Here is a 40,711-nt window from a genome sequence, read left to right as displayed (position 1 = left end):
GGAACGACAAGCCACTGGACCGCACCCGCACCAGCCACCTCTCCCGCCTCGAACTCGCCCTCATTGCTTAACCAAATAAATGGGCAACAGGATCGGAAGGGTGGTGACGCTCACAGTCCCGAGTCGGCGAGCGCGAGGGTGCGCTCGGCCGCGTCGATGAGTTCTGCGTAGGTCATGACCTCGATGCGGGTCAGTTCAGCGTTGTAGGTCCGAAGCGCAGTTCGCCGCCTGCGTCATGGCTTCGTGGACGACAGAGCCGACAGTGCAGTGCGAGCGCGGCCTGATGACAAGGTGGGGCTGGTTCGCCTTCTTCAGCTCGACCACGTGGAAGGAACCGTCGCCGCGTATCAGGGGGATGTCCAGCTCATCGTGCAGGGTGAGCTGACGGCGGTCGTGCTCCCGGACATAGCCGCCGCCGAAGATCCATGTCTGCTGCTTCAGCTCGGCGTGGATGTCCGCTCAGCGGTGTTCCGGGGCAGCTTGACCCGCGGAAGTCGTTCCTCGCCGACGGTCCAAGCTTCGATTGCCCGTGCTACGCGAACGAGCCACTGGTGCACTTCCAGGCCGCTGGCGTCGAGCATCGAAGGGCTCGCACCTGGTGTGCGGAGGTTCTTTGGGGACGTCCCCGTCCTTGGCGACGTGATCCTGAACGGCCGGGAAGCCGTCTGGCTCAAGGCGTGCCTGACCGCCAGCGGCGGCCTGGAGTAGCCCTACTTCAACCCGCCCCGCAGCGCGTCGACCCGCCCCACCGCGGCATCGAACCCGCTGCGGCTCAGCGTCCCGTTGTTCACCCCGGCCACGATCGCCGACGCGGCGGCGTCGCCCTGTGCCGGGTCGCCCGAGGAGCACAGCAGCAGGTCCATTCCGGCCTCGGCCGCCGACAGGGCCCGGTTTCCCGCGCTTCCGTATGCCTGGAGCGCTCCGGCCTCCAGGGCGTCCGTGATCGTCACGCCCTTGAAGCCGATGCGGCCGCGCAGTTCGTTCTGTACCACCGCCGAGGACATGCCGGCCGGGTGGTTCGGGTCGAGGGCCGGGTACACCGCCCAGGACATCATCACCAGCTTCACGCCGTTCTGGACCGCTGCCACGTAGGGCAGTTCGTCGATGGTGCGCAGGTTGTTCAGTGACACGTCCAGGGTCACCGGCTTCTCGTCGGTGTTCGCGCCGTTCGGTGCTGAGCCGAGGCCGGGGAAGTGCTTGCCGGTGGCCGCCACGCCGGTGTTCTGCTGCGCGACGATGAAGGCGGAGCCCAGTTGGGAGACCGTGAGCGGGTTCTGGCTGAAGGAGCGCTGGGCTGCGTCGAGGAAGTTGCCGGGGGTGCGGTAGACGTCCAGGACCGGGGCCAGGTTCAGGTTCATGCCCACGCTGGACATGTTCTGGCCGGCCGCGGCGCCTTGGGCGGTGGCCGCGGCGACGGGGTTCGCGCTCTCGCCGACCTGCTTGGCCGAGTCGAACGGGGGGCCGGGGAGGCGCTTGACGATGCCGCCCTCCTGGTCGGTCATCAGCAGCAGCGGCAGGTGGACCGGGCTGGCGGCCTGGGCCTGGCGGAGTTGGGTGATCACGCCGGCGATCTGGGACTCGCTGGAGATGTTGCCGCCGAAGAAGATGACGCCCGCCGCGTCGCCCTGGCGGATCAGGTCGAACAGGTGCTGCGGCGGGGTCAGGCCCTGGTAGGAGTAGATGATCCGCTGGCCGGCCTCCTGCTGGAGGGTCAGGCCTCCGGGGACCGCCGGGGCGCTCGACGTGGTCGCCGGGGGCTTGGGGGTCGTCGTGGTCGGCGGCGGGGTGGTGGTCGTGGTGGTCGGCGGCGGCGTCGTGCTGGTGGTGGACGGCGGCGTGGAGGTGCTGGTCGGCGGCGTGGTGGTCGTCGTGGTGGAGGACGACGTGGTGCTCCCGTTCGCCGCCGCCTTCGACCCGCTGCTGGAGCACGCGCCGCTCAGCAGCCCGACCGCCGCGATCAGCGTCACCGCCGCCACGCCGCCGGTCCTCTTGCGCCGTCCGTTCCGCATCCCAGCATCAACCATGCACTCCACCATGGCTAAAGCGGGCGCGAGATGCCAGCCGGCTAGGCCGTACCGGTGCGTCGGCGCCCGCGCTACGACGCCTGCAAAGCCTGCGCGACCGGTGCCGGCACCAGCTCCACCGCCCGGATCCGCTCGGCCCGGTTCGGGGAGGCCGGGGCCAGGATCACCTCGTCCGCGACCGTGCGTTCGGCCAGCCGCTCGATGTAGTCCACGGCCTGCTTCGGCGTCCCGACCGCTGTGACCCGCATCATGCCCTTCACGTGCTCCCCGCCCGGCGTCGCGAGCACCTGGTCCAGCTCATCGTCGCTGAGCTCGGCGTCCCCGCTCCCGCGCCGGACCAGGAACCGCTTCGCCCGCCACCGCAGCGCGGCCTGGTACTGGAGCTCGGCCTCCTCCTCGGTGTCGGCCGCTATCAGGTTCGCCGCCACGATCAGGTACGGCTCCGGGTGCCCCGGGCTCGGCCGGAACTCCGAGCGGTAGATCTCGGTGGCCGCGGCCAGCGCGTCCGGGGCGAAGTGCGAGGCGAACGCGTACGGCAGCCCCAGCGCCGCGGCCAGCTGCGCCCCGAACAGCGAGGAGCCCAGGATGTACAGCGGCACGTTCGAGCCGTCGCCGGGCGTGGCCCGCACCCCCGGGATGCGGGTGTCGCCGGACAGGAAGCCCTGCAGCTCCAGCACGTCCTGCGGGAAGCTGTCCGCCGAGTCCGGGCTGCGCCGCAGCGCCCGCATCGTGGCCTGGTCCGAGCCCGGCGCGCGCCCCAGTCCCAGGTCGATCCGGCCCGGGTGCAGCGCCGCGAGCGTCCCGAACTGCTCGGCGATGACCAGCGGCGAGTGGTTCGGCAGCATGACGCCGCCGGCCCCCAGCCGGATCCGCTCGGTGTTCGCCGCGACATGCGCGATCAGCACGCTCGTGGCCGCGGAGGCGATCGCCGGCATGTTGTGGTGCTCGGCGTACCAGACGCGCTCGTAGCCGCCGCGCTCGGCGGCCCGCGCCAGCGGCACCGCCCCGTGCAGCGCCTCGCCCGGGTGCTCGCCGGGCGCGACCGCGGCGACGTCGAGCAGGGAGTACTTCATCGGTCCTCGTCTCCCGGAGCGCCGGACACGTGCTGGCGTGCTTTGCCCCGTGCGAACTGTGCGATCTGTGCGAACTATGCGATCAGTGCGAATCTGCGGTGTGCGACGAGGGGCAACGCGCAGGGGACAAGGGGCATTCCCGGGCGGCGTCTGCTACGTGGCCGCCAAGTCCGCGTGGAACTTCTTGGTGACCTCCGGATGCGCCCGCAGATACCCCTTCAGCTCGTTCCGCCCGAACTCCGCGTACAGCGGGTTCGACGGGTCGTTGTCGGCGCCGGGCGCATGGTGCGAGTGCGGGAACTCCAGCGGCTCGATGTGCGCGTCCAGCCGCGGGTTGTAGAAGAACGGCACCGAGAACCGCTCCTGCCGCGGACTGACCACCCGGTGGCTCGTCGCCTTCAGATACCCGTCGGTGGCCACCTCCAGCAGCTCGCCGAGGTTCACCACGAACGCCCCCGGCATCGGCGGCACGTCCAGGAACGACCCGTCCGGCCGCGCCACCTGCAGCCCGCCGACCGAGTCCTGCAGCAGCAGCGTGATGAAGCCGTAGTCCTTGTGCGTCCCGACGCCCTGCGCCGCGCCGTCCGGGGCCTCGCCGGGGTAGCGGACCAGCTTCAGCCGCAGGTGCGGATGCCCGGCGAAGGCGTCGTCGTAGAAGTCCGGGCGCGCGCCGATCGAGGCCAGCAGCTCGTGCAGCAGCCGCTGGGAGATGGCGCTGAGCTTGTCGATCCAGGCCAGCGTCGCCACCCGCAGCTGCGGCAGCTGCTCCGGCCACTGGTTGGGCCCCTGAAGCCACCAGTACGCCGGCTCCCCGGCCCCCGGCACGTGCGGCGGCAGCTCCAGCCCGATGTCCATCTGGTCGCGCCAGTCCCGCGTGCCGCCGGTGTGCTCCTCGCCGGTACTGGTGTAGCCGCGGAAATGCGGCGAGTTGAGGTTGCTGACCGCCAGCCGGTCGGCCCGCGGCAGCGCGAAGAACGAGCGCATCGCATCGGTGAGCGCGGTGCTCTCGGTCTCGGTGACGCCGTGCCCGACCAGCTGGAAGAAGCCGACCTCGGTGGCCGCCGCGCGCAGTGTCGCGCGCAGCGCGGCCCGGTCCTGGTCGGATCCGTCGGCCATCGACAGGTCGACGACCGGGAGGGTGGAGTCGGCGGAGTCAGTGGGGGCGGCGGAGTCGGCGGAGTCGGGAAGCGTCACCGTTCCACGGTAATACGCCCCGGTTTGTCCGGCCGATCAAGGAATCCGCTGGCCAGGTGACGCCGCGATCTGCCAAGCTGGCGCGCAGCGCCTCCCGGTGCGCAGGAAACGGATACTTCGTAACTATAACGTCCCTAAGGTAGGGCAGTATCGGACGGCTTCGGCCCTCTGATCAGGCCTGAGAGCTTCGGCTCGTGCTAACCAGGCGAAAGCCCAGGAGCGGAATCCGTCGCCGACCGTCCGCTCGCGGACATGATCTCGGGTGGCGTTTTTTCATGCCCCGACGACCATGCCCCGACGTGCTTTGTAGCCGGCGCATGTCCGGCTCATGCCCCCACGTACTCCGCCAGGTGCTGACCGGTCAGCGTGGACCGCGCGGCGACCAGATCGGCCGGCGTCCCCTCGAACACCACCCGGCCGCCGTCGTGCCCGGCGCCCGGCCCCAGGTCCACGATCCAGTCCGCGTGCGCCATCACCGCCTGGTGGTGCTCGATGACGACCACCGACTTGCCGGCCTCGACCAGCCGGTCCAGCAACCCCAGCAGCTGCTCGACGTCCGCCAGGTGCAGCCCGGTGGTCGGCTCGTCGAGCACGTACACCCCGCCGTCCTCGGCCATCGCCACGGCCAGCTTGAGCCGCTGGCGCTCGCCGCCGGACAGGGTGGTCAGCGGCTGGCCCAGGCTCAGGTAGCCCAGGCCCACGTCGGACAGCCGGGACAGGATCCGGTGCGCCGCCGGGATCTTGGCCTGGCCGTCGGCGAAGAACGCCTCCGCCTCGTCCACCGGCATCGCCAGCACCTCGGCGATGTCGCGGCCGCCGAACCGGTACTCCAGCACCTCGGCCTGGTAGCGCTTGCCCTCGCACTCCTCGCAGACCGTCGCGACGCCGGCCATCATCGCCAGGTCGGTGTAGACCACCCCGGCGCCGTTGCAGGTCGGGCAGGCGCCCTCGGAGTTCGCGCTGAACAGCGCCGGCTTCACGCCGTTGGCCTTCGCGAACGCCTTGCGGATCGGCTCCAGCAGCCCGGTGTACGTGGCCGGGTTGCTGCGCCGGGACCCGCGGATCGGGCTCTGGTCGATGGACACCACGCCGTCGGGCCGGTGATCGGTCATCGAGCTGTGGATCAGCGAGCTCTTGCCCGAGCCCGCGACGCCGGTGACGACCACCAGCACCCCGAGCGGGATGTCGACGTCCACGTCCTGAAGGTTGTTCGCGGACGCTCCGCGAATCTCCAGCGCGCCCTTGGCCTTGCGCGTCTGCTTCTTCAGCGCGGCCCGGTCGTCCAGGTGCCGGCCGGTGACCGTGTCGCTGCCCCGCAGCCCGTCGATCGTGCCCTCGAAGCACACCGCGCCGCCGCCGGAACCGGCCCCGGGGCCGAGGTCGACCACGTGGTCGGCGATCGCGATCATCTCCGGCTTGTGCTCGACGACCAGCACCGTGTTGCCCTTGTCGCGCAGCCGCAGCAGCAGCTCGTTCATCCGCTGGATGTCGTGCGGGTGCAGGCCCACGGTCGGCTCGTCGAAGACGTAGGTGACGTCGGTCAGCGAGGAGCCCAGGTGCCGGATCATCTTCACGCGCTGCGCCTCGCCGCCGGACAGCGTCCCGGAGGAGCGCGACAGCGACAGGTAGCCCAGGCCGATCTCGACGAACGAGTCAAGGGTCTGCGACAGCGCGGCCAGCAGCGGCGCCACCGACGGCTCGGCCAGCTCCCGCACCCACTCGGCCAGGTCGTTGATCTGCATCTCGCAGGCGTCGGCGATGCTGACGCCCTTGATCTTCGAGGACCGCGCCCCCTCCGACAGCCGCGTGCCGTCGCAGTCCGGGCACGTGGTGAACGTGACCGCGCGGTCCACGAACGCCCGGATGTGCGGCTGCAGCGACTCGCGCTCCTTGGACAGCATCGACTTCTGGATGCGCGGGATCAGACCCTCGTAGGTCATGTTGATGCCCGCGATCTTCATCCGCGTCGGCTCCCGGCGCAGGAAGTCGTGCAGCTCCTTCTTCGTGAACTTCTTGATCGGCTTGTCCGCGTCGAAGAACCCGGATTCGGCGTACAGCCGTGAGTTCCAGCCGCCGCCGGCGTAGCCGGGCACGGTGATGGCGCCGTCGTTGACGGACTTGCTCTCGTCGTAGAGCTCGGCCAGGTCGATGTCGCTGACCGTGCCGCGGCCCTCGCAGCGCGGGCACATGCCGCCGACGATGCTGAAGCTGCGGCGCTCCTTGACGGTCTGGCCGCCCTTCTCCAAGGTGACCGCGCCGGCGCCGCTGATCGAGGCGGTGTTGAAGGAGAACGCCTTCGCCGAGCCGATGTGCGGCGTGCCCAGCCGGCTGAACAGGATGCGCAGCATGGCGTTGGCGTCGGTCGCGGTGCCGACCGTCGAGCGCGGGTCGCCGCCCATGCGCTGCTGGTCCACGATGATCGCGGTGGTCAGCCCGTCCAGGACGTCCACCTCGGGCCGGGACTGCGTGGGCATGAAGCCCTGCACGAACGCGCTGTAGGTCTCGTTGATCAGCCGCTGCGACTCCGCCGCGATGGTCCCGAAGACCAGCGAGCTCTTGCCGGAGCCGGAGACGCCGGTGAAGACGGTCAGCCGGCGCTTGGGCAGCTCGATGCTGACGTCCTTGAGGTTGTTCACGCGGGCGCCGTGGACCCGGATGAGGTCGTGGCTGTCGGCGGCGTGCATGCTGCGTCTCCTCGGTCGGGCGGGGCGATGGGGCGTGGAACGACCAGTGGTGCCGCTACTTCGTCTGCTGGATCCGGATCAGGTTCCCGGCCGGATCCCGGAAGGCGCAGTCCCGCACCCCGTACGGCTGGTCCGTCGGCTCCTGCACGACCTCCGCGTCGTGCGCCTGCACCCGGTCGAACGTCCCGTCCACATCACTGGTGGCCAGCAGGATCACAGCGTACGTCCCCTTGGCCATCATCTCGGCGACGGTCTGCCGCTCGGCCTCGGTCACGCCCGGATCGGCGCTCGGCGGGTACAGCACGACCGAGGTCCCCGGCTGCGCGGCCGGCCCGACAGTGATCCACCGCATCCCGTTGAACCCGACGTCCTTGCGCACCTCGAACCCGAGCACGTCCCGGTAGAAGGCGACCGACTCGTCGGGGTCGGAGTGCGGCAGGAAACTGGCGTGAATGGTGAGGTCCATGCACTTCACCCTAGGTGAGCGCCCCGGCCCGGGCTTCTCGAATCCTGACCGGTCGCGTCACCCGCGTGGCCACGCACGACGGCAGCCCCGCGGTCGCGAAGGCCGCGGCCCGCTTGTACTCGCTCGGCGGCATCCCGACCAGCTCGGTGAAGCGCGTACTGAACGTCCCCAACGACGAGCACCCGACCGCGAAGCACACCTCGGTGACCGTCTGGTCGCCGCGCCGCAACATCGCCATGGCCCGCTCGATCCGCCGCGTCATGAGATAGGAATACGGCGACTCCCCATAGGCGGCCTTGAACTCCCGGCTCAGATGCCCCGCCGACATGTGCACCCCGCGCGCCAGCGCCTCGACGTTCAGCGGCTGCGCGTACTCGCGGTCGATGCGGTCGCGGACGCGGCGCAGGCGGGCGAGGTCTTGGAGCCGCTGGTCGGGGGTGGTCGGGGCGGTCATGCGGTTGATCGTAGAGGACGGGGGTGACACGCACGGCTTCACCTGGACGGACGGCTTTCAGCCCATGTCCGCCGCCGCTCCGGGTAGCTTCCGATAACGGAACCGAACCGCGCCGGAAGGACCCCTCATGCCCACAGCGATCCGCAGCCAAGTCATCCCGGTCTCCGACCTGGCGGCCGCCAAGGCGATCTACACCGGCCTGCTCGGCGACCCGCACACCGACACGCCCTACTACGTCGGCTACAACGTCGACGGGTTCGAGGTGGCGCTGACGCCGGGCGACGTCTCCGGCGGGCCGGTGGCCTACGCCGACGTCGACGACCTGGACACGACCCGGGACACGCTGCTCGCCGCCGGCGCCACCGAGCGGGACTCGCCGCGTCAGGTGGCGCCGGAGGCGCGGGTGTGCGTGCTGCTGGACAAGGACGGCAACGCGATCGGGCTGCGGGGCAAGTAGCGGGCCCGGTCAGGCCGTTCTCAGTTCGCGATGTTCAAGAAGGTGACCTTCACCGTGTAGCTCCGCGCGGTGGGACTCGTCGGCTCCGGCACGAACGTCATCGCGCCGGAGCCGCCGCACGGCAGCAGCCACGTCGTGGGGATCGCGGCCGGGGCGAAGTACGAGCTGAACACGATGGCCTGCGACGCCGTCGAGGCCGAGTCGAAGCCGGCGACGATCTGGCGTCCTTGACTGCCGGTGAAGCCGGACGGCGTCACCGGCGGCACGATGCTGCGCACCTCCGCGGTCTGGCCCTCGATCGGGTGCCCGACCGAGGTCGAGGTGACCGGTCCCGGGCACACGACGGTCACGACCGCGTCCGCGGTCTTGCCGTTGACCAGGCCGACGAAGGCGGTGTTCGGGGTGATCGGGATCGGGTCCTGGGCCACGGCGGTCGCGGCGGTGGCGGCGGTCAGGGCCGGTACGACGGCCGCGCCGAGCGCGAGCGTGGCCGCGACCGCGAGGCGGCGCGCGGCGGGGGAGTGGGGCATGTGGGCCTCCTGAATCAGAACGCTGAGACTGTGGGGGGCGGTTCGGCGAGAAGGCAGCACGGAAACTAGGACCGGCGCGCGGGGCCGTCAACGTCAACTGGCCGGTGAGCGCGGCAGTGTCGGTGTCCCGCCACCGGCCGCGTGTTCAGATACAGACCGCGTGTTCAGATACAGACCGCGTGTCCAGCCACAGACGCGGCGGGCTCCCTAGGCTCTCCGCCATGCACATCGGATTCGCGCCCCACCGCCTGTGGCCCACCGATCCCGCCGACCTCGCCGCCGTCCTGGAGACCGCCCGGCTGATCGAACATCTCGGCTTCGACCACGTCATCGCCGGCACCCACCTGCTCGCCGGCGATCTGGGGCTGTCCCCGGACCCGCTGGTGATGCTGTCGGCGGTGGCCGGCGCCACCAGCCGCATCCGCGTGATCAGCAGCATCCTGATCGCCCCGCTCTACGAGCCGCTCGTCGTCGCGCACCAGGCGGCGACCCTGGACGCGCTCAGCGGCGGACGCTTCGTCCTGGGCGTGGGCACCGGCTGGGACCGCACCGAGTTCGAAGCCGTCGGCGTCCCCTTCGGCGCGCGCGGCAAGCGGACCGACGCCGCCCTGGCCACGATGCGTGCCCTGTGGCGCGGCGAATCAGACCTCTCTCTCGGTATGCCGCCGAGCACTCCGGACGGCCCGCCGGTCTGGGTCGGCGGCGCCAGTGACGCGGCCCTGCGTCGGGCCCTGCGTTTCGGCGCGGCCTGGCACGGCTCCGGCGACCCCGGCGAGATCGCCGCGACCCGCGCCCGGATCGCTCGGCTCGCCGAGGGCACTGACCGCGACCCGGACACCCTGGCCCTGACCGTGGTCGGCATGCTGCTGCCGCCTGGCTTCGAGCTGTCCGGGAAGTTCCCCGGCCGCCTGCTCGGCGACGGTGGTGGGGGCGGCGCCGGCGGCGACGGCGACGGCGACCGGCCGAGCCGCGAGAGCGTCGTCGACGAACTCGGCCGGCTGGTGGAGGCGGGGGTCGAAACGTGCTCGCTGTGGGCGCCGGTGGACGCCGAAGCGCTGCCGGACGTCCTGGCGTGGGCGGCCGAGGTGGCCGCCGAAATCCGCTGACGACCAGGCCTTTTCCCGGTGTGGCGAACGTCACCACCCGGATGGCCCTCGTGGTGTACGAAACAGTTTCGTTTCGCGCTGGAAGGGTGCTACTGTACGAAACAGTTTCGTACACCACGCTGTCGTCCTCAGGGGACCCCGGGCGACACCCAGGCGAAAGGAGCGGCCATGGAAGCCGGGCCCAAGCTCGATCCCGAGCGGGAGCAGGCCATCCTCGGCGCCACCCTCGAGCTGCTGGCCGAGACCGGTTATGAGGCGCTGCGGCTGGACGCCGTCGCCTCCCGGGCCAAGGCCAGCAAGGCGACCCTCTACCGGCACTGGCCCGGAAAAGCCGAGCTGGTGGTGGACGCCATCCAGTGCTACGAGCAGGCCGACCTGGCCAACGAGACCGACACCGGCACGCTGCGGGGCGACATCTTGGCCACGCTGACCGGGATCCGGGATCTCATGACCGGGGACCTCGGCCAGCTCATGTCCGGGCTCTTGGCGGCCCTGCAGAAGGACGCGGAACTGGCTGCGGCCGTGCGCTCTTCGATGGTCGAGGACAAGCAGCAGGTCACCCAGCGGATGCTGGACCGGGCCATCGCCCGGGGCGAGTTGCCGGCCGACACCGATCCCACAGTCTTCCCCGAAGTCGCCCCGGCGGTGATGTTCATGCGGATCTTCGTCAACGGCCAGACCGTCGACGACGAGTTCCTGATCCACCTGACGGACAACATCCTGATTCCTCTGATGGTCCGAAGCCGTTAGGCGCCACCGGACCAGCCTTTCCAAGTAAAGACTCGCGCGACTCGAGGGGGCCGCGCGTCGATCGAGTGCTGCCGGAAACGGCCGCCCGTCGAAAGCGAGAAGAAGCGCATGTCAACCACCACCGAAAGCCTGTCGCCGGCCGGTGCCGGCGCGGGCGCCGAGGCAGAAGCCTCGGCTCTCAATCCACGCCGCTGGGCGGCCCTGGTCGTCATCGCGATCGCGCAGCTGATGATCGTGCTGGACGGCACCATCGTGAACATCGCGCTGCCGACCATGCAGCGCAACCTGCACATCTCCGACGTCAACAAGCAGTGGGTCATCACGGCCTACGCCTTGGCCTTCGGCTCGATGCTGCTGCTCGGCGGACGCGTCGCGGACTACACCGGCCGCAAGCGGGCCTTCATCATCGGCCTGCTCGGTTTCGCCGCGGCCTCCGCCCTGGGCGGCGCCGCGACCAACGAGGCCATGCTCTTCGGCGCCCGTGCCGTGCAGGGCGTGTTCGGCGCGCTGATGGCCCCGGCCGCGCTGTCGCTGCTGACCGTGACCTTCACCGAGGAGAAGGAGCGCGCCCGGGCGTTCGGCGTCTACGGCGCCATCGCCGGCGGCGGCACCGCGATCGGCTTGATCATGGGCGGTGTGCTCACCGAGTACGCCTCCTGGCGCTGGACGCTGCTGGTGAACGTGCCGATCGCGGTCCTGGCGGCCTTCTTCGCCACCCGCGTGCTCAGCGAGAGCAAGGCCGAGGGCAACACCAAGTACGACATCCCCGGCGCCCTGACCTCGACCGCCGGTCTGGCCGCCCTGGTCTACGGCTTCAACAAGGCCAACACCGACGGCTGGGGCTCCACGACCACCCTGAGCCTGCTGGCCGCCGGCGTGGTGCTCCTGATCGGCTTCCTGGTCATCGAGCTGCGCACGACGCACCCGCTGCTGCCGATGCGTGTCGTTCTGGACCGCAACCGCGGCGGCTCGTTCCTCAGCTCCCTGCTGATGGGCGTGGGCATGTTCGGGGTCTTCATCTTCCTGACCTACTACCTGCAGCAGATCCTGGGCTACTCGGCGCTGAAGTCCGGCTTCGCGTTCCTGCCGTTCACCTTCGGCGTGATCGCCGGCGCGGGCGTGGCCACCCGGTTCCTGCCCCGCATCGGCCCGCGCCTGCTGATGGCCGTCGGCTTCGGCCTGGCCACGGTCGGCATGGTGCTGTTCACCGGGATCGGCGTGAGCACCTCCTACGCCACCCACGTCGTCCCGGCCGAGCTGGTCATGGCCTTCGGCATCGGCCTGTTCTTCGTCCCGCTGTCCTCGACCTCGCTGATCGGGGTCGCCGACCACGACGCCGGCGTGGCCTCGGCGCTGGTGAACACCACGCAGCAGATCGGCGGGGCCCTGGGCACCGCGATGCTGGTGACGTTCGCGACCACCGCGACGACGAACTACTTCGGCTCGCACGCCGCGCACGCCACCAACCAGTCGCTGCTGATCGCGCAGGCCTCGGTCCACGGCTACGTGACCGCGTTCATCTGGAGCGCCGTGATCCTGGGCGCGGCCACCCTGGTGGTCGCGACGCTGGTCAAGGCCCGCAAGGACGACCTGCCGGCCGGCGGCGCGGTCCACATGGGCTGACCCGGGGCCAACCCGCACGGCCGAACGACGGCCCGGGTCCGGCGGGAGTTCCCCGCCGGACCCGGGCCGTCGTCATGTCGGTCGGAGCCCGCCCCACGGCTCAGCCGGGCGGCGGATCCTCCTGCTCCATCCGCACGTACTCGAACACCGCGGCCTGCCCGGTGCCGATCGTGATGTGCTCCTGGGCGTAACGCCAGAGCCCCACCCCGCCTTCGCACGGGATCTTCAACTCCGTGACCGCCTGGGTCGTGGTCACGACGCGGTTGTCCGTACGCACCCCGAGGGGCTCGGGGCCGCCCTGCAAGTAGACGACGTACACCATCGCGATCACCGCCTCGCCTCCAGCAGACCACGCCCGGGGCGGCTGTGCACGTCGGTCGTCCACTGTTCGCCCGATGGTCACGCCACGCCGCCGATCAGGCCCGATTCGCGGTCGGTGAACCATAGACTTGATATCAGTGTCCGTATTCAGAAGGCAGGTGGAACGTGCGCATCGTCCGCAGCACCCTGGCCGTGGCGCTGGACCTCGGCCTGGCCCTGGCCGCGACGGCCACCGCGGCCGCCACGGCGAACGCGACGGCCGGCACGGCCGCCGCCCCGGCCCGGGTCGGCACCGCCTGGCCGCACGCCGACGGCGGCTTGAACCGCTCGCCGTACACCGCCGGCCTGAGCCGCGCCACGGTCCCGGCCTCGACGATCCTGTGCGCGAAGGTGGCCGCCAAGGCCGGTTTCTCCTTCAACCGCACGGTGGCGACCTCGGCCGGACAGGAGCCGCAGATCGTCGTCGCCATCGCGGTGGCGATGGCCGAGTCCAGCTGCGACCCGAGCGCGGTGAACGTCAACTCCGGCGGCTCGCGGGACCGCGGCCTGTGGCAGATGAACAGCGTCTACCACTCCGAGGTCTCCGACACCTGCGCGTTCCAGATCCAGTGCAACGCAGACGCGGCCTGGAACATCTCCGACCACGGCGCCCACTGGAAGCCGTGGGCCACCTTCACCAACGGCGCCTGGCGGACCTACCTCGCCGACGCCCAGTCCGCGATCTCCGGCGGCTTCACGTTCCAGATCGTCGGCTCCGGCGGCGGGACGTGCCTGCACGCCGACAGCACGGACCACGCGGACGGCGCCCCGGTCCAGCAGTGGGCCTGCGACAGCAGCGACGCCTACCAGCAGTGGACCGTCGTCTCCAGCGTCGGCGCGCTGCCGATCCTGCGCAACGTCGGCGCCGGCACCTGCCTGGACTGGGACGGGACCAACGCCGGCAACGGGCAGCCGATCCTCCAACGGAGCTGCGACGCCTCCGACGCGAGCCAGCAGTTCTCATTCCTGGGCAGCGGCCGGATGAACACCGACGGCCAGGCCCAGGCGCTGATGCAGAACAGCCACGCCGGCACGTGCGTGGCCGCCGACGGGACCGATCACACGAACGGCGCGCCGATTTCGCAGGCGACGTGCGACGCCGGCGACGCCTACCAGATGTGGGACTAGGCGCCGGCTCGGATGGGGGACCAGGCGTCAGCCCCGGCGGCGGGGCCTGGCGGCCTTGGCGGTCTTAGCAGGCTTGGCGGTCTTGGCAGGCTTGGCGCCCTTGCCTCGACCGCCCGACCCGGCGCTCTTGCCCCGACCTCCTGAATCGCCGCTCTTGGGCTTCGCCTGCGCTTTCGCCTTCTCTTTCGCCTTCTCCTTCGCGGCCGCCGCCGGCGCCCCGCGTCCCCGCGTACTGTTCACCGTCCGCCCCCGGACGATCCCGATGAACTCCTCGACGAGATCGGTCGTCTCCCCCTCCGGCCAGGACAGGGCGACCTGCGACTGCGGCACGTCGTTGACCGGCCGGTACGTGAGGTCCTTGCGGTGGTGCAGCCGGGCCAGCGACTGCGGCACCAGCAGCAGCCCCACCCCGGCGGCGACCAGCTCGATCGCGTCGGCGGTGGTCTCCGGCCGGGAGATCGCGGGGCGGCCCGGCAGCGTCAGCGTCTCCCACGGCAGGCAGTCGTCCATCGGGTGCTGCACGATGTAGTCGGCCAGTTCCCCGGCCGCGACCTCCTCGGCCGCGGTGAGCTCGTGGTCCTTGGGCACCACGACCACGGTCGTCTCGGCGTAGAGCGGGATGGCGCTGAGCACGCCGCGGTCCACCGGCAGCCGCACCAGCCCGGCGTCGGCGTCCCCGCCGACCAGGGCCGGGCCCGCCTCCTCCGCCGTCACCGCGACCAGCTCCAGCGGCACCTCGGGCAGCCGCTCGCTCCAGGTGCGCACCCACTTCGCCGGCGTCACGCCGGGAACGTAGGCGAGCCGGAAAGTCGGGGAGTCCTGCGTGCCTGTCACCCGGTCAGGGTACCTGCCGAGATCGGCACCGCCGCGCTCCTCGGTAGGCTTGGACCCATGACGTCGCAGAAGTCCCCCCAGACGATGAAGCCCGCGACCGCGGCGAAGAAGCTGGGCGTATACCTTGAGGCCACCCCGGCAGAGTTCCAGGAAGGGGTCGTCTCCCGCGACGAGCTCGACGCGCTCCAGGCCGACCCGCCGGAGTGGCTGCGCGACCTGCGCCGCGAGGGTCCGCACCCGCGTCCGGTGGTCGCCGCGAAGCTCGGCGTCTCGATCGCGGGCCTGGCCCGCGGCGGTGTCACCGAGCCCCTGACCACCGCGCAGATCGACGCGCTGAAGACCGACCAGCCGGAGTGGCTGCGGAACGAGCGGGCGATCCAGGGCGAGGTGCGCCGCGAGGCGGTGCGGGTGAAGGAGAAGCAGGAACAGGAGAAGAAGAAGGCTGAGAACAAGGCGGCCGAGGAGCGGCGGGCGGCGGCGCGCCCCGCTTCCAGGCCCGGCTCGCGACCTGGTTCGCGGCGGGGGTACTGACGGACCCCGCCCTCGGGTACCGCCGTCCCGGCTCCGCCGGCGGTGTGAAGGAACGCAACCGCTCGTGCTCCCCACGGAGCGCGGGCGGTTTTCGCATGCCATCTCAGTGACCTGTCTCCCGGGCTCTGGACAAGCCGATCTCGCGAGAGTAGAAAACAATCCACATCTCTCCGCGAACATCTGCTAGGGATCTTGTGGTTTCACAGGGACCCCCGCCCGAGAGGACCCCGACCCTGATGCCCCACCTGGACCGCCCCCTGACCCGGCGCACCGCGCTGCGTGCCGGCCTCGGCGCCACCGCCGCGGCGGGCCTGGGCCTGCTGCCCCAGCTCGCCGCACCCGCCTCGGCCTCGGCCGCCACCGGGGGTGCCGACCTGTCCTTCATCATCGACTGCGCGGACTGGGACGCCCGGCCGCCGTCGTCGCCGCTGGTGATGCGGGTCGGTACGACGCGCAAGATCATCGTGCACCACACGGAGTTCCCGAACGTCACGGACTACTCCCGGGCGCAGGCCATCCGGTTGGCCCAGGAGATCCAGAACCTGCACATGGACAAGAACGGCTGGAGCGACACCGGGCAGCACTTCACAGTCAGCCGCGGCGGCTACGTCCTGGAAGGCCGCCACCGCAGCCTGGAAGGGCTGACCGCCGGGACCGAGCAAGTCCAGGGCGCGCACTGCATCGGCGAGAACTCGCAGGGCATCGGCATCGAGAACGAGGGCACGTACTTCACCGAGACGCCGCCGGCGGTCCAGTTCCAGTCGCTGATCCACCTGTGTCTGACCATCTGCCAGCAGTACGGTCTCGGCGCGAACAACATCTTCGGGCACTGGGACTACAACGACACCGACTGCCCCGGCGTCGCCTTCTACCGCGAGTTCCCCACCCTGCGGCGCACCGTCGCGCGGTGCCTGGGCCAGCGCACGTTCCCGGACCGCACCTGGCCCGACGTCTACGACGGCAACGCCGGCCCGGTGATCCGCGTGGTGCAATGGCTGCTGCTGAACCAGGGCTACACGGTGCCCACCGACGGCGGCTTCGACCCGACGACCGTCGCCGCGATCCAGGACCTGCAGGGCAAGATCGGCGCCGTGGTGGCCTCCGACGGCACCGTCACCGATCCCACCTGGGAGGCCCTGGGCACGCCGATCCGCCAGGGCGACAGCGGGAACGCGGTGCAGGCGCTGCAGTACATCCTGATCAACAAGGGCTACACACTCACCCAGAGCGGCGACTTCGACCACGACACGCACAAGGCCGTGCAGGACATGCAGCGGCTGCACAGCCTGGAGCCGAACGGCAAGGTCGACACCGGCACGTGGTGCGCGACGGTCGGCGGCATCGTCGCGAACGAGTTCGCGTAGCGGGTGCCGTGGGTGCAGGCGATGCAGAGGACGCAGTGATGGTCAGCTCGGACTGAGCTCATCGTCCTCCCACAGCGCGGGTTGGGTTTCGACGGCCCGCGCTGCCGGCTTGTCCATCACCCGGAAGTTCGTCGACTCCTGTTCGGAGTCCGACTCGGAGTCCGACTTCGGCCGCACCAGACCATAGGCCTTGGCGAATTCGCGCACTGTGTTCGTGATCCGCTCCTGGTACCACGACGGGACGTAGGAACCGTTCCGGTACAAGGCTCGGTATCGCGGCACCAGACTGGGGTACGTCGCCTGCAGCCACTCGTAGTACCACTCGCGGGCCCCGGTCCGCAGGTGCAGCACGATCGGGGTGACCGAGCGCGCCCCGGCGTCCGCGATCGCCGCGACGGTGGCCCGCAACTGCTCCGTCGAATCGGTGAGGAACGGCAGGATCGGCGCCATCAGCACCGAGCACCCGAGGCCGGACTCGGCCAGCGTGCGGACGGCGTCCAGGCGGCGCGCGGGGCTCGGCGTCCCGGGCTCGACGGTCCGCCACACGCCCTCGTCCAACGAACCGATCGACATCGCCAGGTTCACCGGCACGTCCCGCGCGGCGGCTTGCAGCAATGGCAGGTCGCGCAGCATCAGCGTGCCCTTGGTCAGGATGGAGAACGGGGTCCCCGACCCGGCCAGCGCCCCGATGATCTCCGGCATCAGCCGGTAGCGGCCCTCGGCCCGCTGGTAGCAGTCCACATTGGTCCCCATCGCCACCGGCTCCCGGTGCCACGACGGCCGCGCCAGCTCCCGCCGCAGCACTTCCGGCGCGTTCACCTTGACGACGATGCGCGTGTCGAAGTCGAGCCCGGGATCGAAGTCCAGGTAGGTGTGCGTCTGCCGCGCGAAGCAGTAGACGCAGCGATGGCCGCACCCCCGGTAGGGGTTGATCGTCCACCCGAACATCGGCGAGGCCCCCGGCACCTTGTTGAGCACCGACTTGGCGCGCACCTCGTAGAACGTGGCGCCCCGGAACCCCGGCGTGTCGAAGGTGCGCACGACGGTGTCGGAGGCCGCGAACAACCCCGGCTGCACAGGGCCGGAGCCGGGGTCGGACCCGGGGTCGGACCCGGCTCCGGGGCCGCCGGCCTCAGCCTCGTCGCTGTTTCCGCTGATCAGCTGCCCGGACCATCTCATGGAAGCCACTATAGAACGAATGTTCGATCACAAGGCAAGCGCGACCCCGAAGCCGGCGCCGATCTGCTGGCCGGTACAGATCGGGCTGGTGCAGATCGGGCTGGTACAGATCGGCTGGTACAGATCTCACCGACTTGACAGATACTGAATCCAGCGATGGAACAGCCCCCGGACCGCACCGTGCACTGGCAGCCGGACTTCCCCGTGAACGCCCGGCTGACCCTGGCGAGCCTGCGCCACGGCGGCCGCGACCCGGCCCACCGCGTCGAGCCCGACGGCACGGTGTGGCGGGCCGCGCTGACCGCGACCGGCCCGGTCACCTACCGGATCCGGCAGCAGCGCCTGGACGATCTGCTCATCGAGGCCTGGGGTCCGGGCGCGGCCGGACTGGCCGAGTCCATCCGCGACGAACTCGGCGCCGGCGACCGTCCCGAGGACTTCCACCCGGAGCACCCGCTGCTGCGTCAGGCGCAGCGCCGTCTGATCGGGCTGCGGGTCCCGGCGACGCGGCGGCTGTTCGAGGCTCTCGTCCCGGCCGTGATCGAACAGCGCGTCGTCGGCCTGGACGCCGCCGCGGGCTGGACCCGGCTGGTCCGCATCCACGGCAGTTCCGCCCCCGCACCGGGCCCGGCCCCGGCCGGGATGATCGTTCCTCCGGCGCCGGCGGTGTGGGAGCGGGTCCCCAGCTGGGACTGGCGCCAGGCGGGCATCGACCTGCAGCGCTCGCGCACCGTCACCCTGGCCGCCCGGCACGCGGCGCGCCTCGACCGGGCCGCCGCCGACCCCGCGGCGGCCTACCGCCTGATGGCCGCGCTACCCGGTGTCGGCGCCTGGACCGCCGCCCAGGTGGGCCATCGTGCCCTCGGCGACGCCGACGCCCTACCCGTCGGCGACTACCACCTCGGCCGCATGACCGGCATCGCCCTGCTCGGCCGTCCGCTCGAGGACGACGAGATCGAGGACTTCTACGAGCAGTGGCGCTCGCATCGCTACCGCGTCGTCCGGCTCCTCGAACTCACGCCGGGAGCCGCGCCTCGCCGTGCGCCGCGCGCGCCCAGGAACCGGCCGCTGCATTGAGCCCGCGGATATCGTTTCCTCGATCCGATCGAGGACGGTGAACGGACGGGGAGTGACCGCGGTGAACGATCCGGCCCATGGCGACGCCGATCCTCCGGTGGCGGTCTTCGACCTCGACGACACGCTGTGCCGCGGCGACTCGTTCGTCCGCCTTCTGCGGGTCCTGCTGCTTCGAGGCCGCTGCCGGGCGGCGGTGGCGCTGGTGTCGGCACCGGTGTCGGTACCGCTGTTCCGCTGGCCGCCGACGTGCCGCCGAGCCTTGCGCGCCCTCGTGTGGCTGGCCACCGTCGGGGTGCCGCCGGAGCGGTTCGAGGACCTGGTCCGGGAGTTCGCCGCCGGCCACGGCCGGGGCCGGATCGAGGTCACGATGCAGCGGCTGCGGGAACACCGCGAGCGCGGGGACCGCATAGTGGTGGTCACGGCTTGCTACGACCCGCTGGCCACGGCGGTGTGCCGGGAGCTGGGACTGGAGTCGGTCGAGGTGGTCGCGGGCGAGCTGAGCCGAGGCAGGCTCGCCTACCGGCTGGTGAACGGCTGCTTCGGCGAGGCGAAGGTCCGCCGGCTGCGCGAGGCCGGGATCCCGTTGCCCGTGGCCTTCGCCTACACCGACAGCGCGAGCGATCTGCCGCTGCTCACCCTTGCCGGCACCAGAGTCCTGATCGATCCGAGCCCCAGCACCGTGGCCCGCGTTCGGGCGGCGCTCGGCGATGGTTTCAGCGTCCTGCGGAGCGTGCCGGAACCTGAGTCCCCGTCCATAACACCGGGAAGCGGCTCGGCCGAACGGTACTAGCCTTGTCCGCCATGTCCAGCCTTCTGATCGCCTGCGCGGCCCCTCCGGATCCGGCAAGAGCCGCACCGCCACCGCATTGCGCGCGCTACGGCCGTGGACTGGCGATCGTCCGGCAGGACGTGGTGCGGCGCGAGATCCTGCGGGAGCGGGACCTGCGTGGTGGAGGGCATCATGCACGCCGAGCGCCACCTCACCAAGCCGAACCACGACTACTGGAGCGTGGAGGACATGCGCGGCTGGTACGCCGAGGGCGACGTGCTGCCCGGCGGCGTCGACCGCGTCATCGGGCCGGACAGCGCCGAGCAGGACACCGTCGAGCGCGTCCTGGCCGAGACCGGCCTGCTCGCCGCCGACCGGCCGCGGCATCTCAGCCTCAGCGACTAGCGCTTAGCCCCTACTGCCCGGGGCCCTGGGACGACGTCAGGTGCGCGAACACCACTACGTTCCCCAAGTACTGATAGTGCTTCTTGTCAAAGCCCGCACCGCACGTGATGACGCGCAGTTCGGCGCGCGCCGCGTCGTCGTAGACCTTGTCGTTCGGGAACGCCCGCGCGTCGTAGGCCTGGACGGCGTCGACGGTGAACACCGCCGTCACACCGTCGGAGCGGTCGACGTCCACCTCCGCGCCCTTCTTCAGCGCGCCCAGGCTGTAGAACACCGCGGGGCCCTGGCTGTTGTCGACGTGTCCGGCGATCACCGCCGTGCCGATCTCGCCGGGGGAGGCGCCGCCGCCGTACCAGCCGGCGAGGTTGCGGTTCTGCTCCGGCGGTGCCGTCAGGACGCCGGTGGAGTCCAGGGCCAGCGACATCAGCGGCGCGTTCACGTTGATCGCCGGGATGCGCACCCTGGTCGGGGTGGCGGCCTCCAGGACCGGCGGGAGGTCCAGCGGCTGGAGTTTGTCGGCGTCCAGGGCCGGGGCGGGGTTCGCGGCCGCGGCGGCCGGGGCCGGGCCCGCGGCCTGGCCGAAGCCCTGCGCGGCGGTCGGCTGCGGCGGCGGCTTCGGGGTGTGCAGGCTGTCGGCCACCATCACGATGCCGACGCACAGTCCGAGCGACACCAGGGAGGCCGTCACCACGCCGCGTGCCGAGATCCCGAGCCGAGTCTTGTCCGCGTCCTTCATGGCGCGCCCTTCCAGGTGTGTCGAGGTGTCTGGGTGTTTCAGGTGTGTGGGGTGTTCAGGTGTGTCAGAGATCGGAAGTCCCAGCGGCCAAAGGAAGACCCTGGCCTTAGCGCGCCCCGACCCGTGATCACGGGGCGCGCTCGACCAGGAGGTGTGTGCCGCCTACTCAGCTCTCGCTGCCCGTGCGGCGGCGGCGCAGCGCCAGCGCCCCGGCCCCGGCCGCGCCCAGGATGCCCATGCCGCCGGCCATCTCGCCGCCGTTCACGCCCTGGCTGGTGCTGCCCACGCCGGTGTGCATCGCACCGTGCGGGTGGCGGCGCATCATCATGTGGTGGTGGTCGTCCCGGTCCTTGCACGCCTCGACGGCGTTCCAGACCGCGGCCTTGGCCTTGTCCATCAGGTCGGAGATGTTCTCCTCCTCGGCGGTGCCGGGGTGGCCGTCGTCGGCGATCTGCTTCTTCAGGTCGGCGACGGCCCGGTCGTAGTCGTGCCGCGCCTTCTGCGCGTCGACGATCGCCGAGTGGCAGGCACCCTTGTCGTGCGAGCCGTGCCAGTCGTTCGTGGCCGTCGCCGCGTTGGCCGCCGGGGCGCCGACGATGAGGCCCACGGTCAGCACGGCGGCGGCGGTCAGGGTGGTCTTGATGGAGCGCATCTGTCAGCCCTTTCGTTCACGGGCCGCGGCGCCTGGTGCGTCGCTGCTGGAGCCCCGTGTCACGAAACAGGCAATAGCCGCTATCCGGGCGGATGATGCGTGAAGTCTGATGATCGAACTCGTGGATACCTGGTCTCGGCCGCTCTGAATCTCCAGGTCAGAGCTCGTTTTCAGGGGATCTTAAGGTTCGACGATTCCGGCAGCCGAACGGGTGAGTCAGGACTCCCACAACTGCCGGAAGAAAGCCCGGATGTCGCCGACCAGCAACTCCGGCGCCTCCATCGCCGCGAAGTGCCCGCCCCGGTCGAACTCCGTCCAGCGGACCAGGTTGTTGCTTCGTTCGGCGATGTGTCGCAGGACGATGAAGTTCTCGGCCGGGAAGCACGCCAGCCCCGTCGGCGTCCGCGACGGCTCCGGCGCCGAGCCCCAGTACGGCGCGTGCGCACGCTCGTAGTAGATCCGCGCCGAGGAGCCGGCCGTGCCGGTGAGCCAGTACAGCATCACGTTCGTCAGCAGGTGGTCGCGGTCCACGGCGTCCTCGGGGCGGTCCTGGGAGTCGGTCCACTCCTTGAACTTCTCCGCGATCCAGGCCAGCTGCCCGACCGGCGAGTCGGTCAGCGCGTAGGACAGCGTCTGCGGCCGGGTGGACTGCAGATCCGCGTAGCCCTGCTTCTCCTTCAGCCAGGCCTTCGTGCGCGCCCACGAGGCCAGCGTCCGCTCCTGCTCGGCCGGGCTCAGCGCGGCCAGCTCCTCGGCCGTGGGCTCCGCCGAGGCCGCGGCTCCGGGGATGAGGTTCAGGTGCACCCCGAAGACCTGCTCCGGGAACAGCCGCCCCAGCTCCCGCGAGATCCCCGACCCCCAGTCCCCGCCCTGCGCGCCGTACCGCTCGTAGCCCAGGCGCCGCATCAGTTCGGCGAAGGCCCGCGCCACCCGCAGGTGGTCCCAGCCGGGCTCGTGCGTGGGCCCGGAGAATCCGAAGCCGGGGATGCTCGGCAGTACCAGGTGGAAGGCGTCCGCCGGGTCGCCGCCGTGCGCGCGCGGATCGGTGAGCGGGCCGGCGATGTGCTCGAACTCGGCGAAGGAGCCGGGCCAGCCGTGGGTGATGATCAGCGGCGTGGCGTCGGGCTCCGGCGAGCGCAGGTGCGCGAAGTGGACGGTCGTGCCGTCGATCGTGGTCAGGAACTGCGGCCACTGGTTCAGCCGCGCCTCGGCGGCCCGCCAGTCGTACTCGTGCCGCCAGTACCGCACCAGCTCGCGCAGGTAGTCGCGGGGCACGCCGTAGGCCCAGCCGACGCCCGGCAGCTCGTCGGGCCACCGCGTGCGGTCCAGCCGGGAGCGGAGGTCCTCCAGGTCGGCCTCGGGGATCGCGATGCGGAAGGGCCGCAGGGAATTGTCGACGGGTGCCACGCCTTCGAAGCATAGTCGCGGCGATCATCGCCGGCGTCCTTGGAGGACCTGCCGGCCGGCGAACCGGGGCCGGGGGAGCTGCGGATCCGGGTCCAGGCGGTCGGGCTGAACCGGGCCGAGTCCCTGTTCCGGTCGGGTATCTACATCGAGCAGGCGCGCAGCTTCCCGGCCCGGCTCGGCGCCGAGTCCTCCGGCGTGGTGGAGGGGCCGAGGTCGTCGAGGCGCACCGGTACCTGGAGTCCAACGCGCAGGTGGGCAAGATCGTGCTGACCGTGGGCGAGGAGTCCCGGTAAGGGACGCTGCCGCTTCCCGATCGTTGTCCGGCGGGTCCGCACACAGCGCGGTCCGCCGGATAACCTCAGTGCCATGATCGATATGACCAGGGTCCTGGAGGACACCCCGGGTGCGGCGCAGCGGGTCTTCCTGAACAGCGCCGGCAGCTCGCTCATGCCCGCGCCGGTCCTCGCCGAGGTGCTCGACCACCTGCGCCGCGAGACCGAGATCGGCGGCTACGAGGCCGCCGACGAGCGCGAGGCCGACCGCGAGGCCGGCTACGCCGTCTTCGCCGAGCTGCTCGGCTGCCGCCCCGACCAGGTCGCCTTCAGCGACAGCGCGACCCGCTCCTGGCTGGCCGCCCTGGACGCGGTCCCGCTGGCCGCCGGCGACCGGATCCTGGTCGGCGAGGTCGAATACGGCGGCAACGCCATCGCGCTGCTGATGCGCGCCCAGGCCGTAGGCGCCACGATCGAGGTGGTGCCCAGCGACGCCGACGGCACGTTCGCCGACGACGCCCTGAAGGCCATGCTCGACGAGCGGGTCAAGCTGGTCTCGGTCGTCCACGTCCCCACCAACGGCGGCATCATCGCCGACGTGCGCCGCATCAGCGACACCGTCCACGCGAACTCCGACGCCCTGGTCCTGCTCGACGCCTGCCAGGCCGTCGGCCAGCTGGCCGTGGACGCCGAGGCCCTGGACGCCGACATCCTCACCGGCACCGGCCGCAAGTGGCTGCGCGCCCCGCGCGGCACCGGCTTCCTGGTGGTCCGCGACCGCGCCAAGGCGGTCCTGCGCCCCAAGCTCGCCGACCTGCAGGGCGGCACCTGGACCGGCGCCGACAGCTACGTCCTGCGCGACGACGCGCGGGTGTACGAGCTCTGGGAGTGTGACAACGCCGGGCGCCTCGGCCTGATCGCCGCCGCCCGATACCTGCTGGACCTCGGCCCCGCCGAGGTGGAGCGCGAGGTCACGCAGCGCGGCGCGTACCTGCGCGCGGCGCTGGCCGAGATCCCCGGCGTGACGGTGCATGACCTCGGCGCGCGCAAGAGCGGCCTGGTCACCTTCAGCGTCGCCGGGAAGTCGGCGGCGGACGTGCAGGCCGCGCTGGCCCGGCGGGACATCGCGGTGAGCGTCAGCCACCGGTCCTCAACGGTCCTCGACATGACCCGGCGCGGGCTGACCGAGATCGTGCGCGCCTCGCCGCACTACTTCGTGACCGAGGCGCAGCTCGGCACGGCGGCCGCGGCGGTGGCGGAGTCGGCACGGGACTGATCCGTCGCCGCCTTCTCCGCCGCCCGCACGAACGCCGCCACCGCGCGCGACGTCGCCTGCTGCGGCCAGGCCAGCGAGAACTCCGAGTCCGGCACGTCCGCCACCGTCCGGTAGGCGATCTCAGGCCTCGGATACCGCCGCGTCACCGACAGCGGGAGGAAGCACACCATGCTGCCGACCTCGACCAGCCGCAGGATCTCGGTCAGGTCGGCCACGGTGTGGCGGCGCCTTGCTCTTCCGGCGGCTTCGGGCTCGCCGGCCTTGGCAGGGAACTGATCCGCGGGTCGCCCGCCAGGCAGTACATACCCCGCCAGATCGGCAGGCCGCAGCGTGTTCCGCGCCGCGAGCGGATCCGAGGCGGCCATCGCCAGCAGCGTGGGCTCGCTGATCAGCGGCTCGGCATCCAGCCCGGCCGCGTCATACGGCGCCAGGACGATCGCCGCGTCCGCCCGGCCGTCGCGCAGCGTCTGCGCCTGCTCACCGATGCCGACCAGCACCAGCTCCACCTCGCAGGCGTCCGGTTCCTCGGCGAACGCGGCCAGGATCCCCGGGAGCAGCCCGGCGTCCAGGTCCGCCTTCAGTGCGACGCGCAGCGTCGGCGAGGGCGCCCCGGCGTGCCGGGTCCGGCGTTCGGCGGCGGCGACCGCGTCCAGCGCGATCCGCGCGTCGCGCAGCAGCACCTCGCCGGCCGGCGTCAGCTCGACCCGGCGGGTGGTGCGGATCAGGAGCCGCACGCCGAGCTCGTCCTCCAGCTGCTGGACCGCGCGCGACAGCGGAGGCTGTGTCATGCGCAGCCGCTCGGCCGCACGCCCGAAGTGCCGCTCCTCGGCGACCGCGACGAAGTACTCCAGGCGCCGCAGGTCCAGGCCATTCATGCCACCACGCTATCAATCGCTGCCGGATCGGACCTTCAGGTGCGGACGGCCCGCCGGGTTGACTGGATGGCGCGTCAAGATCACGAACCCTCCCGAATGCCTGAAAGGCGGACGCCCCGCGATGATCGTCGTCACCACCCCCACCGGCCAGATCGGGCGCCGGCTCGTCGACCTGCTGCTGGCGGCGCCGGAACCGGCGGATGCCCAGCTTGTCCAGACTGTCCGGGTCATCACCCGCGACCCGGACGCGCTGGACCCCGCCGTCCGCGACCGGGTCGAAGCCGTCGCCGGCTCCCACCGCGACCCCGCGGTGCTGGACCGGGCCTTCGACGGCGCCGACTCGGTCTTCTGGCTCGTCCCGCCGGACCCCCGCACCCCCGGCAGCGCGACCGAGTACTACCTCGGCTTCACCGGCCCGGCGTGCGAAGCCCTCGCGCGGCACCGGGTCCGCCGCGTCGTCGCCGTCACCAGCCTCGGCCACGGCTACCCGCACCAGGCAGGCACGCTCAGCGCCGCCTTCGCCATGGACGCCGCCTTCGCCCGCACCGGCGTCGGCTACCGCGGCCTTGCCGCGCCGTTCTTCCTGGAGAACCTGATCGGCCAGGCAGCCGCGATCCGCGACCGCGGCGAGTTCACGATGGCCCTGGACGCCGCCCGGCCGCTGGCCACCGTCGCCGTTGACGACATCGCCACCCTCGCGGCCGAGCTGCTGCTCGACCCCGCCTGGAGCGACCAGGCCATGGTGCCGGTGAGCAGCCCCGAGGACCTCACCCCCGACCAGTTGGCCGCGGTCATGGCGCAGGTCCTGGGCAGCCCGGTGCGCTATCGGCAGACCAGCGTCGAGGAATTCCACGCCATGCTGCTCGGCCACGGCGTCGCCGCGGGTTGGGCCCGGGACGTCGCCACCATGGTGCGCGCCCAGAACGACGGGATCTACGACGCCGAACCCCACCTCCCGCCGCGCCTGTCACAGCCCACTCGCCTGTCACAGCCCACTTGCCTGTCACAGCCCACTGACTTCCGCGCCTGGTGCGAGCGCCGTCTGGAGCCCGTCTGGAGGAAACCTGAAGCGGGGGCGCCGAAGCTGGAAACATGACCGTAACCGCGACCGAGACGACGACGGCACCGGCCCCGCGCGGACGGGTCCGCATCGCGATCGTGAGCCCCGACATCCTGGCCCGCATCCGCCAGGAGTTCGCCAGCAAAGGCCTGTCGGTGAGCATCGACCGCCTGCCCGCGCTGGAGCTCACGGTCGAGCCCGGCCCCGGCGCCCCGCCCGCCGCGGCGGCGCTGGCCGACGTCCTGAGCCGGCTGGCCGGACCGGCCGCGCACAAAGGCCCAGCGGCCAGCGCGCACTACCAGCTGTCCCTGGTCGCCGAGCCCGTACGCCGCGACTCCGCGCGCCATGACCCCGCGCGTCCCGAGCCCGCGCCCGCCGGCCCGGGCCACCACCGGCACCCGCCGACGGCCCCCGACCACCGGCGCCCGCCCCGCGCCCGCGCGCACAACCTGTCCCCGCGCGAGGCCGAGGTCATGACCTGCATCAGCCGCGGCATGCCGAACGCCGCCATCGCCGAACGCATGCGGCTGAGCCAGAAGACGGTCAAGAACCACGTCAACCACATCTTCGCCAAGCTCGGCGCGCGCAGCCGCGTCGAGGCGGTGCTGACGTGGCAGGGACGCGAGACCGACGCGGCGTGAGGCGGCGGGGGCGGGCCGGCCCTACTTGGCGGCGTCGATCTCGGCGGCCCGGAACCGGATGATGTCGTCGAGCACATCGTCCGGGACCGGCTGCCCGAGACCGAACCGGATCGTCCCGCTGGACAGTGAGAATCCGGGCAGCCGCTCCGCGACCCGCGCGACCACCTTCCCGCTGAACGGATACAGCGCGAGATGCTTCGCGGTCTGCATGGTCGCCATCAGTCCTTTGCCCTGATACAGCAACGCGGGCATCGAGTAACTGCGCCCCTCGACCGCGTCGGGGACCAGCTTCAGCGCCCGGCGGCGCATGCCCTCGAACAGCTCGCCGACATCCGGCGGCAACGTCGCGTAGTAGTCGCTGACTTCTCCCACCTTGCCGAGGCTAGTGCCTGCGCCGGATCCCGGCATCCGCAGGCCACCGCTCAGGCGGCGGCCACGCTTCCCGCCAGCTGTAGATCCCCCAAGAACTCCAGCACGTCCTTGGCCTCCTCAGCCGCCAGTTCCTGGAACTGCGCCAGCGCCCGCCTGGCCATCGCCGCGGCCGCCTCGCGCTCCGCTGCCAGGACCCGTGCCAGGGCCAGCAGCGCCAGTCCTTCGTGATACCGGTCGCCGGCAGCCTGCGTGACCCGCAGCGCACGCGCCAGACAGGTCTGCGCGGCGGCGGCGTCGCCCAGCCCGTTGCGCGCCAACCCCAGGTTGATCAGCAGGTTCGCCTCCAACAGCGGGCTTTTGCAGACGCGGGCGTCGGCGAGTCCGGCCTCGGCGTGTGCGACCGCCTCGGACCAGCGCCCCGTCTCGGCGTACACCTCGCACAGCGCGTCCTCGGCCGCCGCGCGGTGATACCCGTCCCCGCAGCCCTCGGACAGCGCCACCGCTTCCAGCGCCGCGGCCAACGCCCGCTCGTACTCCTTCGCCACCCGCGATACCGAGGCCAGCGTTGCCAGCAGCCTGATACGCAGCAGCGGATCGTCGGACGGCTCCAGCAGATCCAGCCCACGGCACAGGTCCGCCACCGCGACGTCGGTCCGTCCGATCCGGCAGTGCGCGACGCCGGTGTGGTTCAGCAGCACCGCACGCGCCCGGCGCTCGCCCGAAGCCTGCGCCGACCGCGTCGCGATCCGCAGCAGGTCCAGCCAATCCGCCGCCGAGCCGCACGCGTAGAAGTAGTCGAACATCAGATACGTCAGGCGCCACGTCGACAGGTGGTCCGCCGACCGCGCCGTGCTGCGGATGAGGGCACTGATATTCGGCCACTCCTGGGCGCACCACCGCAGGAACTCCTCCTGCCCGCCGAACGGCTGCGGCTCATGGCACCACGACCCGGCATCGGCCCCCACCTCGATGATCCGCCGCCGCCCCGCACCCACCATGCGTGAGAGCGTGGCCGTGTACCACGCGCTTACCCGATCCCGCGCGGCCCGGACCTCCCCGTCCGGCAAGGACCGAGCCAGCTCCCTGATATAGGTGCGGGTCAGGTCGTGCATCGTGTACCGATCACCGTGCTGCTCCAGCAGATGCTGCGCGCTGAGCCTTTGCAACAGCTCCGAGGCGCGCGGGACCGGCACGTCCAACAGCGCCGCCGCGCAGTGCCGCGTGATGCTCACGCCGGGGAACGCCCCGAGCATCCGGCAGGCGCGCGCCGTGTCCGGGTCCAGCGCGTCGAACGAACACGCCATGACGCTGCGGACCGAGCACAGGTCGTCGTTCTCCAGGCGCAGCGTGTCCAGGCGCTGATGTGCGTCCTCCAGGTTCCCGACCAGGTCCGCGATGCTGCCGCCGCGCGCGGTCACCAGCTGCTCAGCCGCGATCCGCAGCGCGAACGGCAGGTGGTCGCACAGCTGCGCCAGCCGGCGTGCGGCCGGGGCCTCGGCGCTGACCCGCTCCGCGCCGACCGCGTCGGCCAGCAGGCCCAGCGCGTCGGCGTCGGCCAGCGGAGCCAGGGTGACGCGCCGTGCCGCGTACTTCACGGCCAGCCGTCCGAGCCGCTCCCGGCTGGTGACCAGGACGAAGCTGGATCCGGTGCCCGGCAACAGGTCCTCGACCTGCTCGGCCGAGCGCGCGTTGTCCAGCAGGATCACCATCCGCCGGCCGGCCACCAGGCTTCGCCACAGGGCCACGCGCTGCTCGTGCTCGGCCGGGACCGTCGGGACGCCGAGTGAGGCCAGCAGCTGGTGCAGCGCCGCGGACGGGGTGAGCGCCGGATGCGTGGGGTCGAAACCGCGCAGGTTGATGTAGATCTGGCCGTCCGGATAGGCCGGACGCAGCAGGTGCGCGCACCGCACCGCCAGCGTGGTCTTGCCGATGCCGCCGACGCCGACCACCATCACGACCCGCGGCCAGGAGGCCCCCTCGGCCCGGCCCTGCTCCAGGACCTGCCGCAGCTCGTCGGCCCGGCCGACGAACGAGGCGCTGTCGTGCGGCAGCTGCGCGGGCGCGGCCGGCCGTGCCACCACTGCGTTCTCGGCCGGCCGCGCGACCACCGCGTCATCGGCCGGTGCGGGCGGCTTCCCGGTCACGCCGCGCCGGCTCGGCGCGTCCTGGGCCAGGATCGCCATCTGCACCGCGCGCGTCGAGGCCTCCGGCTCGATCCCGAGCTCCTCGGCCAGCACCCGGTGCAGCATCTGGTACTGGGCCAGGGCGTCGGCGGTGCGCCCGCTGCGATGCAGGGCCATCATCAGCGCCGAGCGCAGCCGCTCGTCGAACGGATGCGCCCGCGCGTGCACCGCCAACTCCTCGGCCGCCGCCGCGAGATCGGCCGACCGCGCGCCGCCGGCCTCGATCATCAGCTCGGTCCGGTCCACCAGCAGCCGCAGCCGCATGCCGGCCAGCCGGGCGCGCTGCTCGGCGGCGAACGGACCCGGCAGCGCCTCCAAGGGGCGGTCGCCGCGCCACAACGCCAGCGCGCAGTCCAACGCGGCGATCGCGGCCTGCCGGTCGCCGCGATCGCGGGCCGACCGCGCCAGCGCGGCCGAGTGCTCGGCCCGGTTCAGGTCCAGCGCCGGCGGATCCAGCCGCAGCAGGTAGCCGGAGCCGCCGGCGACCAGCCGATCACCGAGCCCTGACAAGCTCCGTCGGAGCCCGGAGACGTACGTGTGCAGGTTCCCGGCGGCGGTCATCGGGACGTCCTCGCCCCAGATCCGGTCGATCAGCTCCCCGCGCGCCACCACGGTGTCCGCGCACATCGCCAGCGCCGCGAACAACGCCCGCTGCTTCGGGGCCCCCAGGGCGATCTCCCGGCCCCCGGCGAACGCCCGCAGCGGACCCAGGACCTCGACACGGAGCCGGTCACCGTCTTCCATGCGCACGCCCTCCCTGCCCGATCCCGTGCCACCCGGCGAATGTTGCTTCGCTTGCGATTCGGAGTGGTATTCGCATTGTTTACGCTTGGATCGGTGCCAGGTCAAGATGTCAGCGCTCTGACGTGCGTCGACCGGGTCCGCCGGAGGGCCGCGGACCCGGTTCGATCACTGCTTCACGCGTGTTCCAGCGGCCGCTTCCCGTGCAGCCGCACCGGCTCGTTCAGCAGGCCGGTGTCCAGCGTCCCGGCGGCGTCGGCGACCAGTCGCCAGCCGGCGTTCTTCGGACTGCCCAGGACCAGGACGGACCAGCGACCGTCTCCGGCGCCGGCCAGCGCGCCGACACGCTCGGGTTCGCGGCCGCTCGGCGCGTGCGCCAGGACCAGGACGCCGCCGTCGTTCTCCTCCAGCGTGGCCGCTGCGGCCTCGATGGTCGGCGCGTCCTCGACGCCGGGCAGGTCCTCGGCGCCGGAGCCGAAACCGATCCGCAGGACCGTGGTGCCGCGCGACCACGGGCTGCCGGACAGTTCGCGGATCCAGTCGGCGATCAGCGGCCTGGTGTGCCGTCCGTCGCCCTCGATACTGATCAGGCCGTGCGCCTCGGCCAGGTTCAGCAGCACTCGGCCGGAGTCGGTGTCGCCGGCGGACACCAGGCGCGGATACGGCGTGGGCAGCGCGTCGTCCACCGCCGCGCTTTGCAGCAGCCGCAGCGGCGCGGTCCAGGTGCGGCCCTGGTCGTCGGCGCTCCAGCCCTGCGGCGGCTGTTCGTCCGGGCGGGCCAGGCGCAGCGTGATGGTGTCGGTGCCGACCACCACCGCGGCGACCCCCGGCAGCGGACGCCCGCCGGTCGAGCAGGCCGTCGCCAGCGTCCGCAACACCCGGTCGATGGTCCAGGCCGCCGCGTCGTCGCGGGGTGCGGCCGGACGCGGCTTGCCGGAGCGGCGGGCCCGCATCCGGGTGCCGAGCTTGGCGAAAAGGCCCGCACGCAGCGCCCACCACACCGCGCCGGCCACGATCAGGACCGCCGGCACGATCGCCAGGATCAGCACCAGCGCGCCGCTCGAGGACTTCGAACCGCTCGAAGCCGCCGGCGCGCCGGCCGACGCGGAAGGAGCGCCGGCCGAACCGGACGCCTTGGGCGCCGAGGCAGAGCCGGAGCCAGAACCAGAACCCTTCGATGCCGAAGGCTGTCCGGCGGTCGCGGGTCCGAGATGCGGCAGCGGACCGGCGATGAACCCGTCCCCCTTGGCGTCTTCGGGCAGCTTCACGAACCAGCCGGGAGCGATCTTCGCCGGATCGGTGAGCGTCCCGCCGTTGGGCTCCTTGCGATCCTTGTTGAGGGCGAAGAGGTCCTGAGCCCGGTTCGGGTCGCCCAGGAACCGCTGCGCGATCTCGGCCAGGAACTCCGGCTTCCCCTGGTAGCTGTCGGTGACCCAGTAGTACTTCACGAGCGTGCCGCTGGGATCGGGGTGCACCGTCGGGATCACGCCGGTGATCACCCCGTCGCCCTTGGCATCGCCCGGCAGTTGCAGGAACCAGCCCGGCCGGATCACGGTCGGGTCGCTGACCGTGTCGCCGTCAGGCTCCTGACGTCCCTTGTTCAGGTCGAAGATGTCGGTCGCGCGGTTCCCGTTGCCCAGGACGCGTTGCGCGATCTCGAACAGGAACTCCGGCTGCCCCTGATAGCTGCTGGACACGGCGTAGTACTTGACGGCGGGCGGGGCCGAGCCCGTCGCCGCCGTCGCCGGGTGCGGACCGGTGAGCAGGACGAACGCGGCCGCGGCGACGGACGCCAGGGCGCGGCGCAGCGTGGTCACCGACATCGGGGCCTCCTCGGGTGCGCGGGGGAGCGGACGGGGTTCTTCGACCCCTGAATCGTTCGCCCGGCGCGGCCTGGGTGTCAACGCAGAACCCTGGGTCCCTGGGCCCATATTCGCAGATCGGAGCCTGGTTCGCGGCGGCTGGCCGCGCCTAGCGTGTGGAGTGTCCGCCGCACACGAACTTCGAAGGGAGCATCCACCGATGCCGAACCTCAACGTCACCTACGGGGAGATGTCGGACGCCGCGACGCGGATGCGCAACGACAAGGCCGACATCGACGCCAAGATCGCCGAGTGCAAGAGCATCGTCGACCAGCTGACCGCCAGCGGCTTCGTCACCGACCAGGCCTCCGGCCGGTTCGACGACGTGCACAACGAGTTCGTGACCTCCGCGGGGCAGTTGATGGACTCCCTGGACCAGCTGTCGCAGTGGCTGGACAAGGCCGTCTCGGCGATGCAGGACATGGACACGCAGATGGCGCAGTCCCTGCCGCAGAAGTAGAGGCAGCACAGAGGTAATCACCGCAACCACACCACTCGCGGGAGGCGACGGCCATGCGCATGATGATCACGGTGGCCGGGCCCGGCAGCCGGTCCCACGACGTCGTCGTGGACGCCGACCCCGCGACGCCGGTCCGGGACGTCGTCAAAGGGCTGCTGGACGCCATCGGCGCCGACGCCGGCCACACCGTGGGCGACCCCGTCGGGGAGGAAGTGTTCCTCGACGGAGCCCGCGTGGACCTCTCCGGTCCGATCAGCGCCGCCGGGATCCACGACGGCGCCGTCCTGTGGCTGGGCGCCCCCGGCGCGGCGGGGGAGTCCGGCCGGCCCGGCGGCCTGGTCACCGTCCGCGCCGTCGCCGGCCGGGACAGCGGCCGGGTCTGGTATCTCGGGGCCGGCGTGCACCAGATCGGCTCGGATCCGTCCTGCGCGGTCCGGCTCGGCTCGGACCAGCCCGGCGTCGTGGCGACGGTCCGGGTGAGCCTGGACGCCTCGGTCCGGATCCGTCCGGCCGTCCTGCGCGAGCCGCCGGAACTGGACCGGATCGCGCTGCCCGACGCCGAGACCACATGGCCGCAGGCCGCCTTGCTGCGGATCGGCGAGTCCCGCTACGAGCAGGCCGCGGTCCGCCAGCCCGACGCGATGATCGAGGTCTCGCCGGAGGGCGAGTGGCTCGACTACAACCGGCCGCCCCGGCTGCTGCCGCCGCCGCAGCGCACCTCCTTCCGGCTGCCCGCCGCGCCCGCGCCGGCCCGGCCCAGCCCGATGCCGTGGATCACCGCCCTGCTGCCGGCCGGGCTCGGCCTGGTGATGATGGCCGTGATGAAGAATCCCAGCTATCTGCTGATGGCCTTCTTCTCCCCGGTGATGATGGTCGGCAACTGGCTCAACGGCCGCCGGACCGGCAAGATCGGCCACCGCCGGATGCAGGCCGAGTACGTCGAGCAGCTGGCCGCCGCGGAGCAGGAGATCGCCCGGGCGCTGGAGTCCGAGCGCCTGCGGCTGCGGGCCTCCAGCCCCGACGCCGCCGAGCTGCTGCTGATCGCGACCGGACCGCGCAGCCGGCTGTGGGAGCGCCGCCGCAGCGATCCGGACCACCTGCTGGTCCGCGTCGGCCTGGCCGACCTGGACAGCGCGGTCGCCGTCGAACAGCTCGAGGGCCCGCAGCGCACATCGCAGCACCGCGTCGTGCACGACGCCCCGGTCGCGTTCTCCATCGCGCGGGCCGGCGTGGTCGGTGTGGCAGGTCCCGGGGAGTGGCCGCGCCGGACGGCGCGCTGGCTGGTCGGCCAGATCGCGGTCCTGCAGAGCCCGCGCGACCTTCAGCTGTACGTGCTCACCGATCCCGCCGGCGACAGCCTGTGGGACTGGGCCACCTGGCTGCCGCACGCCCGGCCGAGCCTGGGCCAGCGGGCCCTGACCCTGGTCGGCGCGGACGCCGAGACGCTCAGCCACCGCGTCGCAGAGCTCGGCGATCTCATCGCGGCCCGGCAGCGCTCCCGGCTCGACGCCGGCACCGGCGCGGTCCAGGCCGATCCGGACGTCGTGGTCGTGCTCGACGGCGCGCTGCGGCTGCGCGCGCTGCCCGGCGTGGTCACGGTCCTGCGCGAGGGCCCGGCGGTCGGCGTCTACAGCGTCTGCGTCGACGCCGACGAGCGCACGCTGCCCGAGGAGTGCACCACGATCCTGGCCGGCGGCATCCCCGGCCGGCCGGTCGGCCTGCGCCAGCAGCGGGCCGCACTGATCGAGCCGATCCTCGCCGACGAGGTGAGTGCGGACTGGTATCCGGTGGTGGGCCGCCGCCTGGCGCCGCTGCGCGACGTCAGCGAGGTCGCCGGCGGCATGGCGCTGCCGGACGCGGCACGCCTGCTGGACCTGCTGGGCCTGCGCGAGCCCAGCCCGGCCCTGATCAGCGGCCGCTGGCAGGCCGGGGGCCGCAGCACCAAGGCGGTCATCGGGGCCTCGCTGGACGGCCCCTTCGCCCTGGACCTGGTCGCGCACGGCCCGCACGGGCTGGTCGCCGGGACCACCGGCTCGGGCAAGTCAGAGTTCTTGCAGACCTTGGTGGCCTCCCTGGCGGTGGCCAACCGGCCGGACGCGATGACCTTCGTGCTCGTGGACTACAAGGGCGGCGCGGCGTTCAAGGACTGTGTCGAGCTCCCGCACACCGTCGGCATGGTCACCGACCTGGACACCCACCTGGTCGAGCGGGCGCTCACCTCGTTGGGCGCGGAGCTGACGCACCGCGAGCGGCTGCTGGCCGCCGCCGGGGCGAAGGACCTGGAGGACTACCTCGACTACGCGACCAGGAACCCCGAGCTGGCACCGATTCCGCGGCTGCTGATCGTGATCGACGAGTTCGCCTCGATGGTCCGGGAGCTGCCGGACTTCGTCACCGGTCTGGTGAACGTCGCGCAGCGCGGCCGGTCCCTGGGCATCCACCTGATCCTGGCCACGCAGCGGCCCTCCGGCGTGGTCTCCGCGGAGATCCGTGCCAACACCAACCTGCGGGTGGCGCTGCGGGTCACCGACGCGGGGGAGAGCACCGACGTCATCGACGCCCGCGACGCCGCGAACATCTCGCAGGCGCATCCCGGCCGCGCCTATGCCCGCCTCGGTCACAGTTCTCTGCTGCCGTTCCAGACCGGACGCGTCGGGGGACGGCGGCCGAGCCGGGACCGGGCCGTCGCCGCGCCCGCGCCGTTCCTGCGTCCGGTGGCCTGGCTCGACCTGGGCCGTCCGGCGCCCGAACGGCCCGCCTCGGCTGCCGAGACCGACGTGGTCACGGACTTGTCCGTACTGGTCTCGGCCCTGAAGCAGGCCACTGATCTGCTCGGCCTGCCGCCGCAGCGCCGGCCCTGGCTTCCGCCGCTGCCGACCTCCACGGTCGTGGAGCTCGCCGCCGAGCCGACGGCCGGCGGGTCCGGCGGGTCCGGCGGGTCCGGGTCAGGCAAGTCCGGCGGGTTCGCCGAGCCGGTGTTCTCTTGGGCGCTCCAGGACCTCCCGGCGGCCCAGAAGCAGGAGCCGGTCACCATCGACCTGGCGACCTTCGGCCACTTCCACATCATCGGCGCGCCGCGCTCGGGCCGCTCGCAGGCCCTGCGGACCATCGCTGCCGCCGCGGCCTGCGCGGCCTCGGTGCCCGACCTGCACCTGTACGGACTGGACTGCGGCAACGGCGCGCTGCTGCCGCTGAGCAAGTTCCCGCACTGCGGCGCGATCGTGCAGCGCTCGGAGACCGAGCGCGCCTCCCGGCTGCTCAAGCGGCTGCACGCCGAGGTGCTCAGCCGGCAGCGGGTGCTCGGCGAGGGCGGGTTCGCCGACGTCACCGAGCAGCGCCGGGCCGGCGCCCCGGGCGAGCGGCTGCCGCACATCATGCTGCTGCTGGACCGCTGGGAAGGCTTCATGGGCACGCTCAGCGAGCACGACAACGGCTCGCTGACCGACATCGTCCACACCCTGATGCGCGAGGGCGCCAGCGTCGGCGTGCACGTGGTGATCGCCGGCGACCGGAGCCTGATGTCCGGGCGTATCAGCTCCCTGACCGAGGACAAGCTGGTGCTGCGGCTGCCGGACCGCTCCGACTACTCCCTGGTCGGCCTGAACCCGCGCACCGTCGCGGAGAACCTGCCTCCCGGGCGCGGCTATCGTTCCGCGGGCGCGGTCGAGACGCAGGTCGCGCTGGTCGCCGCCGACCCCTCCGGGCCGGCGCAGGTCGCCGCGCTGCGCGATCTGGCTAGCCGTCTTGCCGAACGCGAGGCCGACGTCCCGAAGGCCCAACGCCCCGGCCGGATCGCGGTGCTGCCCGCGCAGCTGACGTTCGAGGAAGCCTGGGGCTACCTGGAGGAGGAACGGCAGCAGCCCTGGGCGCTGCTCGGCGTCGGCGGCGACGAACTGGAACCGGTGGGTGCCGCGCTGTTCGCCGACCGGCCGACGTTCCTGATCGCCGGCCCCTCCGGATCCGGCCGCAGCACCGCGCTCGCGGTGATGGCCGAGTCGCTGCTGCGCACCGGCGCCGAGATCGTGATCGGCACGCCGAGCGTGACACCGCTGGCCGCGCTGGTCGGACGGCCGGGCGTGCGCGGCGTGGTGAGCTCGCCGGACCCGACCGAGGAGGAACTGGCCGCGCTGCTCGACCCGGGCGAGGGGCCCGTGGCGCTGATCCTCGACGACGGCGAGGCCTGGCGCGAGTGCCGGGCCCGCGAATGGCTGCGTGCTTACGTCCGCACCGGATCGGGCCGCAGACGCGGGCTGGTCCTGGGCGGCGAGATCGGCTCGGTGGCGATGGGCTTCTCCGGCTGGCAGGCCGAGGTGAAGAAGAACCGCCGCGGCGCGCTGCTGTCCCCGCCGGACCTGAGCAACGGCGACCTGGTCGGTATCCGGCTGACCCGCTCGCAGTTGGCACCGCGCGTCGTACCCGGAGCCGCGCTGGTCCACCTCGGCGACGGCGTCCTGATGACCGCGCAGATTCCCATGGTGAAGGCAGAGCTTCCGACCCACAGACCCAAGGAGGGCTGATGGCCGATCTCATCGTCCGCGACGACCTGGTGAGCCTGGTCAGCGACCTGAACTCGCTGATCGGCGAGTTCGAGGGCGCGCTGGACGTCCAGAACGAGGACAAGGGCCTGTGGGGCCAGCACAACGCCAACTCCTCGATGGGCGACTTCGCGGCCAACTGGCGCATCCACCGCGACGCGATGGTCAAGGACATGAAGACGCTGCGGGACTCGGTGGACAAGGTCAACCAGGCCTGGGCGCAGGGCGATCAGCAGCTGCGCGACAGCCTGAACACGAATTCGTGAGCCGGCAGGAGGAGCTGTGAGCATCCGCAACCTCGGCAGCTGGGAAGCCCTGGGCCTGGACTCCGACCCGGTCCACGCCGACCCGGACGCGGTGGCCGAGGCCCAGACGCACTACCAGAACGTCGCCACCACCATCGACGACGCCGTGTCCCGCCTGCAGAAGGTGATGGACGACAACTCCGAAGGCCTCGTCGGCCAGTACATCGACGGCCTGCGCAAGAGCGCCGGCGACCTGCACGACAAGCTGCAGAAGGCCGGCGTCCGCTACCACGACGTCGCCGACCAGATCAAGATCTACGAGCAGCCGCTCCAGGACGGCCTGGACGAGACCGCCGGCGCGCTGAACGACGCGAACACGGCCGCGGGGCAGCAGAAACAGGCCACCGGCATGCCCGACCCGCAGAAGGGGTCCGACGGCACCGTCTCGCCGCAGGAACAGCAGAAGGGCACGGACAAGACCAACGCCGAGAACCAGGCGAACGACGCCCTGACCGCCGCCAAGAACCGGCTCAACAACGCGCTGGACGCCCTGAACACCGCCGGCAAACGGTTCGGCGACGCCGTCAACAGCAAGAACTACGACGACGGGCTCAGCGATACCTGGAAAGACAAGATGGACGAGATCCTGGGCTGGTTCAGCAAGATCCTGGGCTACATCGGCATGGCGCTCGGCGCGATCGCGCTGCTGATCCCGGGGCTGGACGTGGTCGTGCTGGCCGGGGTGGTGGTCGGCGCCGCGTCCCTGATCGTGAACTCGATCCTGTACGCCGACGGCAAAGGCAGCGTCCTGGACGTCGTATTCGGCGCGGTGGGCCTGGGCCTGGGCTTCATCGGGGTCGGGGCCTCCCAGATCGCCAAGGGGCTCGCGAACGACGCCAAGACCCTGGCCGGCCTGGCCGAACACCCCGGCGCGCCGCAGCTCGGCTTCAGCGACACCGCCTTCGGCGAGGACTTCGGAGGCATCAACCTGCGGCCGATCGGCGGCGGCCCGGCCGCCGGGCCGAACCCGTCCACCATGAACGACCAGTGGCTGTTCGACCCGGCGAGCAACGCGGCCTCCAACTGGCAGCACCTGTCCGACTGGTACAACAACCCGGTCACCAACAGCGCCCTGGGCTGGCTCGGCGGCAAGCTCGGCGGGCTGCCCGGCCAGCTGGGCAACTGGGGCAGCAAGATCGGCACCCAGCCCGAGATCGGGTTCTGGGGCTCGGCCGGCCAGCAGCTCACCGACGCCTGGAACATGTGGAAGGGCCTTGGCTCCAACCCTCTGAAGACCATCGGCGACTGGGCCGGCGTGCTCGGCGGCTGGAGCGGCTACAAGGGGCTGTCCGGGATCCTGGGCGCCGTCGGCGGCAAGATGAACCCGGCCTGGTACGTCTGGGGCGGCTTCAACGCGCTGTTCGGCCTGGGCATCGGCATCTCCTACACCGGCGGCCGGGAATCCGGTCTGATCCCGGCGGTGAACCCGTGACGAGCCGTGAGGAGGCACCGGTGATGACAGCGGACGATGAATCCGCCGAGATCGCAGTGCCCTGGTTCTGGGGCCGAGTCCCGGATCCGGGCGCCACCGACCAGGCCCGGCAGGCCTGGGCCGACCGCGTGGTGGAGATGTTCGCCGAGTGGACCCGAGACGGCTGGGACGAGGACTTCCGCACCAGCTGGATCACCGAGGGCGGCCTGCCCGAGGACTTCCCCTTCACCGCCGAGAACGTCGGCCGCGGCATCGCGCGCTGGCTCACCGACCGGGCCGCCACCCTGCCGCCCTGGCAGCGCATGGCCTGGGGGACCGCCTTCGTGCAGGGCTGGCCGCGCTGGTCGCCGGTGCCGGTGGTGGTCGAGTACCGGGCCCCGGCCGCCGACGACCCGATCTATCTGATGGATCTGGTCGGCGCCGGCTCTTCCCCCGCCGCTTCTTCCCCGGACATCGACTACGGCCGGCAGATCGAGTACATCACCACGCCCTACGGCGACGGGCTCCGGGTGCTCAGCGTGCACAGCACCCCCGACCGCTTCGCCTACGGCCGCCTGGACGCCGCGATGCGCCTGGACTGGCCGGCCGCCGAGGGCCGGCCCCCGGCGCGGGTCGACGTGCTGCTCACCACGCGCGTGGTGGACCTGCAGCTGCTGGCGCTGATCGGGCCCGGCGTGGAAAAGCTGATGCAGCAGATCGCCGAGCACCCGCAACCGATCGCACCGGCCCGCCAAGGGGTGAACCGATGATCGACCTCGAACTGGTACTCCCGGCCGGCTGGGCCGTCCTGCCCACCGCCCCGGACACCGAGCGCGTCCGCAAGTGGGCCATCGACCGCGTCATCACCCGCGCCCTGCCGGCAAGCCTGCCCCGCGACCGCGCCGAACCCTGGCGCCGCGAACTGCGCAAGCAGCTGACCACCGCCACCGACGAGGCCGGCCGCAACGGCGCGCGCTGGGTGGTCCTGCCGCTGCGGGAGTTCAACGGGACCCGCATCCCGGGTTCCCTGCTGCTGACCATCCTGGAGGACCAGGATCCCCAGGACCCCGAACGCCTGCTGGCCTCGATCCTGGACGACGCCGGTCCGAACGGCTCCTGCCTCGACGTCGGCGGCGCTCCGGCGGCGCGCATCTCGGCGGTGATCCACCAGCAGATGTACGGCAAACAGACCGCCGGCGTGCGCGTCTCGTACTACCTGCCGCACCCCGAGCGTCCCGGTGTCTGGGGCCTGCTGACGTTCACCGTGCTGGCCGGTGCCGACGCCGACACAGAATCCCCGGTGGTCCGCGGCGTCGTGTTCCTGTTCGACACCATCATCTCCACGCTGCGCTGGGTCGAGCGCACCGCGGCGCCGACCCAGGACGAGGTGCTGGCGATGGTGACGGCGACAGTTGCGGAGATTGAAGGAGCACAGATCGAAGGTGCGGTCGCCGAGCCACAAGCCCTGTGAGACCCTGCGGCCGGCTTCCCGGTCCTCGCTCATTATCGGCGCCCCTGACTCATGTGCGGTGGGTGGGTGTGGCTGGTTGCGGTTTGTTTGTGGGCTGATAGTCACAGGCGTTTCTTGACGGCTTCGCGCATGGTTTACGGGATCCGTTGGGTGGCGCGGTTCGGGGGTGGCGCTGGTTTCGCGGGGCGGCGGTGGTTTGGGTAGGTGGTCGGGTCTACTGCGAAAATCAAAGGCACGAGCAAGGGCACGAGCAAGGTCAAGGTCAAGGGCTTACAGGCGCCTCCGGCGGCGCCTGCGCGGCGAGCGGCCTCGCTCCGGGGGGTGGGGGTTGCGCTGGCTGCCGGCGGTCGTTGCTTGTGGTCGCCTGTGTCCCGGATTCCCCGTCGCTTCGTCGCCCGGAGGGAACCATCCCGGCCTGGGCGGTGTCAAGCCGGATCGCTGTTG

Annotated in this window: 37 protein-coding genes and 1 pseudogene; 20 read left to right on the top strand and 18 right to left on the bottom strand. The window is 71.8% G+C overall.

Translation table 11 applies throughout. The features are described 5' to 3' along the window. Positions 1–195: 195 nt before the first annotated feature. The 7 genes from ABIA35_RS47135 to ABIA35_RS47105 all read right to left on the bottom strand — a co-directional run bounded on the left by ABIA35_RS47135 (position 196) and on the right by ABIA35_RS47105 (position 7,895). A complete protein-coding gene (locus ABIA35_RS47135) occupies positions 196–423 on the bottom strand; it encodes a hypothetical protein (protein WP_370362354.1) in 228 nt (75 codons plus the stop codon). A 287-nt stretch (positions 424–710) separates the two neighbouring features. Continuing rightward, entirely contained in the window at positions 711–2,024 is a 1,314-nt protein-coding gene (locus ABIA35_RS47130) for a glycoside hydrolase family 3 N-terminal domain-containing protein (protein ID WP_370362353.1), read from the bottom strand. 71 nt (positions 2,025–2,095) lie between these two features. Then, positions 2,096–3,097, bottom strand: coding sequence for an LLM class flavin-dependent oxidoreductase (locus ABIA35_RS47125; protein WP_370362352.1), 1,002 nt, complete (start codon positions 3,095–3,097; stop codon positions 2,096–2,098). A 153-nt stretch (positions 3,098–3,250) separates the two neighbouring features. Further along, positions 3,251–4,291, bottom strand: a complete 1,041-nt coding sequence (locus tag ABIA35_RS47120) for an isopenicillin N synthase family dioxygenase (protein WP_370362351.1) — start codon at positions 4,289–4,291, stop codon at positions 3,251–3,253. A gap of 326 nt (positions 4,292–4,617) precedes the next feature. Further along, entirely contained in the window at positions 4,618–6,975 is a 2,358-nt protein-coding gene (locus ABIA35_RS47115) for an ATP-binding cassette domain-containing protein (protein ID WP_370362350.1), read from the bottom strand. 55 nt (positions 6,976–7,030) lie between these two features. After that, positions 7,031–7,441 (bottom strand): VOC family protein, encoded by a 411-nt coding sequence (locus ABIA35_RS47110; RefSeq protein WP_370362349.1) that lies wholly within the window; start codon positions 7,439–7,441, stop codon positions 7,031–7,033. A 10-nt stretch (positions 7,442–7,451) separates the two neighbouring features. Then, positions 7,452–7,895 (bottom strand): helix-turn-helix transcriptional regulator, encoded by a 444-nt coding sequence (locus tag ABIA35_RS47105; protein WP_370340228.1) that lies wholly within the window; start codon positions 7,893–7,895, stop codon positions 7,452–7,454. Positions 7,896–8,022: 127 nt separating this feature from the next. Between ABIA35_RS47105 and ABIA35_RS47100 the strand changes: the two genes are divergently transcribed. Then, on the top strand, positions 8,023–8,352 hold the full coding sequence (locus tag ABIA35_RS47100) for a VOC family protein (RefSeq protein WP_370362348.1): 330 nt from the start codon (positions 8,023–8,025) through the stop codon (positions 8,350–8,352). Between the two features lie 20 nt (positions 8,353–8,372). On the opposite strand, the gene ABIA35_RS47095 is transcribed toward ABIA35_RS47100, so the two are convergent. Beyond that, positions 8,373–8,882, bottom strand: a complete 510-nt coding sequence (locus tag ABIA35_RS47095) for a hypothetical protein (RefSeq protein WP_370362347.1) — start codon at positions 8,880–8,882, stop codon at positions 8,373–8,375. A 221-nt stretch (positions 8,883–9,103) separates the two neighbouring features. Between ABIA35_RS47095 and ABIA35_RS47090 the strand changes: the two genes are divergently transcribed. From ABIA35_RS47090 to ABIA35_RS47080, 3 genes are all read left to right on the top strand, one after another. Continuing rightward, the gene (locus ABIA35_RS47090) at positions 9,104–9,988 is read left to right on the top strand and encodes an LLM class flavin-dependent oxidoreductase (protein ID WP_370362346.1); all 885 of its coding nucleotides are present in this window, start codon (positions 9,104–9,106) and stop codon (positions 9,986–9,988) included. Positions 9,989–10,156: 168 nt separating this feature from the next. Beyond that, positions 10,157–10,738, top strand: a complete 582-nt coding sequence (locus ABIA35_RS47085) for a TetR/AcrR family transcriptional regulator (protein WP_370340232.1) — start codon at positions 10,157–10,159, stop codon at positions 10,736–10,738. 108 nt (positions 10,739–10,846) lie between these two features. Beyond that, entirely contained in the window at positions 10,847–12,361 is a 1,515-nt protein-coding gene (locus ABIA35_RS47080) for an MFS transporter (RefSeq protein WP_370340233.1), read from the top strand. Between the two features lie 100 nt (positions 12,362–12,461). Here the strand turns inward: ABIA35_RS47080 and ABIA35_RS47075 are convergent, their stop codons facing one another. Beyond that, entirely contained in the window at positions 12,462–12,692 is a 231-nt protein-coding gene (locus ABIA35_RS47075; protein WP_370362345.1) for a hypothetical protein, read from the bottom strand. 155 nt (positions 12,693–12,847) lie between these two features. Between ABIA35_RS47075 and ABIA35_RS47070 the strand changes: the two genes are divergently transcribed. Next, on the top strand, positions 12,848–13,849 hold the full coding sequence (locus tag ABIA35_RS47070) for an RICIN domain-containing protein (RefSeq protein ID WP_370362344.1): 1,002 nt from the start codon (positions 12,848–12,850) through the stop codon (positions 13,847–13,849). 27 nt (positions 13,850–13,876) lie between these two features. Here ABIA35_RS47070 and ABIA35_RS47065 read toward each other — a convergent pair whose 3' ends face one another. Beyond that, entirely contained in the window at positions 13,877–14,683 is an 807-nt protein-coding gene (locus ABIA35_RS47065) for a LysR family substrate-binding domain-containing protein (RefSeq protein ID WP_370362343.1), read from the bottom strand. A gap of 57 nt (positions 14,684–14,740) precedes the next feature. Between ABIA35_RS47065 and ABIA35_RS47060 the strand changes: the two genes are divergently transcribed. Further along, a complete protein-coding gene (locus ABIA35_RS47060) occupies positions 14,741–15,214 on the top strand; it encodes a DUF5997 family protein (RefSeq protein WP_370340237.1) in 474 nt (157 codons plus the stop codon). 236 nt (positions 15,215–15,450) lie between these two features. Further along, positions 15,451–16,578 carry an N-acetylmuramoyl-L-alanine amidase gene (locus ABIA35_RS47055; protein ID WP_370362342.1) on the top strand — a complete coding sequence of 376 codons (1,128 nt, stop codon included), beginning with the start codon at positions 15,451–15,453 and terminating at the stop codon, positions 16,576–16,578. A 42-nt stretch (positions 16,579–16,620) separates the two neighbouring features. On the opposite strand, the gene ABIA35_RS47050 is transcribed toward ABIA35_RS47055, so the two are convergent. Next, the gene (locus tag ABIA35_RS47050) at positions 16,621–17,757 is read right to left on the bottom strand and encodes an Rv2578c family radical SAM protein (protein WP_370340239.1); all 1,137 of its coding nucleotides are present in this window, start codon (positions 17,755–17,757) and stop codon (positions 16,621–16,623) included. A gap of 156 nt (positions 17,758–17,913) precedes the next feature. Here ABIA35_RS47050 and ABIA35_RS47045 point away from each other — a divergent pair, with 156 nt between their 5' ends. The 3 genes from ABIA35_RS47045 (at position 17,914) to ABIA35_RS47035 (ending at position 20,008) form a co-directional block, all read left to right on the top strand. After that, complete coding sequence (locus ABIA35_RS47045) at positions 17,914–18,834, top strand: DNA-3-methyladenine glycosylase (protein ID WP_370362341.1); 921 nt, start codon at positions 17,914–17,916, stop codon at positions 18,832–18,834. 61 nt (positions 18,835–18,895) lie between these two features. Beyond that, complete coding sequence (locus ABIA35_RS47040; protein ID WP_370340242.1) at positions 18,896–19,624, top strand: HAD-IB family phosphatase; 729 nt, start codon at positions 18,896–18,898, stop codon at positions 19,622–19,624. 156 nt (positions 19,625–19,780) lie between these two features. Then, complete coding sequence (locus tag ABIA35_RS47035) at positions 19,781–20,008, top strand: hypothetical protein (protein WP_370362340.1); 228 nt, start codon at positions 19,781–19,783, stop codon at positions 20,006–20,008. A gap of 10 nt (positions 20,009–20,018) precedes the next feature. On the opposite strand, the gene ABIA35_RS47030 is transcribed toward ABIA35_RS47035, so the two are convergent. The 3 genes from ABIA35_RS47030 to ABIA35_RS47020 form a co-directional block, all read right to left on the bottom strand. Further along, positions 20,019–20,744, bottom strand: a complete 726-nt coding sequence (locus ABIA35_RS47030) for a class F sortase (RefSeq protein ID WP_370340243.1) — start codon at positions 20,742–20,744, stop codon at positions 20,019–20,021. A 166-nt stretch (positions 20,745–20,910) separates the two neighbouring features. Then, complete coding sequence (locus ABIA35_RS47025) at positions 20,911–21,396, bottom strand: hypothetical protein (protein WP_370340244.1); 486 nt, start codon at positions 21,394–21,396, stop codon at positions 20,911–20,913. A 216-nt stretch (positions 21,397–21,612) separates the two neighbouring features. Next, positions 21,613–22,803: an epoxide hydrolase family protein gene (locus tag ABIA35_RS47020; RefSeq protein WP_370362339.1), complete on the bottom strand. Its 1,191-nt coding sequence runs from the start codon at positions 22,801–22,803 to the stop codon at positions 21,613–21,615. 39 nt (positions 22,804–22,842) lie between these two features. On the opposite strand from ABIA35_RS47020, the pseudogene ABIA35_RS47015 reads away from it, so the two are divergent. Then, positions 22,843–23,007 (top strand): annotated as a pseudogene (locus ABIA35_RS47015) (NADPH:quinone reductase); the annotation flags it as partial. A gap of 162 nt (positions 23,008–23,169) precedes the next feature. Further along, on the top strand, positions 23,170–24,351 hold the full coding sequence (locus ABIA35_RS47010) for an aminotransferase class V-fold PLP-dependent enzyme (RefSeq protein WP_370362338.1): 1,182 nt from the start codon (positions 23,170–23,172) through the stop codon (positions 24,349–24,351). On the opposite strand, the gene ABIA35_RS47005 is transcribed toward ABIA35_RS47010, so the two are convergent. Further along, positions 24,285–25,226 (bottom strand): LysR family transcriptional regulator, encoded by a 942-nt coding sequence (locus ABIA35_RS47005; protein WP_370362337.1) that lies wholly within the window; start codon positions 25,224–25,226, stop codon positions 24,285–24,287. The two genes, ABIA35_RS47010 and ABIA35_RS47005, sit on opposite strands and share 67 nt — an antisense overlap. Before the next feature lie 121 nt (positions 25,227–25,347). On the opposite strand from ABIA35_RS47005, the gene ABIA35_RS47000 reads away from it, so the two are divergent. Together ABIA35_RS47000 and ABIA35_RS46995 are read left to right on the top strand one after the other, a co-directional pair. Beyond that, complete coding sequence (locus ABIA35_RS47000) at positions 25,348–26,322, top strand: NAD(P)H-binding protein (RefSeq protein ID WP_370362336.1); 975 nt, start codon at positions 25,348–25,350, stop codon at positions 26,320–26,322. Further along, positions 26,319–26,927 (top strand): LuxR C-terminal-related transcriptional regulator, encoded by a 609-nt coding sequence (locus ABIA35_RS46995; RefSeq protein ID WP_370362335.1) that lies wholly within the window; start codon positions 26,319–26,321, stop codon positions 26,925–26,927. Before ABIA35_RS47000 ends, ABIA35_RS46995 begins: the two co-directional genes overlap by 4 nt. 21 nt (positions 26,928–26,948) lie before the next feature. Here the strand turns inward: ABIA35_RS46995 and ABIA35_RS46990 are convergent, their stop codons facing one another. The 3 genes from ABIA35_RS46990 to ABIA35_RS46980 form a co-directional block, all read right to left on the bottom strand. Continuing rightward, positions 26,949–27,299: an iron chaperone gene (locus ABIA35_RS46990; RefSeq protein WP_370340250.1), complete on the bottom strand. Its 351-nt coding sequence runs from the start codon at positions 27,297–27,299 to the stop codon at positions 26,949–26,951. A gap of 50 nt (positions 27,300–27,349) precedes the next feature. Further along, on the bottom strand, positions 27,350–30,226 hold the full coding sequence (locus ABIA35_RS46985) for a BTAD domain-containing putative transcriptional regulator (RefSeq protein WP_370340251.1): 2,877 nt from the start codon (positions 30,224–30,226) through the stop codon (positions 27,350–27,352). Between the two features lie 173 nt (positions 30,227–30,399). Then, positions 30,400–32,046: a hypothetical protein gene (locus ABIA35_RS46980; protein ID WP_370362334.1), complete on the bottom strand. Its 1,647-nt coding sequence runs from the start codon at positions 32,044–32,046 to the stop codon at positions 30,400–30,402. A 199-nt stretch (positions 32,047–32,245) separates the two neighbouring features. On the opposite strand from ABIA35_RS46980, the gene ABIA35_RS46975 reads away from it, so the two are divergent. Genes ABIA35_RS46975 through ABIA35_RS46950 form a run of 6 tightly spaced genes read left to right on the top strand, consistent with a single transcriptional unit; the run spans position 32,246 to position 40,267 of the window. Next, the gene (locus tag ABIA35_RS46975; protein ID WP_370340253.1) at positions 32,246–32,545 is read left to right on the top strand and encodes a WXG100 family type VII secretion target; all 300 of its coding nucleotides are present in this window, start codon (positions 32,246–32,248) and stop codon (positions 32,543–32,545) included. A 53-nt stretch (positions 32,546–32,598) separates the two neighbouring features. Then, positions 32,599–37,062: an FtsK/SpoIIIE domain-containing protein gene (locus ABIA35_RS46970; protein ID WP_370362333.1), complete on the top strand. Its 4,464-nt coding sequence runs from the start codon at positions 32,599–32,601 to the stop codon at positions 37,060–37,062. Further along, on the top strand, positions 37,062–37,346 hold the full coding sequence (locus ABIA35_RS46965) for a hypothetical protein (RefSeq protein ID WP_370340255.1): 285 nt from the start codon (positions 37,062–37,064) through the stop codon (positions 37,344–37,346). The genes ABIA35_RS46970 and ABIA35_RS46965 overlap by 1 nt, the downstream gene beginning before the upstream one ends. Before the next feature lie 16 nt (positions 37,347–37,362). Further along, positions 37,363–38,817 (top strand): WXG100 family type VII secretion target, encoded by a 1,455-nt coding sequence (locus tag ABIA35_RS46960; protein ID WP_370340256.1) that lies wholly within the window; start codon positions 37,363–37,365, stop codon positions 38,815–38,817. A 23-nt stretch (positions 38,818–38,840) separates the two neighbouring features. Further along, complete coding sequence (locus ABIA35_RS46955; RefSeq protein ID WP_370362332.1) at positions 38,841–39,566, top strand: hypothetical protein; 726 nt, start codon at positions 38,841–38,843, stop codon at positions 39,564–39,566. Beyond that, positions 39,563–40,267, top strand: coding sequence for a hypothetical protein (locus ABIA35_RS46950; RefSeq protein WP_370362331.1), 705 nt, complete (start codon positions 39,563–39,565; stop codon positions 40,265–40,267). Before ABIA35_RS46955 ends, ABIA35_RS46950 begins: the two co-directional genes overlap by 4 nt. The last annotated feature ends 444 nt before the right edge of the window (positions 40,268–40,711 follow it).

The organism is Catenulispora sp. MAP12-49, assembly GCF_041262705.1.
GTDB lineage: Bacteria > Actinomycetota > Actinomycetes > Streptomycetales > Catenulisporaceae > Catenulispora.
This window is presented reverse-complemented; position numbering and strand designations above follow the sequence as displayed.

Excerpts from the sequence above, each read along its gene's own strand:
- ABIA35_RS47130 (WP_370362353.1), bottom strand. The coding sequence starts at position 2,024 with ATGGTTGATGCTGGGATGCGGAACGGACGGCGCAAGAGGACCGGCGGC.
- ABIA35_RS47125 (WP_370362352.1), bottom strand. The coding sequence starts at position 3,097 with ATGAAGTACTCCCTGCTCGACGTCGCCGCGGTCGCGCCCGGCGAGCAC.
- ABIA35_RS47115 (WP_370362350.1), bottom strand. The coding sequence starts at position 6,975 with ATGCACGCCGCCGACAGCCACGACCTCATCCGGGTCCACGGCGCCCGC.
- ABIA35_RS47110 (WP_370362349.1), bottom strand. The coding sequence starts at position 7,441 with ATGGACCTCACCATTCACGCCAGTTTCCTGCCGCACTCCGACCCCGAC.
- ABIA35_RS47105 (WP_370340228.1), bottom strand. The coding sequence starts at position 7,895 with ATGACCGCCCCGACCACCCCCGACCAGCGGCTCCAAGACCTCGCCCGC.
- ABIA35_RS47100 (WP_370362348.1), top strand. The coding sequence starts at position 8,023 with ATGCCCACAGCGATCCGCAGCCAAGTCATCCCGGTCTCCGACCTGGCG.
- ABIA35_RS47095 (WP_370362347.1), bottom strand. The coding sequence starts at position 8,882 with ATGCCCCACTCCCCCGCCGCGCGCCGCCTCGCGGTCGCGGCCACGCTC.
- ABIA35_RS47090 (WP_370362346.1), top strand. The coding sequence starts at position 9,104 with ATGCACATCGGATTCGCGCCCCACCGCCTGTGGCCCACCGATCCCGCC.
- ABIA35_RS47085 (WP_370340232.1), top strand. The coding sequence starts at position 10,157 with ATGGAAGCCGGGCCCAAGCTCGATCCCGAGCGGGAGCAGGCCATCCTC.
- ABIA35_RS47080 (WP_370340233.1), top strand. The coding sequence starts at position 10,847 with ATGTCAACCACCACCGAAAGCCTGTCGCCGGCCGGTGCCGGCGCGGGC.
- ABIA35_RS47060 (WP_370340237.1), top strand. The coding sequence starts at position 14,741 with ATGACGTCGCAGAAGTCCCCCCAGACGATGAAGCCCGCGACCGCGGCG.
- ABIA35_RS47055 (WP_370362342.1), top strand. The coding sequence starts at position 15,451 with ATGCCCCACCTGGACCGCCCCCTGACCCGGCGCACCGCGCTGCGTGCC.
- ABIA35_RS47050 (WP_370340239.1), bottom strand. The coding sequence starts at position 17,757 with ATGAGATGGTCCGGGCAGCTGATCAGCGGAAACAGCGACGAGGCTGAG.
- ABIA35_RS47045 (WP_370362341.1), top strand. The coding sequence starts at position 17,914 with ATGGAACAGCCCCCGGACCGCACCGTGCACTGGCAGCCGGACTTCCCC.
- ABIA35_RS47030 (WP_370340243.1), bottom strand. The coding sequence starts at position 20,744 with ATGAAGGACGCGGACAAGACTCGGCTCGGGATCTCGGCACGCGGCGTG.
- ABIA35_RS47025 (WP_370340244.1), bottom strand. The coding sequence starts at position 21,396 with ATGCGCTCCATCAAGACCACCCTGACCGCCGCCGCCGTGCTGACCGTG.
- ABIA35_RS47010 (WP_370362338.1), top strand. The coding sequence starts at position 23,170 with ATGATCGATATGACCAGGGTCCTGGAGGACACCCCGGGTGCGGCGCAG.
- ABIA35_RS47005 (WP_370362337.1), bottom strand. The coding sequence starts at position 25,226 with ATGAATGGCCTGGACCTGCGGCGCCTGGAGTACTTCGTCGCGGTCGCC.
- ABIA35_RS47000 (WP_370362336.1), top strand. The coding sequence starts at position 25,348 with ATGATCGTCGTCACCACCCCCACCGGCCAGATCGGGCGCCGGCTCGTC.
- ABIA35_RS46995 (WP_370362335.1), top strand. The coding sequence starts at position 26,319 with ATGACCGTAACCGCGACCGAGACGACGACGGCACCGGCCCCGCGCGGA.
- ABIA35_RS46985 (WP_370340251.1), bottom strand. The coding sequence starts at position 30,226 with ATGGAAGACGGTGACCGGCTCCGTGTCGAGGTCCTGGGTCCGCTGCGG.
- ABIA35_RS46980 (WP_370362334.1), bottom strand. The coding sequence starts at position 32,046 with ATGTCGGTGACCACGCTGCGCCGCGCCCTGGCGTCCGTCGCCGCGGCC.
- ABIA35_RS46975 (WP_370340253.1), top strand. The coding sequence starts at position 32,246 with ATGCCGAACCTCAACGTCACCTACGGGGAGATGTCGGACGCCGCGACG.
- ABIA35_RS46970 (WP_370362333.1), top strand. The coding sequence starts at position 32,599 with ATGCGCATGATGATCACGGTGGCCGGGCCCGGCAGCCGGTCCCACGAC.
- ABIA35_RS46965 (WP_370340255.1), top strand. The coding sequence starts at position 37,062 with ATGGCCGATCTCATCGTCCGCGACGACCTGGTGAGCCTGGTCAGCGAC.
- ABIA35_RS46955 (WP_370362332.1), top strand. The coding sequence starts at position 38,841 with ATGACAGCGGACGATGAATCCGCCGAGATCGCAGTGCCCTGGTTCTGG.
- ABIA35_RS46950 (WP_370362331.1), top strand. The coding sequence starts at position 39,563 with ATGATCGACCTCGAACTGGTACTCCCGGCCGGCTGGGCCGTCCTGCCC.